Genomic DNA, 57,671 nt, shown 5'->3' with positions numbered 1-57,671 from the left:
GCATCAGGTCCATGTTGAAGTTGTCGAAGCCGGCCGCACGCGCCATGCCGGCAGCACGGACCGCTTCATCGCCATTGTGGATGCGCCCCAGCGCCTCCAGCTTGGCGGGCTGGAAACTTTGCACGCCGATGGACAGGCGGTTGATGCCGGTTTGCCGGTAGGCCTTGAACTTGTCCTGCTCGAAGGTGCCCGGGTTGGCTTCCAGGGTGATTTCGATGTCGGGTGCGAACGGGATGCGTTGTTCCACGCCTCGCAGCAGCCGGCCCAGGGCGTTGGCACTGAACAGGCTGGGCGTACCGCCACCGAAGAAGATCGAACTGATCGGGCGGCCCTGTACGGCAGCCAGCTCCTGATCGAGGTCGTCCAGTAGTGCTGTGACGTAGGCGTCTTCCGGTAGTTCAGGCCCGGCAGCGTGGGAGTTGAAGTCGCAGTAAGGGCACTTGCGTACGCACCACGGAATGTGGATGTACAGCGCCAGCGGCGGCAGGCTGGTGAAACCCGCCGCGCCGGGGGTGGACAGCGTTGCGATCATGCCAGGCCCAGACGTTGGCGCAGCAGGGCCATGGCGCGGGCGCGGTGGCTGAGCTGGTTTTTGTCCACAGGGGCCAGGTCGGCGCTGGAGCAGTTGCGCTCCGGCACCCAGAACAGCGGGTCATAGCCAAAGCCGTGCTCGCCGCTGGCCTCGAACAGGATGCTGCCGTGCCACAGGCCTTCGCACAGGATCGGCAGCGGGTCGTCGGCGTGGCGCACCAGCGCCAGTACGCAGACAAACTGCGCACCGCGCTCGGCTTCGGGCACGTCCTTCAAGGCTTCGAGCAGCTTGGCATTGTTGGCCGCGTCACCCTTGCCGTCGGCGTAGCGCGCCGAGTAGATACCCGGCGCACCACCAAGGAAGTCCACCGCCAGGCCGGAATCGTCAGCCAAGGCCGGCAGGCCGGAGATACGTGCGGCGTTACGCGCCTTGAGAATGGCATTTTCAACGAACGACAGGCCGGTTTCTTCTGGCTCTACCTGGCTGAATTCGCCAATCGAGCGCAGTTGCACGGACTGGCCGAGCATGGCCTGCAGTTCCTTGAGTTTGCCGGCGTTGTGGCTGGCCAATACGAGTTGCTGGAAATTCATCATTCGCCTGGGAACACTTCCTGGTTGAAGCTAAGGGAATTGCTGATACCGCCGGTTTCGATATTCAGGTCGAAGGTAACGGTTTCTGGCTGTTCGATCTTGAACTGGGCGATGTAGTACACCGCGCCCTGTTCGGTAATCTGTTTGAACGACAGTGGGCTGCTACGCCCGGTCAGGTCCTTGACCGTGCCGCTGACCACCGCTGTGGCAGGTTTGTTGGCCTTGAGTACGGCAATGTTGAGCACGCCCTGGTTCTTGCTGCGCACCAGGCCGGTGGCTGCGGCCACCTCGGGCGTGAGCATGCTCGACGTGAACGCGCTGTAGTGCACCGTCACGTCGCCAAACACTTCCTTGCGCTCGGGCCGGGCGGCATCGGCAGCCAGTACCGGCAAGGCCAGGCACAGGCTGATCAGGAACAGGGCTAGGCGACGCATGGGGCGATTCCTCCGGTGGGCGTCAGACCGCGAGCTGGTGCTCTTGCAGGCCCGGGCTGCTGACGCGATAGATGCCGATCTCACCTAGAAGATTAGGCCAAAGCCGGCCACCCCACCCGTTGCGGTGCAAGTGATCGACGGCCAGGCGGTCGAGCACCTTGGCCCTGCGCTCGTGCACCAGCTCTTCGAAGTCGGCGAAGGTGCAGAAGTGGATGTTCGGCGTGTTGTACCAGGTATACGGCATGAAGTCCGATACCGGCATGCGTCCCTTGGTGGCCAGGTACCAGCGGCAGCGCCAATGGCCGAAGTTCGGGAAGGTGATGATGCACTGGCGGCCCACGCGCAGCATCTCGTCGAGGATGCGGTCGGGGTACTCCACGGCCTGCAGGGCCTGGGTCATGATCACTACGTCGAAACTGTTGCTGGCGAAGTTGCCCAGGCCTTTGTCCAGGTCCTGCTCGATGACGTTGACGCCCTTGGCCACGCATGCGGCGATGTTGTCGGCGTCGATCTCCAGGCCATAGCCGGTGACCTGCTTGCGGTCACGCAGCGAGGCCAGCAGTTCGCCGCTGCCGCAGCCCAGGTCGAGTACCCGGCTGCCGGCGGGGATCCAGTCGTGGATGATTTCCAGATCGGCTCTCATGCTGTCCTCAGATGGCAATGCGGTTCATGTAGTTCGAGAAACCCTGCATGTAGCGAGGTGTGGGGATCAGGAAGGCATCGTGCCCGTAAGGCGAGTCGATCTCCAGGTAACACACGTTCTTGCGGGCCGCCATCAGGGCGTCGACGATTTCGCGCGAACGGGCCGGCGAGAAGCGCCAGTCGGTCGTGAACGACATGATGCAGTAGTCCGCCTTGACGTTGGCCAGCGTGGCAGCCAGGTCACCGCCCTGGGCGGCGGCCGGGTCGAAATAGTCCAGCGCCTTGGTCATCAGCAGGTAGGTATTGGCGTCGAAACGGCCAGAAAACTCCTCGCCTTGGTAGCGCAGGTAGCTTTCGACCTGGAACTCGACACTGTGGAAGTCGTAGTTGAGCTTGTCGCTCTTGAGCTCACGGCCGAATTTTTCACCCATCGAGTCGTCCGACAGGTAGGTGATGTGGCCGACCATGCGCGCCAGCATCAGGCCGCGCTTGGGGATCACGCCCTGGTCCTGGAACGAACCGCCGTGGAATTCGGGGTCGGTAAGGATGGCCTGGCGTGCCACTTCGTTGAAGGCAATGTTCTGCGCTGACAGCTTGGGCGCCGAGGCGATGTCGACACAATGGCGCACACGCTCGGGGTAGGTCATGGTCCATTGCAGTGCCTGCATGCCACCCAGGCTGCCGCCGACGATGGCCGCCCATTGCGCAATGCCCAGGCGGTCTGCCAGGCGTGCCTGGCTGTGCACCCAGTCTTCGACAGTCAGCACCGGGAAATCGGCGCCATAGGGCTTGCCGGTGGCCGGGTTGATGCTGCTGGGGCCGGTGCTGCCGTTGCAGCCGCCGAGGTTGTTCAGGCTGACCACGAAGAAGCGGTTGGTGTCGATGGGCTTGCCAGGGCCAATGCAGCTGTCCCACCAACCCGGCTTGCGGTCGGTGTCGGCATGGTAGCCAGCGGCATGGTGGTGGCCGGAAAGGGCATGGCAGATCAGCACGGCGTTGCTCGCGCTGGCGTTCAGGGTGCCATAGGTCTCGTAGACCAGCTCGTAACTGGCCAGGGAACGGCCACAGGCCAGGGCCAGCGGTTCATCGAACCGGGCGGTTTGCGGTACTACCAGACCGACGGAATCTTCGGGAAAGACAGTGGACATCGACCCTGCTCACGCTTGACGGAGGCGTAAGTCTAAAGAGCGCTACCCCCAGCGGCAAGCAAAGGCTTGCCGCTGGGGGCAACCAGGGTCAGATCATGCGCCACAGTTCCTGTGGCATGCCGGCGTAGGCGGCCAGCGGGGGCATGACGAACGACTGGATCACCTGGATCGCCAGGAAGGCGAAGATCGGCGAGATATCCATGCCGCCCAGGTTAGGCACGAGGCGGCGGAACGGTGCCAGCACCGGCTCGCTGATCTGGTAGGCCAGCTCGGCCGCCGGGTTATGGCTGTTGGGCGCGACCCACGAAACGATCACCATCACGATCATCGCCACCCAGAAAATCTTCAGGAACAGCGAGGTGATGCCGATGATCGCCCACATCAGCAAGTGCAGGATGTCGCCGAACGTGCCGTAGGTGACCATCAGCACGAAGCCCATCAGCAGGGCCTGGATAACGATTGCCAGCAGCAGCGACGAGGTGTCGAGCCCGCCGACACTGGGGATGACCCGGCGGATCGGCTTGAGCAGCGGCTGGGTGGCGCGCACCGCGAACTGGCAAAGCGGGTTGTAGAAGTTGGCCTTGACCAGCTGCAGCACGAAGCGCAGCAGGACGATCACCAGGTACAGGCTGACCAAGGTTTGCACCACGAAGATCGCGGCACCGGACAGTGCATTCATCTAAGGCTCCTTATTTGCCCAGTTGTTCGGCCAGCTCGGCAGAGCGCGTGGCCGCAGCCTGCAGTGCCTGCTCGACGATGGCTTCGAAGCCGCTGGCCTGGAACGACTTGATCGCCGCTTCCGTGGTGCCGGCGGGCGAGGTGACGCGGCGGCGCAGTTCGGCGGCATCGACATCGCTGGCAACCGCCATACGCGCAGCGCCCAAAGCCGTCTGCAAGGTCAGCTGAGAGGCGGTTTCGCGTGGCAGGCCGAGTTTTTCGCCTGCCGCTGTCATGGCCTCGATCAGCAGGAAGAAGTACGCAGGGCCACTGCCGGACACGGCAGTCACGGCATCCAGTTGCTGTTCCTGCTCCAGCCAAAGGGCAGTGCCCACGGCCGACAGCAGTTGTTCGGCCTGCTGGCGCTGTTCGCCGGACACCTCAGCGGTGGCGTACAGGCCGCTCACGCCCTGACGCAGCAGCGCCGGGGTGTTGGGCATGCAGCGCACAACCGGGCGAGCGCCCACCCAGCTTTGCAGGCTGGCGCAGGTGATGCCGGCGGCGATGGACACGATCAGCTGGCCATCCTGCAGGTTGGGTTGCAGGGCCTGGCACACGGCTTTCATGACCTGCGGCTTGACCGCCAGCACGATGACGTCGGCACCGTCGATGGCCTGGGCGTTGTTCTCGAACGTTTCGATGCCGTGCTCGGCCTGGATGCGGCTGCGGGTCTCGGCGCCCGGGTCGCTGGCGCGGATCTGCGAGGCGTCCAGGCCCTGGGCACGCAGACCACCGATCAGGCTGGCGGCCATGTTGCCGGCGCCGATAAAGGCAATGCGAGTCTTGCTCATGTCAGGTCCTTGTGGAAAAGAGTGAGTGAAGCATGGAATCAGGTGTTGCCGTAGTCGCGTGCACCGAACAGGGCGGTACCGATACGCACCCAGGTCGCACCCTGAGCAATCGCCGCTTCCAGGTCGTGGCTCATGCCCATCGACAAGGTATCCAGGCCAAGGCCCAAGCCTTCTTGCAGCGTGCGCAGGCTGGCGAAGGCGGCCTCCTGGGCGGCGCGATCATCAGTGGGTTCGGGGATTGCCATCAGCCCGCGCAGGCGCAGGTTGGGCAGCGCGGCCACGGCCTTGGCCAGGGCCGGCAGGTCGGCGGGGGCGCAGCCGGACTTGCTGTCTTCGCCGCTGACATTCACCTGCAGGCAGATGTTCAGTGGCGCCAGCCCGGCAGGGCGCTGCTCGGACAGGCGTTGGGCGATTTTCAGGCGGTCCACGGAATGCACCCAGTCGAAATGCTCGGCAATGGCTTTGGTCTTGTTCGACTGAATGGGGCCAATGAAGTGCCAGATCAAGGGCAAGTCGCTGAGCGCCTGCTGCTTTGTCAGCGCTTCCTGTAGGTAATTTTCCCCGAAGTCACGCACGCCGGCAGCATGGACCTCGCGGATGGCGCTGGCGGGCTTGGTCTTGCTCACAGCCAGCAGCTGGACGCTGGCCGGATCACGCCCGGCTGCCTGGGCAGCACTGGCGATACGGGCGGAAATCGCGGAAAGGTTGTCTGCTAGGGTGGACATGGATGGATGCCGGCAGCTGTAGGGTTTGCGGCATTCTACCTACTTGAAGGCCTTTGGGGAGTCTCATGGATGTGACCGACCTGTTGGCCCGGGCCGTGGAGGCGGGGGCTTCGGACCTGCACCTGGCGGCGGGCCAGATACCGATGCTGCGCCTGGACGGTGAATTGCAGCGCATGAACTTGCCGCCGCTGGTGGCAGCAGACCTGGCCGATGGCATGGCGCCCTTGTTGGCAGAGCAGCAAAGGCGGCAATGGGCCGAGGGTGATGAACTGGACCTGGCGCTGGCGTTGCCCGCGCTCGGTCGTTTTCGGCTGAACCTGTTTCGTCAGCTGAATGGCCCCGGGGCAACCTTTCGGCTGATCCCCGGGCGGATTGCCACGCTAGATGAACTGGACCTGGGGGATGTGTATCAAGCTGTTGCGCACTGCCGAGATGGCTTGATCCTGGTGGGTGGGCCAACCGGCAGCGGCAAGTCCAGCACCTTGGCGTCGCTGCTTGACCAGCTGAACCGCGAACGGGCGCTGCACATCATCACCCTCGAAGACCCGGTCGAAGTTATCCACAGCAGCCAACGCAGCCTGGTCAATCAGCGTGAGATTGGCCGCCACAGCGGCGGCTTTGCCCAGGGGCTGCGCAGTGCCCTGCGACAGGACCCGGATGTGATCATGATCGGCGAATTGCGCGACCTGGAGACCGTTCGCCTGGCTTTGCGCGCGGCAGAGACCGGGCACCTGGTGCTGGCGACGGTGCATACGCGTTCGGCAGTCAACAGCGTTGATCGGTTGGTGGAGGTGTTTGCTGCCGAGGAAAAGCCGTTGGTGCGGGCGATGCTGGCCGAGTCGCTGCGCCTGGTGGTGGCGCAGGTGCTGGTCAGGCGCGTAGGTGGCGGGCGGGTGGCGGTGCGGGAAGTGCTGGTGGCGACGACAGCGGTGCGTAACCTGGTGCGTGAGGGGCGGATGGCGCAATTGTGTTCGGTGATGCAGGCGGGTGGTGCAGAAGGGATGCGGACGATGGAGGGGGCAATGCGAGGGCTGAAGCAGAAAGGGTTGATCGAGAATTTATAGTGCTTGCTCTGGCCCTATCGCCGGCAAGCCAGCTCCCACAGGTACAGCACAGCTTTTGAAAACTGTGAAGGAACCTGTGGGAGCTGGCTTGCCGGCGATAGGGCCAGTACAGACAGAGCAAGGGTCAGCGCTTGGCCAGGCTCAGCTGCTGCTGTTCTTTGGGCAGCACCCGCTTGGCCACTACGTAGTGCTTTTGCCAGTAAGGCTTGCTCAGGGTGTCGATGCTCACCCGCTTGCCACGCCGTGGCGCATGGATGAAGCGGTCGTTGCCCAGGTAGATGGCAACATGGTTCACCCGGCGGCTCTTGATGTTGAAGAAGATCAAGTCACCAGGCTTCAGGTCACCCTTGGCCACCTTCACGCCGTGGCCTTGGGCCATGGCATTGGAGGTACGCGGCAGGTCGACGTCGGCAACATCGTTGAAGGCGTATTTGACCAGGCCACTGCAGTCGAAGCCTTTTTTCGGGCTGCTGCCACCCCAAACGTAAGGGGTGCCGAGCACATTCACCGCACGGCTGAGCACATCGCTGCTCTGCTTCGGCGACATGGCAGCAACAGGCGCACCGCGACTGCTGGCAGCGTTGCTCGGGCGCGCGCGCAGGGTGGCCTGCTTGGTTGGCGCATGTCTCACCGAGGCATTGGTGGTGTAGCCGGTGAAACCGTTGGGAAGACGTTGCTCACGATTGGTGGCGTGGGCGGCCAGGGGCAATAATAGACAGAGGGTCAGCCATGTCTTGAATAAAGGCGGCATAGATGAAGCTCTTATGAATAGTTATGTGTTGGGCGCGCAACTTTATAACAGCTTTTTGATCAATCTTTGATCCGTTGGTCGATTGCCCGGCTGCCGTACGTCGGCCTGCGACGAGAAAGTCACATTTTTTTTTAGAAAATTTTCAGATAACCCACGAGGGCTATGAATGAACAGTTATCAACAGGGTGTGCCCTATCACGACACTCACAGCAAGACCATCGGCTACCTGCTGTGGATTTTCGGCTTCACCGGCTCACATCGCTTCTACTACGGCAAGCCGATTACCGGGACGATCTGGTTCTTCACCTTCGGGCTGCTAGGCATTGGCTGGTTGATCGACCTGTTTTTGATCCCGTCCATGGACCGTGAAGCCGATCTGAGGTTCCAGTCCGGGCGTATCGACTACAACATCGCCTGGATCCTGCTGACCTTCCTCGGGGTGTTTGGCCTGCACCGGCTGTATCAGGGCAAGTGGATCACCGCGATCATCTACTTCTTTACCGGCGGGCTGTTCCTGGTGGGGGTGCTGTATGACTTCTGGACGTTGAACAGCCAGGTTTCCGAGAGGAATGCGGGGAGGGGGTAATGCAAAGCCCTTGTGGGAGCGGCCTTGTGTCGAGAAAGGGCCGCAAAGCGGCCCCAGGGTTTCAGCCATTGTGCTGAGGGTGTCGGGGCTGCTTTGCAGCCCTTTCGCGACACAAGGCCGCTCCCACAGGGCCCCTTTTGGGGCTACTGGCGGGTTTGTCGCTGCTGCAGCAACAGGTTGCTGAACCCTGCCCCGGACAATTGCTTTTGCGCTCCGGTCAGCTGCTCGCGGTTGCTGAACGGACCCACCAGCACGCGGTACCAGGTTTCGTCCTTGACCGTACCCGACTCCACCTTCACCGACTGGCCCAGCAGGATGATCTGCGCGCGCACTTTGTCGGCATCGGCCTGCTTGCGGAACGAGCCGGCCTGCAGGAAGTACTGGGTGGTGGCTGCGGGCTTGATCACCGGTGGTGCCGGTGGCGGGGTCTGGCCGAGCAGGGCCGCCTGGGCCCGTGCGGTGTCGATTTTCGCCGCTTCTGCTGGCGTCACCGGGGTGACCGGCTGGGCCGGCACCGGTGGCGTTTTCTCCGGCACGGCCTCTGGCGGCACGATCACCTCGGACTCCGGCAGCAGGGTGTAGAAGTCGTATTTCGGCTTCACCGGCTGCTGCGGGGAGGGCTGCGCTGCCTTGCTCGCTTCGGCCACTTTCTCAGGCTTTTGCTGCTCGGGCTTGGCGCGCTTGATGTCTTCGCTACCAGGTTCGAGCTTCATCAGGAACACGATGAATGCGCCTACGGTCAGGCCGACGGCCAGCCATACCCAGCCGGGGATCGGCTGTTTGGCCGGCGCCGTCTGGCGGCTGGCGCCGCGCTTGGGTGCGGGTTTTTTCTTGGCAGCCAACTTACATGCGCTCCAGGGTTTCCAGGCCGAGCAGTTCCAGACCTTGTTTGAGGGTGCGGCCGGTCAGGGCAGCCAGGCGCAGGCGGCATTGCTGCTGCTCTGGGGTGTCCGCAGCGAGGATCGGGCAGTTCTCGTAGAAGCTGGAGAACAGGCCGGCCAGGTCGTACAGGTAGCTGCACAGTACGTGCGGCGTGCCCTTGTCAGCGACGTTGTTGAGGATTTCGCCAAACTGCGCCAGGCGTGCGGCCAGGTCCTGCTCGTGGGCAGCCTGGAGCACGATGTTGCCGTCGACTTCGTCAAAGCCCTTGCCCAGCTTGCGGAACACGCCAGCCACGCGGGTGTAGGCGTACAGCAGGTAAGGGGCGGTGTTGCCTTCGAAGTTGAGCATCAGCTCGAAGTTGAAGCTGTAGTCGCTGGTGCGGTGCTTGGACAGGTCGGCGTATTTCACCGCGCCGATACCTACCACTTCACCGATGTGGCGCAGGTCTTCGTCGGCCAGGCTCGGGTTCTTTTCCTTGACCAGCGCATAGGCGCGTTCCTTGGCCTCGGTAAGCAGGTCGATCAGCTTCACGGTGCCGCCGTCACGGGTCTTGAACGGGCGGCCGTCGGCGCCGTTCATGGTGCCGAAGCCCATGTGTTCCATCTGCATCGGGTGGCCGACAAAGCCTGCACGGCGTGCCACTTCGAACACCTGGTTGAAGTGCAGGGCCTGGCGCTGGTCGACGAAGTACAGGGCGCGGTCGGCCTTGAGCACGTTGCTGCGGTAGCGCACGGCGGCCAGGTCGGTGGTGGCGTACAGGTAGCCGCCGTCGGCCTTCTGCACGATGACCGGCAGTGGCTCGCCTTCGCTGTTCTTGAACTCTTCGAGGAACACGCACTGGGCGCCCTGGTCTTCGACCAGCAGGCCTTTGGCCTTGAGGTCGGCCACCACGTTGGCCAGGTCGTCGTTGTAGGCGCTTTCGCCCATCACGTCGGCCATGGTCAATTTGACGTTGAGCAGCTCGTAGGTCTTCTGGCAGTGCGACAGCGAGATGTCCTTGAAGCGCGTCCACAGGGCCAGGCAGTCCGGGTCGCCGGCCTGCAGCTTGACCACCAGGCCGCGGGCGCGGGTGGCGAACTCTTCCGACTCGTCAAAGCGCTTCTTGGCGGCGCGGTAGAAGTTTTCCAGGTCCGACAGCTCGTCGCTGGTGATCGGATTTTCCTGCAGGTAGGCCATCAGCATGCCGAACTGGGTACCCCAGTCGCCCACGTGGTTCTGGCGAATGACGTTGTCACCCAGGAATTCCAGTACGCGAGCCACGCTGTCACCGATGATGGTCGAACGCAGGTGGCCGACGTGCATCTCTTTGGCCAGGTTCGGCGCCGACATGTCGATGACGACTTTCTCGCTCGGGCCGGCCTTGCGCACGCCCAGGTGGGCATCGGCCAGGGCAGCGTCCAGGCGGTTGGCCAGGGCGTCGGTGTTCTGGAAGAAGTTGAGGAAGCCAGGGCCGGCAATCTCGACCTTGCTGATGTCGGCGCTGGCCGGCAGGGCATTGATCAGCTTTTCGGCCAGGTCACGCGGCTTCATGCCCGCCTGCTTGGCCAGCATCATGGCGATGTTGCTGGCGAAATCGCCGTGGGTCTTGTCCCGGGCGTTTTCCACCTGGATCGCCGGCGACAGCCCTTCAGGCAGCACACCGTCGGTGACGAGTTGGGTGAGGGCTTGCTGGATCAGCTGGCGAATGGTGTCTTTCATGGGGATCTCTTTTCGACCGCAAGCGCGGTGAGCGCCTGGATGCGCAGGTGGAAAAACTGGGCATTATCCGTGGCTGGGAGCGGGTTGCCAACCTTTGGGGCTGCAAAGCAGCCCGGACGTCAGTACAGGTCGACCGGGTCGACATCCAGTGACCAGCGCACCTGGCGCCCGCTCGGCATCTGCTCCAACACTAGCAACCAGGCGCTGATCAGTCGATGCAAAGGCGCCCGGGTATTGGCCTGTATCAACAGTTGCGCACGGAAGCGCCCGGCGCGGCGCTCCATGGGGGCCGGTACTGGGCCTAGCAGTTCGATACCTGGCAGGCATTGTTCGGCCACCAGGCGTTCGGCCGCGGCGCAGGCTTCGTCGAGGAAGCCTTCGGCCTGCCCCGGCTTGTGGGCTTCGGCGCGCAACAGCGCCAAATGAGAATAAGGTGGCAAACCGGCGGCGCGGCGTTCGTCCAGGGCCTGTTCGGCAAAGGCGAAGTAGCCCTGTTCGGTAAGCTGCACCAGCAGCGGGTGGTCGGCCAGGTGGGTCTGGATGATGACCTTGCCGGGCTCTTCGGCACGCCCGGCACGCCCGGCCACCTGCACGATCAACTGCGCCATGCGTTCGCTGGCGCGGAAATCACCCGAGAACAGCCCGCCATCGGCGTCGAGGATGGCCACCAGGGTAACCCGTGGGAAGTGGTGACCCTTGGCAAGCATCTGCGTGCCGACAAGGATGCTCGGCTGGCCACGCTGGATGGTGCTGAACAGGTTGTGCATGGCGTCCTTGCGCGCCGTGCTGTCGCGGTCCACCCGCAGGATCGGGTAGTCCGGGAACAGCACCTTCAGGCGTTCTTCGGCGCGCTCGGTGCCGGCACCGACCGGGCGCAGGTCCACGTGGTTGCATTGCGGGCACTGGTGCGGCAGGCGCTCGTCATAACCGCAGTGGTGGCAGCGCAGCACGCCGGAGCGCTGATGCACGGTCATGCGTGCGTCGCAACGCGGGCATTCGGACAGCCAGCCGCAATCGTGGCACAGCAGGGTCGGGGCGAAGCCGCGGCGGTTGAGGAACACCAGCACTTGCTGACCGGCTTCCAGGGTCTGGCGGATGGCCTGCTGCAGCGGGCCGCTGATACCGCTGTCCAGCGGCAGGCTTTTCACGTCCAGGCGCAGCATGCGTGGCGGGCGGGCACCACCGGCACGCTGGTTCATGCGCAGCAGGCGGTAGCGGCCGGTCAGGGCGTTGTGCAGGGTTTCCAGCGACGGCGTGGCAGAGCCGAGCAGGATCGGGATGTTTTCCTGGTGGGCGCGCACCAGTGCCAGGTCGCGGGCGTGGTAGCGCAGGCCCTCCTGCTGTTTATAGGAGCCGTCGTGCTCTTCGTCGATGATGATCAGGCCGGGGTTTTTCATCGGCGTGAACAGTGCCGAGCGGGTGCCGATGATGATGTCGGCCTCGCCGTCGCGCGCTGCCAGCCAGGCGTCCAGGCGTTCGCGGTCGTTCACCGCCGAATGCAGCAGGGCAATACGGGCGTTGAAGCGTTGCTCGAAGCGCGCCAGGGTTTGCGGGCCGAGGTTGATTTCGGGGATCAGCACCAGCGCCTGCTTGCCGGCTTCCAGGGTTTCGCGGATCAGTTGCAGGTAGACCTCGGTCTTGCCGCTGCCGGTGACGCCGGCCAGCAGGAACGCGCCGAAGCCGCCAAAGCCCTCGCGTACGGCCTCGAAGGCATCGCGTTGTTCTTCGTTGAGCGGCAGTTCCGGTTGTGCCAGCCAGTGTTCGTGGCGCAGTGCCGGCAAGTGGCGACGGACCTCGACCTGTACCAGTTCCTTGGCCAGTAGCAGGTCGAGGCTGTCCTTGTTCAGGTTGAGCTTGGCCAGCAGGGTGTGGGCCACGCCATGCGGGTGCTGGGCCAGGGTCTTGAGGGCGTCGCGCTGGCGCGGCGCGCGGGCAATGCGAGGGTCTTCCAGGCGCGCGCCGGGGGCAATGTGCCAGAAGCGCTCCTGGCGCATTTCGGCGGGTTCGCCCTGGCGCAACAGCGTGGGCAAGGCCCAGCTCAGGGTGTCGCCCAGGCTGTGCTGGTAGTACTGGGCGGTCCACAGGCACAGCTTGAACAGCGACGCCGGGATGGGGGACACCGGGTCGAGCAGGGTGCTGGCCGGTTTCAGCTTGTCGGCAGGCACTTCGCTCTGTGCGCATACCTCCACCAGCACACCGATCATTTCGCGGCGGCCAAAGGGCACGCGGATGCGCATGCCCGGGGTCAAGGCCTGGCGCGCCATGCTCGCCGGCGCCTTGTAGTCGAACAGGCGGCGCAGCGGGGAGGGCAGGGCAAGGCGCAGGATGACGTCGGACACGCAAAAAGTCTCGGAGGGCGTTACAAGAACTGGCGAGCCTAGCAGACGACGGTCGGTGCAAGCGACATCTTGCACTGACGCTGTGCTCTGGTATTATTCGCCGCCTAATTACGTGCGGTATTCAACAATTGGTGTTGGGTGGCGGCACGCAGCTCGAGGAAGTGACCATGAAAGAAGGTATCCACCCGAACTACGAAGTAGTTGCAGTCACCTGCAGCTGCGGCAACAAGTTCGAAACCCGTTCGACCCTGGGCAATGTCCTGTCGATCGACGTTTGCAACCTGTGCCACCCGTTCTACACCGGTAAGCAGAAAGTCCTGGACACCGGCGGCCGCGTACAGAAGTTCGCCGATCGCTTCGGTATGTTCGGTACCAAGAAGTAATCATGCGCATGGCGAACCCCTCGGGTTTCGCAGTGCTGCAAAAAAAGGCGCCCTTTGTGGGCGCTTTTTTTATGGGCGTCATCTGGGCTTTTCCCGCCATGGCATTCTGCCCGCTGCCGCAGCAGCCACAGCAGGTGCTGGTGCGCCAGGTGGTGGATGGCGATACCGTGCGCCTGGCCGATGGCCGCAGTGTACGCCTGATTGGCATCAATGCCCCGGAAATTGGCCGCAACGGGCGCACCAGCGAGCCTTATGCCGAGGCTGCGAAGCGGCGCTTGCAGGCGCTGGTCAAGGCCAGTGACGGGCGTGTCGGGCTGGTGCCAGGCGTTGAGGCCAAAGACAAATATGGCCGCACACTGGCGCATATCTACGGTCGCAATGGCGACAATCTGGAAGCGCAGTTGCTGAGTGAGGGTTTGGGCTACCGCGTGGCAGTTGCCCCGAATGTACGTCTCAGCGGTTGCCAGCAACTTGCCGAGCAAGCGGCGCGCAAGGCAGGCAGCGGCTTGTGGCGCCGTTCGCCCGTGGTGCCGGCAGGGGAGGTCAGGCAGCCGGGTTTTGCTGTGGTTGGTGGCCGCATCAAGGGTATCGAACGCAACCGTGGCGGTGTCTGGCTGACCCTGGACGACGCCGTGGTGCTGCAGGTTCCCGCTCGTCTGCAACGCAACTTCCCCGCCAGCTTCTTCGATAACCTCAAGGGACGCCAGGTCGAGGCGCGTGGCTGGGTGCTGGATCGTTCCCGCAAGGGCGGCCTGAAGCCCGGGCAGCGACGCTGGGTGTTGTCATTGACCGATCCGAGCATGTTGGAGCGTATTTCAGGCTAAAAGATGTAGACATTTCGCTATTGGATTGTACACACTGTGAGCCGTATGCCCCCGTGGGTTATAGCGTAAAGTCGTAGGCTAAAGGCCTTGACACAAGTGACCGACCAGTCTTGTGACTCCCCGGCTCTTTGCGTATCCTCGGCGGTCCGTCAGAACAGTAAATAGCGGAATGCCCACCATGTCAGACCTGAAAACCGCCGCTCTCGAATACCACGCTCAACCTCGTCCGGGGAAACTGAGCGTCGAGCTCTCCAAGCCCACTGCCACCGCCCGTGACCTCGCCCTGGCCTACAGCCCAGGTGTTGCAGAACCCGTGCGTGAAATCGGCCGTGATCCAGAGCTGGCTTACAAGTACACCGGCAAAGGCAACCTGGTTGCGGTGATTTCCGATGGCACCGCCATCCTCGGTCTGGGCGACCTCGGCCCACTGGCTTCCAAGCCGGTCATGGAAGGCAAGGGTGTTCTGTTCAAACGTTTCGCCGGTATCGACGTATTCGACATCGAAGTCGAATCGGAAAGCCCGCAAGCGTTCATCGACACCGTTCGCCGTATTTCGATCACCTTCGGTGGCATCAACCTCGAAGACATCAAGGCGCCTGAGTGCTTCGAGATCGAGCGCACCCTGATCGAACAGTGCGACATTCCGGTGTTCCACGATGACCAGCACGGTACCGCCATCGTGACCGCTGCCGGCATGATCAACGCCCTGGAAATCGCTGGCAAGAAGCTGGAAGACGCCAAGATCGTCTGCCTGGGTGCTGGTGCAGCCGCCATCTCCTGCATGAAGCTGCTGGTGAGCATGGGTGCCAAGGTCGAGAACATCTACATGATCGACCGCAGCGGCGTGATTCACGCTGGCCGTGACGACCTGAACCAGTACAAGGCTCAGTTCGCCCACGCTACCGACAAGCGCACCCTGGCTGATGCCCTGAACGGTGCTGACGTGTTCGTAGGCCTGTCCGGCCCGAACCTGCTGAGCCCGGAAGGCCTGAAGTCGATGGCGGCCAACCCGATCGTGTTCGCTTGCTCGAACCCGGACCCGGAAATCTCGCCAGAGCTGGCGCACGCCACCCGTAACGACGTGATCATGGCCACCGGTCGTTCCGACTACCCGAACCAGGTCAACAACGTGCTGGGCTTCCCGTTCATCTTCCGTGGTGCTCTGGACGTTCGCGCCAAGCGCATCAACGAAGAAATGAAGATCGCTGCCGCTATCGCCCTGAAAGACCTGGCCAAGCTGCCAGTGCCGAAGGAAGTGTGCGAAGCATACGGCGTCGAAGGCCTGGAGTTCGGCCGTGAGTACATCATTCCGAAGCCGCTGGACGCACGCCTGATCACCGTCGTTTCCGACGCTGTGGCCAAGGCCGCCATCGAATCCGGCGTGGCTACCCTGCCGTATCCGAAGCACTACCCGCTGACCAGCGTGGATGACGTGTTCAACGGCTGATTGCCGCTGTAGCGACATGAAAAAGCCCCGGCTCGTATGAGCCGGGGCTTTTTATTGGCCGAAATATCGGCTTACGCTGTCTGTGTAGGAGCGGCCTTGCGTCGCGAAAGGGGTGCGAAGCACCCCCAGGATTTATGCATCAAGCAGATATTGCTGGGGCCGCGTTGCGGCCCTTTCGCGACGCAAGGCCGCTCCTACACGGACAGTGTTTGCCTGTCGGCCCTTAGAACAGGTCCATCGGCGCCGCTTCATCCGCTGGCAGTGGGCTGCCCGGTGCTGCGCCATTGCCCAGCTCATCCACCGACGGCGGCGAGTCTTCGGCCTTGAACAGCTCGAAGTACGCATTCGGCGTGCTCGGCGAGGCAGCGCGGCCACTGACCGGGTCCACACGCAGGCTGAGGATGCCTTCCGGCTCTGCTGGCGCATGCGCCGGCTTGTCCTTGAGCGCCGCGCCCATGAAGCTCATCCAGATCGGCAAGGCCGCCGTACCGCCGTATTCGCGACGGCCGAGGGTTTCTGGCTGGTCGAAACCGACCCACACGGTGGTCACGTAATCGGCGTTGTAGCCGGAGAACCAGGCGTCCTTGGATTCGTTGGTGGTACCTGTCTTGCCCGCCAGGTCGGTGCGGCCCAGTGCCAGCGCCCGGCGGCCGGTGCCGCGCTTGATCACGTCCTGCAGCATGCTGGTGAGGATGTAGGTGGTGCGCCCGTCGATGATCTGCTCGGCCACCGCAGGTGCTTGAGGTGCATTCGCAACCTGGCTGAAGGCCGGTGGCGCCTCACCTGGCATGGCGGCGGTGCTGATGGGTTGTTCGGGTGCGGCCAGGCCCGCCTGGTCTTCAGCACCCTGCGGTACGCGGGCCGGGTTGGCGGTGAACAGCGTTTCGCCGCTGCGGCTTTCGATGCGGTCGATCAGGTACGGGGTGATCTTGTAGCCGCCGTTGGCGAATGTGCTCCAGCCGGTGGCGATTTCCATCGGGGTCAGGGTGGCGGTGCCCAGGGCCAGCGACAGGTTGCGTGGCAGGTCCTGCTTGTTGAAACCGAACTTGGCAATGTAGTCGATGGTGCGGTCTACACCCATGGCCTGCAGCAAGCGGATCGACACCAGGTTACGCGACTTGTACAGCGCTTCGCGCATGCGGATCGGGCCAAGGAAGGTGTTGGTATCGTTCTTCGGCCGCCACACTTTGTCCACCGACTCGTCGACGAACACGATCGGCGCATCGTTGACCAGGGTGGCGGCCGTGTAGCCGCTGTCCAGTGCGGCACTGTAGATGAACGGCTTGAAGCTCGAACCCGGTTGGCGCTTGGCCTGCATGGCGCGGTTGTAGTTGCTCTGCTCGAACGAGAAGCCGCCAACCAGCGCACGAATGGCGCCGTTGTAAGGGTCGAGGGTGACCAGGGCGCTTTGTGCGCCAGGCACCTGGCTGAACTTGAGCTTGCCATCGTCCAGACGCTGCAGGCGCACCAGGTCGCCGACCTGGGCCACGTCGGCCGGCGACTGCGGTGTACGGCCCTGGGCGTTGCTGTTGATGAACGGGCGCGCCCACTTCATGGTGTCCCAGGCAACCTCGGCTTGCTGGCCGTCGCGGGTCAGCACCTTGAGGCCGGTTTTTTCGACATGGGTGACGATGGCCGGCTCCAGGCCCCCAAGGATGCGCTGCTTGCCCAGTTCCTGCAGCCAGGCTGCCTGGGTGCGGCCCGGGAAGCGGGCTTCGGGGCCGCGGTAACCGTGGCGCTCGTCGTAGTCGGAGAGGCCGTTGAGGATGGCCTTGTTGGCCATTTCCTGCATGTCGCTGGGCACTGTGGTGGTGACGCGGAAGCCTTCGGTGTAGGCGTCGCTGCCATAACGGCCGACCATTTCCGCGCGGGCCATTTCAGCGATGTAGGGGGCATTCACCTCAGGCGTCGGCACGTGATAGCTGGCATTGAGCGGCTCGGCCAGGGCAGCCTGGTAGCTGGCTTCGTCGATCTTGCCCAGCTTGTACATGCGGCCAAGGATCCAGTCGCGGCGCTCCTTGGCGCGCACCGGGTTGGCCAGTGGGTTGAAGCGTGACGGTGCTTTGGGCAGGCCGGCGATCATGGCCATCTGCGCCAGGCTCACGTCGCGGATCGACTTGCCGTAATACACCTGCGCGGCAGCGTCGATGCCGTAGGCGCGGTTGCCCAGGTAGATCTTGTTCACGTACAGCTCAAGGATCTCGTCCTTGGTCAGCTCGCGCTCGATCTGCAGGGCCAGCAGGATCTCGTTGGTCTTGCGCGAGAAGCTGCGTTCGCTGGTGAGGAAGAAGTTTTTCGCCACCTGCATGGTGATGGTGCTGCCGCCGGTCTGGATATGCCCGGTTTTTACCAGCTGGGTCGCCGCGCGCATCAGGCTGCTGGGGTCGACACCGTAGTGGTTGAGGAAATTGTCATCCTCGGCTGACAGAAGTGCCTGAATGAACTGTGGCGGAATTTCCGCGAAGCGGATCGGCGAGCGGCGCATTTCGCCAAACTCGGCAATCAGCTTGCCATCGCTGCTGTACACCCTGAGGGGGATCTGCAACTGGATGCTTCTGAGCGACTCGACCGAGGGCAGGCTGGGGCTAAGATACAGAAACGCACCGCTCACACCGAGTACGAGCGCGCAGATGACTGCGACGGAAGACCACCAGAAGAACTTCAGCAGACGTATCAAGGCTTTTCGGTGTCCAGGTTGAGAGTGGATTGCACGCAGGTCCGGCGGACCAGAAAACGCTGGGCATTATAAGCATTTTTTCGCCTCTCCGGGTTACCGGCCAGGCTGCCCGTCGCCCCGATGAGCAGCCCTGGCCCAGTGTTACCGCGGGGTTGCGACAGACCGCTGCGACACGCAGCAAGGAAGCCGCGATGTTAGGACGCTTCGGCAAGGATGCCGGTTCACTGGTGGGGGTAGAAATTGCACCGGACGCTGTTCGGGTTGTACAGCTTCAGCGGCGCAGCCGGCGTTGTCGGGTGCTTGCCTCGGCGCAGGAACCGTTCGAGTCAGCGGCGGGCAAGGATTGGACAGCGGAGCCTGCTGCGGTGGTGGCAGCCTTGCGTCGTGCCTACCGGCGCAGTGGTCTCAGGCAGCGACGGGTAGCGTTGGCGTTACCCGCCAACCAGGTGATCTGCAAGCTGTGTCATCTGCCGATGGAGCAGGCTGGTGTGGGGCTGGAGGCGCAGTTGCTGGCCGATGCCGAGCGGCTGTTTCCGTTTCCGTTGGAGGACCTGGCCCTGGATTTTCAGGTGTTGAGGGCGTCTCGCGTGCAGCCGGGATGCGCCGAGGTGATGGTGGCCGCATGCCGGCAAAGTGCGTTGGCGTCACTGGAGGCCATCGTCGACGAGACAGGGTTGCAGCTGGAAGCCGTCGAGGTCGATAACATCGCCCTGTGCCGCATGTTGCCTCAGGGGTGCTTCGAAGGCTCGGCATTACTGCGTGTAGAGGCACATGGTGCAGTTCTGTATGACTGGCATCCCGGTCGGCCCAGCCAGCGTCGTGAATTGCAAACGCAGGGGCAGAAGGGGATGGGGCCGCTGTCGGAGGCGCTGCATGCGCTGCTTGCCGATGAGCATTTGCCTGCGGGCCTGTGGATAACCAGCAGTTGTTCGCTGGATCCTGACTGGCTGCAAAGCCTGGGCCGTCAACTGAAAACGACGTGCCGGCATTTGCCTGGCCAGGCCGGGCTTGAGCATGTCGACGGGTCGATGCTGCTGGCTTGCGCCCTCGCTTATGGAGGATTGCGGCCATGATGCGACTGAACCTGCTGCCTTGGCGTGAGCGGCAGCGCCAGGCCACGCTTCGGCGTTTTCGCTCCCGCTTGGTCGCTGGCGCCATTCTGGCGCTGTGCGCGGTGATGCTGGTCGACCAGTTGGCCCGTCAGCGCGGGCAGCAGCAGGCGCTGTCCAACACCCGGCAACAGGCCGCGCTTGAACGCCTGGCCGAGCAATTGCGGCCGTTGGATGATGTGCGTGCACAGCATCAGGCGCTACTTGAGCGTTTGGCTGCGCTTGAGCGTTTGCGCACTCAGCAGGGCATTCTGGGTGATGTGTTCACTGAGCTCGAAGGGGCGCTGCCGATGGGCGTGCAGCTTCTTGACCTCAGCCTGGAAAACGGCCACTTGCAGCTGGCCGGGCTGGCTACCTCCGGCGCCGTGGTTGCGCAGTTCATGCGCGACCTGGAACATTCGCGTGTTCTGCTCGACCTGGAACTCAAGCGCATCAGGAGCGTGCCGGGTGGCGATGAGTTTCTGTTGGCCGCGCGCGTTTCGGCGTTCTGGTCGTGAATGTGGCGCCGATCTTTGCCTGGCTGGCGGTCGCCGAGCACTCCAGGCGTATCAGGTGCCTGGCGCCAGCCATGGTCGCTGTGCTGGTGTTCGGTCTGGGTTGCGCGTTGCGCCTGCCAGCAGCGCTCCAGCAACAGGCACAAGAGGCGTCCAGGCAAGCCTCATTAGATGAACAGCAGTCAGCCAGCACGGCGAAGCTGGTCGAGCTGGAGCAACTGCGGGCAGCGCTGATTGTTTCCGAGCAGGCGTTGCTGGAGGCTCACTGGCACCTGGCCAGCGGGGAGGACATGAGCGACTTGCTCGGCAGCCTGGCTTCGTCGGGGCATGCGCACGGCCTACTGGTCGAGCGGTTCGATGTGCATGAAAGCGAGCAGCAGGCAGGCTACCGCAAAACACCCCTGCAGGTGCAGGTGATGGGGCCTTACACGGCTTTGCGTCAATGGCTGCACGACTGGCTGGGCCAGGCGCGCCTGCTGCGCAGTGGCGACATCAACCTTTCTATTGTCGAGGGGCAGCCAAGGCTTTTGCGCCTGCAACTGGGTGTAGAGGCCTTCGAGGCAGCCGCACCGGTGCCGGCACCCGAGGCGTTTGCACGCACCTCGGCCAGGGCCGCCACACCAGAACCTGTGGTTGACCCCTTCACGCCAGCAGCGAGACGAATGGCCGGCTTTGGGCTGGGCAGTGTGCCGTTGGCGCAATTGGAAATGGTCGGCAGCCTGTCGCGCGGGATGTCGCACGAGGCGCTGCTGATGGCGGCTGGCAGGCTCTATAGGGTTCGGGCAGGCGAGCGTTTAGGGCGTAACCACGGTGTGGTGGAGCGGGTCGACCAAGGCCAGGTCGAGGTACGCGAACGGCTGTTCATGGCGGGGGTGTGGCATGAGCGCACAGCGTTTATCACCCTTGCAAAGCGCCTGGGCAAGGAGGCCCCGGACCGGAATGAAAATGTTGATGAAATGGGTGTTGGCAGCCCTGCTGCCGATCCCGCTGGCGTCGGCGATGCCTTACCAGGGTGAGCCCCTGTCTTTGAACTTCCAGGATGTGGAAGTGCGCTCGGTGCTGCAGGTGCTGGCTGATTATGCGGGCGTCAACCTGGTTGCGGGTGACGATGTACAAGGTAACGTCACCTTGCGTTTACAGGATGTACCTTGGGATCAGGCACTCGACCTGGTGTTGCGAAGCAAGGGCCTGGCCCGGCGGCAGGAGGGTAATGTACTGCTGGTGGCGCCTGCGGCAGCGTTTGCCGCGCAGCCGTTCGATGCCCCCGTGGGGCTGGAGCCGGATGCGCAGGTGCAGCCGCTACGCCGTGAGCTGATACCGATCCATCATGCCAAGGCCGCCGAGCTGGTTGAGCTATTGCTGACCAGCCTGGCGGATGACGGCACCCTCACTGTCAGAGGCAGCCTGGCTGTCGACGAGCGCACCAACACACTGGTGGCGTACCAGCCCGCCGACCGCCTGGCGGAACTGCGGCAGCTGGTTGCGCAACTGGACGTGCCGGTGCGCCAGGTGGCGATCGAGGCGCGTATCGTCGAAGCCAACGTCGATTACGAGAAAAGCCTCGGGGTGCGCTGGGGCGGGCCGCTGTATAGCGAAAACCTGCGGCCGGGCCAGGAGCTGTTTGTCGATCTTGGTGTGGAGCGTGCGGGCAGTAGTCTCGGTCTGGGCCTGCTGCGTGGCGACGTGTTGCTCGACCTGGAGCTCAGCGCCATGGAAAAAAGCGGCAACGGCGAGATCATTTCGCAGCCCAAAGTGGTAACGGCCGACAAGGAAACGGCCAGGATCCTCAAAGGCACCGAGGTGCCTTACCAGGAGACCAGTCAGAGTGGCGCCACCTCGGTGTCGTTTCGTGAAGCCTCGCTGTCGCTGGAGGTGACACCGCAAATCACCCCGGACAACAAGGTGATCATGACCGTCAGGGTGACCAAGGACGAGCCGGATTACGTCAATGCCTTGAACAGCGTGCCGCCGATTCGCAAGAACGAGGTCAATGCCAAGGTTCGCGTGGCGGACGGTGAAACGATCGTGATTGGTGGCGTGTACTCGACTTCGCAAAACAATGTGGTCGACAAGGTGCCATTTTTTGGCGATCTGCCGTATGTTGGGCGGCTGTTTCGACGCGATGCATTACAAGAGAAAAAATCCGAGCTGCTGGTCTTCCTGACTCCGCGTATCATGAGTGACCAGGCGATTGCTGTGAGTCGTTGATTCTGTGCGAAATTTGATACTTGTGGGGCCCATGGGCGCTGGTAAAAGCACCATTGGACGCCTTTTGGCCAAAGAGCTGCGCCTGCTGTTCAAGGATTCCGACAAGGAAATCGAACTGCGATGCGGCGCCAATATCCCGTGGATTTTCGACAAGGAAGGCGAGCCGGGTTTTCGTGATCGCGAGCAATCGATGATCGCCGAACTGTGCGCGCTTGACGGCGTGGTCCTGGCCACCGGCGGCGGCGCGGTGATGCGCGAAGCCAACCGCCAGGCATTGCACCAGGGTGGCCGGGTGATCTACCTGCACGCCTCGGTGGAGCAGCAGGTTGGCCGCACCGCGCGCGACCGCAATCGCCCGCTGCTGCGCACCGCCAACCCCGAGGCGACCTTGCGTGCACTGCTGGAAGCGCGCGACCCGCTCTACCGCGAGATCGCCGACCTGGTGGTGGAAACCGACGAGCGGCCGCCACGCATGGTGGTGATCGACATTCTCGAGCGCTTGCAGCAGTTGCCGCCCCGTTAACCCGGGACTATTCTCGGCCACCAGCGCCGAGGCGAGGTTCAACGTTACCGCGCAGGTTGCCCATACGGCGCCGCGCCCAAGTACATTGTGGGGATACATGCAGACACTTAAGGTCGACCTGGGCGAGCGTAGCTACCCGATCTACATTGGCGAAGGCTTGCTGGACCAGCCCGAGTTGCTGGCGCCGCACATTGCCGGCCGGCAAGTTGCCATCGTTTCCAACGAGACCGTCGCGCCCCTGTATCTCGAACGCCTGACCAAGACCCTGGGCGCCTATTCGGTGCTGCCAGTGGTGTTGCCTGATGGTGAAGCCTACAAGAACTGGGAAACCTTGCAGCTGATCTTCGATGGCCTGCTCACCGCGCGCCATGATCGCCGCACTACCGTGGTTGCCTTGGGCGGCGGCGTGATCGGTGACATGGCAGGCTTCGCGGCCGCCTGCTACCAGCGTGGTGTCGATTTCATCCAGGTGCCGACCACCCTGCTGTCCCAGGTCGACTCCTCGGTGGGCGGCAAGACTGGTATCAACCACCCGCTGGGCAAGAACATGGTCGGTGCCTTCTATCAGCCCAACGCAGTGCTGATCGACACCACCAGCCTGAAGACGCTGCCAGCACGCGAGCTGTCGGCTGGTCTGGCCGAAGTGATCAAGTACGGCCTGATCTGCGACAAGCCGTTCCTCACCTGGCTCGAAGACAATATGCAGGCCCTGCGCGGCCTGGACCCTGTGGCCCTGACCGAAGCCATTCGTCGTTCCTGCGCGGCAAAGGCTGCGGTGGTCGGGGCGGATGAGCGTGAGTCCGGCGTACGGGCCACGCTGAACCTGGGGCATACCTTCGGGCATGCCATCGAGACCCACATGGGCTACGGCGTGTGGCTGCACGGCGAAGCCGTGGCAGCGGGCACGGTGATGGCCCTGGAAATGTCCATGCGCCTTGGCTGGATCGACCAGGCCGAGCGCGATCGCGGAATCCGCCTGTTGCAGGACGCAGGTTTGCCGGTGGTGCCACCACAGGAAATGACCCCGGCGCATTTCATGGAGCACATGGCGGTCGACAAGAAGGTGCTCGACGGTCGTCTGCGTCTGGTGCTGCTGCGCCAGATGGGCGAGGCCGTGGTGACCGACGACTATCCGAAAGAGATTCTACAGGCCACGCTGTCGGCGGATTACCGCGCGATCGTGGCCCAGCTTTGAGGTTGTGACAGCGCAATGACCAGTTTGCATGCCGATGAGGCCTTTCTCGACCATTACCAGTTGAGCCACGATCCGTTCGCACCCCGCGTGCCCGGCTTCAAGTTTTTCCCGGCCCAGCGCAAGCCCGTGCTTGGCCAGTTGCACCACCTGGCACGCTACAGCCAGTTGATGCTGGTAGTCAGCGGCCCGCTGGGCAGCGGCAAGTCGCTGCTGCGCCAGGCCCTGGTGGCCAGTACCAACAAACAGGCGGTGCAGAGCGTGGTGGTGTCTGCCCGCAGTGCCAGCGATGCTTCCGGCATGCTGGCCCAGGTCGCCCAGGATCTGGGGGTGGACCAGGCTGAAGTGCAGGCGATTCTGTCCAAGGTGGTGCAACTGGCACTCACCGGGCAGGAAGTGTATTTGCTGGTGGACGATGCGGAACAACTCGACGAGTCGGCACTCCAAGCGTTGCTGGAATTGGCGGCTGGTGTACCGGAAGGGCGCCCGCATGTGTTCCTGTTCGGTGAACCGTCACTGATTGCCGGGCTGGATGAGCTCAATATCGAGGAAGAACGCTTCCACATCATCGAGCTCGCCCCCTACAGTGAAGAGGAAACCCGCGAGTACCTGGAGCAGCGTCTGGAAGGCGCTGGCCGGGGCATCGAGGTGTTCAGCCGTGAACAGATCGTCGATATCCATGAAAACTCCGACGGTTGGCCTGGCAACATCAACCAGGTCGCCCGTGACACTTTGATCGAAGCCATGATCGCCAGCCGCTCGACGGCCAAGCGACCATCCATGGGGTTCAAGATGCCTAAAAAACATGTGCTCGCGCTGTCCGCTGTGGTCGTGGTCGCCGTTGGCGCCGCGGTGTTGATGCCCAAGAAAGGCGACAAGGCGCCGGCCGATGCGCCAGCCGCCCAAGCCCAGTTGCCGCTTGGCGAAGGCAAGCAAGGTGCTGCCATCGAGTTCTCTGGCTCGTCCCAGCCGATGCCACTGCCTTTGGTTGGCCAGTCCCAGCCGGTGATGCGCGAACCGCTGGCCCAGGCCGCAGGCATGGGTGAAGGTGAAGAAGGCAGCCCGGCAGGCGATACTGCACTGCAGCCTGGCAACCCACCGCCCACCGTGACCACCATTGCCCCGCCGCAAGGCGTGCCGGCCGGCCCGGCACCTGCGCCTGCCCAGCCCGTTGCCAGTGTGCCTGCCCAGCCAGTGCAGCCGGTGGCGCCTGCGCCGAAACCCGTCGCAACCCAGCCGGCCAAACCGGTTGCACCTGCCAAGCCTGCGCCAGCACCGACCCAGGTTGCCGTGGCCAAGCCAGCCGCAAAACCGGCTGAAAAACCAGCGGCATCCGGTGGTGGCAGCGGTGGCTGGTACGCCGGGCAAAAGCCGGGTAACTATGTGGTGCAGATCCTCGGCACCAGCTCCGAGGCTTCGGCCCAGGCGTACGTCAAGGCCCAGGGTGGCGACTATCGCTACTTCAAGAAAAACCTGCAGGGCAAGCCGTTGTACGTCGTGACTTATGGCAGCTTCGCCAACCGCGATGCAGCGGTTGCGGCAATCAAGAACTTGCCAGCGAAGGTCCAGGCTGGTAAACCTTGGCCACGTACCGTCGCCAGCGTCCAACAAGAGCTGGCCTCGGCCCGCTGATACCTTCCGGGCGGCATCACCCCGCCGCCCAGTAGCTAAGCGAATTCTAGCTTTCGACTAGCCTGCTGCGTTTTAACGCGGCAGGCTTTTCTGTCCCAGACTGCCGGCCACAAGCCTTACTTGCAGTCATGGCTGAAACGCTTCAGACTCGAGCCAAGCCGCTATCACGGCGCATGGCGCAAAAACATTCAAAATTGCGACATAAATTTTCAATGGTGAGACATGAAAATTTGTGGGCATCGCTGTCGCTGTGCAACAATGGTTTTCCATGGCCACCGCAAAAAAGCTGGCGTTTGATCGGCGTGGATGGTAAGTGGTTGTTAAAAAAGAGATTTGCCTCCGTTGAGAGGTGAACCTGGTGAGAATGTGTCTATGAAAACAGGTCTGTACCATCCCGAAGAATTCAAGGACAACTGTGGTTTTGGCCTGATCGCCCATATGACGGGCGAACCGAGCCACCACCTTCTGCAAACCGCCATGCAGGCGCTGACCTGCATGACCCACCGCGGCGGCATCAACGCCGACGGCAAGACCGGTGACGGTTGCGGTCTGCTCATGCAGAAGCCCGATCAATTCCTGCGTGCCGTGGCCCAGGAGCACTTCGCCGTCGAGCTGCCCAAGCAGTATGCCGTCGGCATGGTGTTCTTCAACCAGGACCCGGTCAAAGCTGAAGCCGCCCGCGCCAACATGGACCGCGAAATCCTCGCAGCCGGCCTGAAGCTGGTCGGCTGGCGCAAGGTGCCGATCGACACCAGCGTGCTCGGCCGCCTGGCCCTGGAGCGCCTGCCGCAGATCGAGCAGGTGTTCATCGGCGGTGAAGGCCTGAGCGATCAGGAGTTCGCGATTAAGCTGTTCAGTGCCCGTCGCCGTTCGTCGGTGGCCAACGCCCACGACGCCGACCACTACATCTGCAGCTTCTCGCACAAGACCATCATCTACAAAGGCCTGATGATGCCGCGCGATCTCGCGGCGTTTTACCCAGACCTGGGTGACGAGCGCCTGCAAACCGCGATCTGCGTGTTCCACCAGCGCTTCTCCACCAACACCCTGCCGAAATGGCCGCTGGCGCAGCCGTTCCGCTTCCTCGCCCACAACGGCGAGATCAACACCATCACCGGCAACCGCAACTGGGCCATGGCCCGTCGCACCAAGTTCGCCAACGACCTGATCCCCGACCTCGAAGAGCTCGGCCCGCTGGTCAACCGCGTGGGTTCCGACTCGTCGAGCATGGACAACATGCTGGAACTGATGGTGACCGGTGGCATCGACCTGTTCCGTGGTGTGCGCATGCTGGTACCGCCAGCCTGGCAGAACGTCGAGACCATGGACGCCGACCTGCGCGCCTTCTACGAATACAACTCCATGCACATGGAGCCGTGGGACGGCCCGGCCGGTATCGTCATGACCGAAGGCCGCCACGCGGTGTGCCTGTTGGACCGTAACGGCCTGCGCCCGGCGCGCTGGGTGACCACCACCAACGGCTACATCACCATCGCCTCCGAAATCGGCGTATGGGGCTACCAGCCTGAGGAAGTACTGGCCAAGGGCCGTGTCGGCCCGGGGCAGATCCTCGCCGTGGACACCGAAACCGGCCAGATCCTCGACACCGACGCCATCGACAACCGCCTGAAGTCGCGTCACCCGTACAAGCGCTGGCTGCGTCAGCACGCCACCCGTATCCAGGCGACGCTGACCGACGACCAGGGCGTGGCCAGCTATGACGCTGACCAGCTCAAGCAATACATGAAGATGTTCCAGGTCACCTTCGAAGAGCGTGATCAGGTGCTGCGCCCGCTGGGTGAGCAGGGCCAGGAAGCCGTCGGCTCGATGGGTGACGACACGCCGATGGCCGTGCTGTCGCAGCGCGTGCGTTCGCCGTACGACTTCTTCCGCCAGCAGTTCGCCCAGGTGACCAACCCGCCGATCGACCCGCTGCGCGAAGCGATCGTGATGTCGCTGGAAATCTGCCTGGGCGCCGAGCGCAACATTTTCCAGGAGTCCCCGGAGCACGCTTCGCGGGTGATCCTCAGCTCGCCGGTCATTTCGCCCGCCAAATGGCGTTCGCTGATGAGCCTGGAGCGCGAAGGTTTCGACCGCCAGCTGATCGACCTCAACTATGAAGAGGGCGTCGGCCTGGAAGCGGCCATCCGCAATATCGCTGACCAGGCTGAAGAAGCCGTGCGCGCTGGCAAGACCCAGCTGGTGCTGAGCGACCGTTACATCGCCCCGGGCAAACTGCCGGTGCACGCTTCGCTGGCCGTGGGTGCAGTGCACCACCGCTTGACCGAACAGGGCCTGCGTTGCGACAGCAACATCCTGGTGGAAACCGCTACCGCCCGCGACCCGCACCACTTTGCAGTGCTGCTGGGCTTCGGTGCCTCGGCCGTTTACCCGTACCTGGCTTATGAAGTGCTGGCCGACCTGATCCGCACCGGCGAAGTGCTGGGTGACCTGGACGAAGTCTTCAAGTACTACCGCAAGGGCATCTCCAAGGGCCTGCTGAAGATCCTGTCGAAGATGGGCATCTCCACCATCGCCTCGTACCGTGGTGCGCAGCTGTTCGAAGCCATCGGCCTGGCCGAGGAAGTGGTCGGCCTGAGCTTCAAGGGCGTGTCCAGTCGTATCAAGGGCGCGCGCTTCGAAGACCTGGAAAGCGACCAGAAGCTGCTGGCGGCCGAGGCCTGGAGCGCGCGCAAGCCGATCCAGCAAGGCGGCCTGCTGAAGTTCGTTCACGGTGGCGAGTACCACGCCTACAACCCGGACGTGGTCAATACCCTGCAAGCCGCCGTGCAGCAGGGCGATTACGCCAAGTTCAAGGAATACACCACGCTGGTCGACACCCGTCCGGTGTCGATGATCCGCGACCTGCTGAAAGTGAAAGTGGCCGACCAGCCGCTGCCGCTGGAGCAGATCGAACCGCTGGAGGCCATCCTCAAGCGTTTCGACTCCGCCGGTATCTCGCTGGGTGCCCTGTCGCCGGAAGCCCACGAGGCGCTGGCCGAGGCCATGAACCGCCTGGGCGCGCGTTCCAACTCCGGTGAGGGCGGTGAAGACCCGTCGCGCTACGGCACCATCCGCAGCTCCAAGATCAAGCAGGTGGCCACCGGCCGCTTTGGCGTGACCCCGGAATACCTGGTAAACGCCGAAGTGCTGCAGATCAAGGTCGCCCAGGGCGCCAAGCCCGGTGAGGGCGGCCAGTTGCCGGGCGGCAAGGTCAACGGCCTGATCGCCAAGCTGCGCTATGCGGTACCGGGCGTGACCCTGATTTCGCCACCGCCGCACCACGACATCTACTCGATCGAAGACCTGGCCCAGCTGATCTACGACCTCAAGCAGGTCAACCCGCAGGCGCTGGTGTCGGTCAAGCTGGTGGCGGAAGCCGGCGTGGGCACCATCGCCGCTGGTGTGGCCAAGGCCTATGCCGACCTGATCACCATCTCGGGTTACGACGGTGGTACCGGTGCTTCGCCGCTGACCTCGATCAAGTACGCCGGCGCCCCGTGGGAACTGGGCCTGGCTGAAACCCACCAGACCCTGCGTGGTAACGACCTGCGCGGCAAGGTGCGGGTACAGACCGACGGCGGCCTGAAAACCGGCCTGGATGTGATCAAGGCGGCCATCCTCGGCGCCGAAAGCTTCGGCTTCGGTACCGCGCCAATGATCGCCCTGGGCTGCAAGTACCTGCGCATCTGCCACCTGAACAACTGCGCCACCGGCGTAGCCACCCAGAACGACAAGCTGCGCAAGGACCACTACATCGGCACCGTCGACATGGTGATCAACTTCTTCACCTTCGTCGCCGAAGAAACCCGTGAGTGGCTGGCCAAGCTGGGCGTGCGCAGCCTGGGCGAACTGATCGGCCGTACCGACCTGCTCGACGTATTGCCAGGCGACACCGAGCGCCAGCAGTACCTGGACCTGTCGCCGCTGCTGGGCAGCTCGCACATCCCGGCTGACAAGCCGCAGTTCTGCGAAGTGGACAAGAACCCGCCGTTCGATCAGGGCGAGCTGGCCGAGAAAATGGTGGAAATGGCCATGCCGGCCATCCGTGACCAGGCCGGTGGCGAGTTCAACCTCGACATCTGCAACTGCGACCGTTCCATCGGTGCGCGTGTGTCGGGCGAAATCGCCCGCCTGCACGGCAACCAGGGCATGGCTGCGGCGCCGATTACCTTCCGCTTCAAGGGGACTGCGGGCCAGAGCTTCGGTGTGTGGAACGCCGGTGGCCTGAACCTGCACCTGGAAGGCGACGCCAACGACTACGTCGGCAAGGGCATGACCGGTGGCAAGCTCACCATCGTGCCGCCAGCCGGCAGCCCGTTCGAAACCCAGCACAGCGCCATCGTCGGCAACACCTGCCTGTACGGTGCCACTGGCGGCAAGCTGTTTGCTGCGGGTACTGCGGGCGAGCGCTTCGCTGTGCGTAACTCCGGCGCCCACGCTGTTGTCGAGGGCACTGGCGATCACTGCTGTGAATACATGACCGGCGGCTTTGTCTGCGTGTTGGGCAAGACCGGTTACAACTTCGGTTCTGGCATGACTGGCGGCTTCGCCTACGTGCTCGACATGGACAATAGCTTCGTCGACAAGCTCAACCACGAACTGGTGGAAATCCAGCGCATCAGTGGTGAAGCGATGGAGGCGTACCGCAGCCACCTGGCGCGTGTCCTTGCCGAGTATGTGGAAGAAACCGGCAGCGAGTGGGGGCGTGAGCTCTCGGAGAACCTGGACGACTACGTGCGGCGCTTCTGGCTGGTGAAGCCGAAGGCAGCCAACCTGAAGCAACTGCTGTCCAGCACCCGTGCCAACCCGCAGTAACAACAGCTGCAAGTGGCAAGCCTCACGCTGCATGTAAAGGCAGTACGAGGTTTGCCCGGCTTAAGTGATCGTCTTGCGGCTTGCAGCGTGTAGCTTGCAGCTGCTGTAAAGAGGTTTTGAAAAATGGCTGAACGTCTGAACAATGACTTCCAGTTCATCGAAGTGGGCCGCAAGGACCCGAAGAAAAAGCTGCTGCGCCAGCGCAAGAAAGAGTTCGTGGAAATCTACGAACCGTTCAAGCCGCAGCAGTCCGTGGACCAGGCACACCGCTGCCTGGGCTGCGGTAACCCGTATTGCGAATGGAAGTGCCCGGTACACAACTTCATCCCCAACTGGTTGAAGCTGGTTTCCGAAGGCAACATCCTGGCCGCCGCCGAGCTGTCGCACCAGACCAACACCCTGCCGGAAGTGTGCGGCCGCGTGTGCCCGCAAGACCGCCTGTGCGAGGGTGCTTGCACCCTGAACGACGGCTTTGGCGCGGTGACCATCGGTTCGGTGGAGAAGTACATCACCGACACCGCCTTCGCCATGGGCTGGCGCCCGGACATGTCCAAGGTCAAACCAACCGGCAAGCGCGTCGCCATCATCGGCGCCGGCCCGGCCGGCCTGGGCTGCGCCGACGTACTGGTGCGTGCCGGCGTGACCCCGGTGGTGTTCGACAAGAACCCGGAAATCGGTGGCCTGCTGACCTTCGGCATCCCCGAGTTCAAGCTGGAAAAAACCGTGCTCAGCAACCGCCGCGAAGTCTTCACCGGCATGGGCATCGAGTTCCGCCTGAACACCGAGGTGGGCAAGGACGTCACCATGGAACAGTTGCTCGCCGAGTACGACGCCGTGTTCATGGGCATGGGTACGTACACCTACATGAAGGGTGGCTTCCCGGGCGAGGACCTGCCAGGCGTGCACGACGCGCTGGACTTCCTGATCGCCAACGTCAACCGTAACCTGGGCTTCGAGAAGTCGCCGGAAGACTTCGTCGACATGCAAGGCAAGAAGGTGGTGGTGCTGGGCGGTGGTGACACCGCGATGGACTGCAACCGCACGTCGATCCGTCAGGGCGCCAAATCGGTGACCTGCGCCTATCGCCGTGACGAAGCCAACATGCCGGGTTCGCGCAAAGAGGTGAAGAACGCCAAGGAAGAGGGCGTGAAGTTCCTCTACAACCGCCAGCCTATCGCCATCGTTGGCGAGGACAAGGTGGAAGGCGTGAAAGTGGTCGAGACCCGCCTTGGCGAGCCGGATGCCCGTGGCCGCCGCAGCCCCGAGCCGATCCCGGGTTCTGAAGAGATCCTGCCGGCCGATGCCGTGGTGATCGCCTTCGGCTTCCGCCCAAGCCCGGCGCCGTGGTTCGAGCAGCATGGTATCCAGCTGGACAGCCAAGGCCGCGTGGTTGCACCGGAGAAAGGCAAGTTCAAGCACCAGACCAGCAACCCGAAAGTGTTTGCCGGTGGCGACATGGTGCGCGGTTCTGACCTGGTGGTGACGGCGATCTTCGAAGGGCGTACCGCTGCTGAAGGCATCCTGGACTACCTCGAAGTCTGAAATCATTTAGATTTTGTATACAAAATCTATTGATCCAGGACATACCCATAGAGAAAAGGCACGGCAATGAGCCGTGCCTTTTCTTTGTGCGTCTGAGAAAATGCCCGCACTATTTTTCCGGATGCCGACATGACTGCCCTGAAGAACGATCGTTTCCTGCGTGCACTGCTCAAGCAACCCGTAGACGTCACCCCGGTGTGGATGATGCGCCAGGCCGGCCGCTACCTGCCGGAGTACCGCGCCAGCCGCGCCAAGGCCGGTGACTTCATGAGCCTGTGCATGAACCCGCAGTTCGCCTGCGAGGTCACCCTGCAGCCGCTGGACCGCTACCCGCTGGACGCGGCGATCCTGTTCTCGGACATCCTCACCATCCCCGACGCCATGGGCCTGGGCCTGTACTTCGAAACCGGCGAAGGTCCGCGTTTCAAGAAGGTCATCAGCACCCCGGCCGACATCGAAGCGCTGCCAATCCCCGACCCGCAGAAAGACCTGGGCTATGTGATGGACGCGGTCAGCACCATTCGCCGCGAACTCAATGGCCGTGTGCCGCTGATCGGCTTCTCCGGCAGCCCGTGGACCCTGGCCACCTACATGGTTGAAGGCGGCTCGTCGAAAGACTTCCGCAAGACCAAGGCCATGGCCTACGACAACCCGCAAGCCCTGCACCTGCTGTTGGACAAGCTGGCTCAGTCGGTGACCAGCTACCTGAATGGCCAGATTCTGGCCGGTGCCCAGGCCGTACAGATTTTCGACACCTGGGGCGGCAACCTGTCGGCGGCGGCCTACCAGGAATTCTCCCTGGCCTACATGCGCAAGATCGTCAGCGGGCTGATCCGCGAGCACGAAGGGCGCAAGGTGCCGGTGATCCTGTTCACCAAGAACGGTGGCCTGTGGCTGGAAAGCATCGCTGAAGCCGGCGCCGATGCGCTGGGCCTGGACTGGACCTGCGAGATCGGCGACGCCCGCCGCCGCGTGGGTGACAAGGTGGCCCTGCAAGGCAACATGGACCCGACCGTGTTGTACGCCAAACCGGAAGCCATCCGCCAGGAAGTGGCGCGAATCCTGGCCAGTTACGGCCACGGCACGGGCCATGTGTTCAACCTGGGCCACGGCATTACGCCGGAAGTCGACCCGGAGCACGCGGGTGTGTTCATCAACGCCGTGCATGAGTTGTCGGCGCAGTATCATCAGTGATCTGAAGGCTGAAAACCCAAGCCCGGCCGTGTGCCGGGCTTTTTGTTGCATTAAGTTTTAATTCAGCGATCGTCGCTAATCTGGTCCCATCGAAACCCAAACAGGACCCGATCCTCATGAAAGCACGTTACCTTGCCCTGATCCTCGCCCCTCTGTTCAGCTCCGCCGCACTGGCTGCGACCTATACCGGCCCCGGCGCTCAGTCGGTCACTACTGTTGCCGCTGCCAACGACGCTGCCGATGACACTCCGGTTGTGCTGCAAGGGTTTGTGACCAAGAAGATCAACAACGACGACAAGTACGAATTCAAGGACAACACCGGCACCATCACCGTCGAGATCGATGACGAAGACCTGCCGCCCACGCCGTTCAACGACAAGACCAAGGTCAAGTTGACCGGTGAGGTGGAACAGCACCTGATGAGCCGTGAGGTTGACGTGGATATTGTCGAGATCATCAACTGATCCATGAAGATGCCTGCTGATCGGCAGGAATTTTCCTATGTTTTGCAGCCTTTCGCATTTTTAGAATGACGCACTCCTGTCGGGAGCCCCCGACGCAAACTCAGCAGTTTGGAGTGCGTCATGAGTACACGAAAGCATCTACGAAGGGTTGTTGCCAGCAGCGCATGGCTGGCGATTGCCGGGGTGGGCATGCATGCCCAAATGGCCAGCGCACACGGTTACGCCAGTGAACCGCCTTCCAGGGCGTATGCCTGCCGACTTGGGTTGAACACTGAGTGTGGCCAGGCCATGTACGAGCCGCAAGCAGTCGGGGAGGCCGAAAAAGGCTTCCCGGCCCGCGGCCCGGCTGATGGCAAACTCGCCAGTGGTGGCGTGCGGTCCGACTTCGCACCGTTGGATGAGCAGTCTGCCAACCGCTGGTCGCTGACGCCCATCAAGCAGCGCGACGTCGCCTTCGACTGGTATTACACCGAAGGGCACAAGACGACGGGTTGGGAGTACTTCATCACCAAAGCGGGGTGGAACCCGAATGCACCCTTGGGGCGCGATGCGTTCGAGTCGACGCCTTTCTGTACCGTTGATGGGCATGGGAAGCCGGCTCGCGGTGAGGGGCAACCCACACATGGACCAGCCCTTGTAAAGCATCAGTGCACGTTGCCTGCTGACAAGACCGGGCAGCACATCATCCTGGGTGCCTGGACAGTCGATGACACTGCTGCAGCGTTCTACAACGTCATGGACGTGGATATTCAGACTGAAGGTGGCCCCGCCCCTGAGTGGCCGCAAGTGGGCAGCATCAACCCACATCGTGACCTGCAGGTTGGCGACAAGGTCAGGGCTCGCGCGTTCGTGGCCGGCTCGGAAAGCGCTCAATTCAGCGTAGGTATCGTCATTGACAGCGCTGAGGAGGGCCTTGCAGCAAACTGGTCCTACAAGCTTGCAAAGCGCATCAATGAAACCCAGTCCTTGGTACAAGCGGGCCACCTTGATAGCGAGGGCAACATCAAGCCGGTCCAGGGCGCCAACAGCATCTTCGCCAAACCCGAGACGGGCATCAGCAGCTATCAGCTGGATTTCGAAGGCGTACCTGTCGATGACAGCTACCTGCACTTGCATGACCTCAAACCTGAGTACGTGCTGGAAGACGGTAAGGCGAACCTGGACTTCACGGTAATGACCAACCGTAAGCTGCAGGTCAGCGCGCGGCTGTTCGACAGTGCCAACCAGCAAGTCGGCTTCACTCGTCAGGACGTGGACGCCACCACCCGTCCGATGACGCTGCAAGCGAGCAGTGTCGAAGGCGAGCACCTGCTCAAGGTCGTTGGCGTGAACAAGGCCGGGCGCATCCTGCTGCAGGAAGAGCGCAAGGTTCAGCTGAAGGCTGCGGGTGGCGAAGGCCACGACTTTGAATTCCCTCAATCGATTGCAAGCTACAAGGCCGGTACACGTGTACTGCAACCGAAGACGGGTGAAGTGTTCGAGTGCAAGCCGTTCCCGTTCGAGGGCTGGTGCAAGAGCTATTCGGCAAGTGCCACCCAATATGAGCCGGGTGTAGGCAGCCACTGGCAAGACGCCTGGATCAAACGCTGAAGGAATGTGCCCTGGCAGCCGGAGTAGCGGCCAGGGCACAACACGGTATTTTCGATGCAAGTACACAAATATTGCTGGCAGCAGATCCTGTTGCACTGGGTCTCTGCCTTGGTGATCGGCTGGGCGCTGGTCAGTGGCTTTTATGTTTCCGGCTTTGATGTCGAACCCGCCACTGCCCACCTGGTCGGTTTCGTGAATGTCGGGCTGACCACGCTGTTCATCCCGGTTTTCTTGCTGCGCTGGCTGGTGCGATTGGTCAAGGCCAGGCCGGGTGCGCTGAATGAGAACCCTCGGGCGCGCCGGGCTGCCCATGCTGTACACGAGGGTATGTACTGGCTGACCGCGCTGGTGCTGTTATCTGGTGTACTGATGATGGACCGCGCAATCGACGTGTTTGGATGGTTTGCCATCTCGCCGTTGATCAGCGACCCGTCATGGCTCAGTGCCTGGCTGAAGCTGCATGTTGCAGCCAACGTGGTGCTGACCATGGTTGTGGCGCTGCATGTCGGGGCCGTCATTCTGCACGAGTGTTCTGGGCGGCAGGTGCTTCGCCGGATGTTGCCCTGAGCCAATGAAGCCGTTTTCGACTCTGTCCTGGGTGGCAGCTCCCCTGTTGGCGATTGCTTTTCTGGTCGTGCGAGAAACGACCCGGCCCGTGGCAGAGCGCATCGGGCAGGAGCAGGTCGCGCCCGCATCAACTGCCCAGAAGCCATTACCCACAGCAACCCTGGCACTGGCATTTGGGTATAGCGAGCCAGTCGGCCAGGCTGCCAGCCAGGCCGAACTGGTTCTCAAGGCGTGTTTCGTATCAAGCCTGGGCCAGGCCCATGCGCTGGTTGCAAGCCGCGAGGGTGAAAGCCTGTACCGGGTTGGCGACCGTATGCCGGGCGGCAGCGTGTTGCGTCGGATCGATGTGCGTTCCATCACCCTTTGGAACGGTGAGCGCGAGCAAACGCTGGCGTTGTCCGGCAGCCGCGCCAGCGTCTTCGTTCAATCGGGCAGTACCCCTACGCGTGGTCCTGCCTCTGCCGATTTACCCCGCCTGCTGCGGGAGGTGCAATGACATTTCAACGCTTTCTACGGGTGGCCTCGTTCGGGGCCTGTCTGACTTTGACCTGCCCGCTGGCCCTGGCTGATGCGCCGACCTGGCAGCTGGCGATGAGCGATGCCGATGTACGCGATGTGGTGCGCGAAGTCGGGGCCATTCTTGACCAGACAATTGTGCTTGATCCGCGCGTGCAGGGCCGTATTACAGTCTTGTCCAATGAAGCGCACGATCGTGAGGGCGTGCGCCGGCTGTTCTACTCGGTGCTGAATGCACAAGGGTTCGCCGCAGTGAACGATGGTGATCGCTTGCTGGTGCTGCCGGCGAGTGAGGCAAAAGCCTGGGCCAACCAGCAGGTCGATGCCATTCCTGCCGCATTCACCACGCGCGTGTTCAGCTTGTCTGGAAGCACTGCGGCTGACCTGGCGGGCTTGCTGAGGCCGTTGGTGTCCAGCAATGGTTACATTGGCCCGTCCAGTTCGGCCAATGCCTTGGTCGTTACCGATTCGGCTGCAAACCTGGAGCGCCTGCAAAGCCTGGTGGCGCAACTGGACAGCGGTCAACGGCATGACTATGAGCTGGTGACCTTGCGTACCGCACAGGCCGTGGATGTGTTGCCTGTGGTAGAGGCTTCGGCGGGCGGCCCGGACAGTGGCGTGCGGGTGCTGTCCGACTCGCGCAGCAACCGCCTGCTGATACTCGGCCCGGAAAAGTCCCGGCAACGCCTTGCCCGCCTGGCCCGCGAGCTGGATGTGCCCGCGCCTGTCAGTTCGCAGAACTGGCGAGTGGTGCGCCTTCAGCATGGCAATGCCGAGCAACTGGCCGAAGTGCTCAGTGAAGTGGGCAAACGGCTGGATGGCAAGGCAGGTACTGAAACCTTGGGCCAGCCACTTGCGGCAGGGGCCATGGTCAAGGCCGATGTCAGCCAGAATGCGCTGGTGCTTCTGGGTGAGCCCCAGACGTTGGGTAATGTGGTACAGATCATCGAGCAACTCGACCAGCCACGCGCGCAAGTGCTGATACATGCGGCCATCGTCGAGGTCAGCGGGGATATCAATGAAGCCTTGGGGCTGCAGTGGGGGATAGATACAGGCAGCCTCAAGGGCGGTGTGACATTCCCCGACAGCGGTGTGGCGTGGGCTGACCTGCTGGGCGCAGACAAGGCACTGCCGAGCGGTGCGGCACTGGCATTGGGTTCTGACCGTTTTGGCCTGCTGGTTTCCGCGTTGGCCAGCAATACCCGCAGCAATTTGCTGTCCACCCCCAGCCTGCTCACGCTAGACAACCAGGAGGCGCAGATCCTGGTGGGGCAGAACGTGCCCTTCAAGACCGGCTCGTACACCACATCAGGGAGTGGCGCCGACAACCCGTTCACGACCGTGGAACGCAAGGACATCGGTATTAGCCTGAAGGTGCGCCCGCACATCAATGAGGGCAGGAGTTTGCGCCTGGAGGTCGAACAGGAAAGCTCCGAACTGGCACCTGGTACGGTCGAAGGTGACCTGATCACCAGCAAGCGGACGCTCAAGAGCACCATCCTGGCTGCGGACGGCGAGATCATCGTGATCGGCGGCCTGATCAAGGACAGCGTGCGGACAGAACAGCGCGCAGTGCCGCTGCTAAGCCGCATCCCGCTGCTTGGTGGCTTGTTCCGCTGGACCAGGGACACTCAGGAAAAGACCAACCTGATGGTGTTCCTGAGGCCTACCGTCTTGCGTACCCAGGAAGACCTGATCGACTCCGGCCGCCGCGCCTATGGCGACGTACAGGCGTCCGACCCGGCACGAGTACCGAAAGACCCCCGCCAAATGTTCGAGGCGCGCCCTGTACCGATGGGCGAGGAACCTGGCCGGTGAGCGATCTGATTCCATTCGGCTTTGCCCGGCGCTTTGGCATTTTGCTGGACCGCCACACGTTGCTGATGCGCAACGGCGCCTCGCTGGAGTCGCTTTCCGAAGCGTTGCGCGTGGTCGGGCAGCATGTTCCGCTGCGGCTGGTGGACGATGACGCGTTTGCCATCCACCTGGCCGGTTGCTATGGCGGCGCCCAGGATGCGGCACAGTCGGTTATCCAGGAGCTGGATGACCACATCGACCTGTCACGCTTGGCTGAGGGCTTGCCGCAGGCCAGTGACCTGCTCGATCAACAGGACGATGCGCCGATCATCCGGTTGCTCAATGCGTTGCTCAGCGAAGCGGTCAGGTCACGCGCTTCCGATATCCACCTGGAAACCTTCGAGCAGCAGTTGCGTGTTCGCATGCGCATCGATGGTGTCATGCGCGAAGTGCTCACGCCGCCCAGGGCGCTCTCGGCATTGCTGGTATCGCGCATCAAGGTCATGGCGCGCCTTGACATTGCCGAGAAACGTGTGCCACAGGATGGCCGCATCAGCTTGCGGCTGGCAGGCCATGAGGTGGATGTGCGTGTGTCCACCTTGCCTGCAGCCCATGGGGAGCGGGTGGTGATGCGCTTGCTGGATAAGCAGGCGGTACGCCTGGACATACAACACATGCAGATGCAGCCCTCTGTGCAGAAGGCGTTCCTGGCATTGCTGGAAAAACCCCATGGCATTTTCCTGGTGACCGGCCCCACCGGCTCTGGCAAGACCACTACGTTGTATACGGCGTTGTCGGTACTGAACCGTGAGTCGCGCAACATTCTCACCGTCGAGGACCCGGTTGAATATCACTTGCCGGGCATCGGCCAGACGCAGGTCAACAGCAAGGTTGAGATGACCTTTGCACGCGGGCTGCGGGCGATCCTGCGGCAGGACCCGGATGTCGTGATGGTGGGTGAGATCCGTGACAGGGAAACGGCCGAAATTGCCGTGCAGGCATCGCTGACGGGCCATCTGGTGCTGTCGACCCTGCATACCAACAGCGCACTGGGTGCCATCATGCGGTTGGCGGACATGGGGGTGGATACCTGCCTGCTTGCATCATCGCTCGCCGGTGTCATGGCTCAACGCCTGGTGCGCGTGTTGTGCCCGCATTGCAAGGTCGCGTGCGAGGTGGATGACGCCATGGCCGCTGCCCTGGGCAATCCCGATGACTTACCGCGGCAGCTGTACCAGGCTGTTGGTTGTGAGCTGTGCCAGTTGGGCTACAGCGGGCGTGTGGCTTTGCACGAAATGGTCGTGATCACCCCGCAGCTGGCACAGGCTATTCACGGCCGCGCATCCTTGGCACAGATGCGGGCATTGCTGTGCCCGCACTCGACCAGCTTGTTTCAGCACGGTATCGAGCGAGTCTGCCAAGGACAGACCAGTGTCGAGGAACTGCTGCGCGTCACAGGCCAGGACTGAGCATGGCGGTTTTCCGGTATCAGGCTCAGCGCATCGATGGCACGCGTCAGCGCGGCACGCTAGAGGCAGCCAGTGCACGCCAGGCCCGACAGCAGTTGCGCGAGCAGGGCTGGTCGGTATTGGTGATCGAAGAGGTACAGCCGTCGCCCTTTGCCGCGCTGACTGCACGCAACCGCCTCTCGCTCGTGCAGCGTTGCCTGCTGACACGACAGCTGGCAACACTGTTGCAGGCCGGCATCCCGTTGACTGAAGCATTGCAGGCGGTGGCTGCGCAGAGCGGCCAGCGTCTGGTCAGGCAGGTGTTGCTTGGTGTGGCTGAGCGGGTCGCCGAAGGTAATACCTTTGCCGATGCGTTGGCACATTACCCCTCGGCATTCCCGTTGGTCTACCGCGCCACGGTCGAGGCGGCAGAGCGTTCAGGGCACCTGGCCGGCGTACTGGAGCGGCTGGCTGAGCATGGCGAGGATCAGCGGGCACTGCGCCAGAAGGTGCAGTTGGCGATGCTTTACCCCTTGATCCTGACGGTCGTGGCACTGCTGGTGGTGGGGTTTCTGCTTGGCTATGTGGTGCCGGACGTGGTGCAGGCCTTTGCCCGCGACCAGGCGCAGTTGCCACTGGCAACGCAGGTGCTGATCGCACTCAGCGATGCCTTCGGCCGCTTTGGGCTGTTGGCCTTGCTGGTGATGCTGGCAGGCGCTACAGCGGTCGTCTTGCTGTTGCGCAAACCCGCCAGACGAAGGCAATGGCATGCCATGGTCCTGCGCATACCCGGTTACGCCGGTTTTGTGCTGGCCAGTGAAGCCGCGCGTTTCATCAGCACCCTGGCAATTCTGGGGCGCAGCGGCGTCGTGCTGGTCGATGCCATGAACATCGCAGCCGGCGTGGTGGGCAATCTGGTGCTACGCGATCGCTTGCAAGCCGCTGTGCGTGAAGTGGGCGAAGGCGCAACGCTGGCCCATAGCCTGGCACGTAGCCAGACCATGCCTGACCTGATGCTGCACATGATCGCCAGTGGCGAGCGTGCCGGGGAGCTGGACGGCATGCTGGAACGTGCCGCCGATCTTCAGGCCAGGCAACTGGCAGGTCGTATAACCCTTCTGGTGAGCCTGTGTGAACCCCTGATGCTTTTGGTGATGGGCGGCATCGTGCTGTTCATCGTGCTGGCCATCCTGCTGCCCATTCTCAACCTCAACCAACTGGTCAACTGATATGTCCTATGGCTTTGCACGCCGCGCGCAACGCGGTTTCACGCTGATTGAAATCATGGTGGTGGTGATCATCCTGGGGGTACTCGGTGCCTTGGTGTTACCCAATGTGATGAGCCGTCCGGACCATGCCAAGCTCACCGCAGCGCGTACCGATATCCAGTCCATTGCCACAGCGCTGGAAATCTACCGCCTGGACAATGGGCGCTACCCCACCACGGCTCAAGGCCTGGAGGCGCTCGTCCGGCGTCCAACCCTGGCGCCACTGCCCCGGCAGTGGAGCGCCCAGGGTTACCTCAAGCGTCAGGCGATGGACCCGTGGGGGGCACCTTATCAGTACGCCAACCCAGGAACGCGATCAGGCCAGGGGTACGACTTGTTCTCTTTGGGGGCCGACGGCCAGCCCGGTGGTGAAGACGCGGATGCCGATATCGGTAACTGGGCCGAATGAGGCAGAACCGGTCGAGGGGCTTCACCCTGCTTGAAATCATGCTGGTGCTGCTGCTGGTGGGCGTTGTCCTGGCCATGGCCGGGCTACAGGTGGGGCAGGGGCCCCAACGGTTGGCACGGCAGGAAGCCGCCCTGTTTCTGCAACTGGTCCAGTACGCCAGGCAGCAGGCGGTCCTGGAGGGGCGGGATTTGGCTGTGCACGTCGACCCCCGCGGCTATCAGCTAGTGAAGGGTGAAGGGCACAGCGTGGCAGCGCAGGGGCAGCGCCGGGACACCGGGCTGGACCTGCATCTGGAAATCGACGGGCTGGCAGTGATGCCCGGCAAGCCGGAAGGCGCTGCGCAACTGGTGTTTTCCCGTAGCGACGAGCACACCCCGTTTTCGTTGTCATTCCATGAGGCTGGCGTCAGCCTGGCCCAGGTATCAAGCGATGGCCTCAATGACCCCTGGCTCGAACGTTGAACGTGGGTTTACGTTGCTGGAAGTGCTGGTGGCGCTGTCTGTTTTTGCCGTGCTGGCTGCTGCTGTGACCACCGCCAGCCAGCATGTGCTGGAGCAGTCGCAGGGCCTGCGTGACCGGCTGTTCGCCAGCTGGATTGCCGATAACCACCTTGCTGAACTGCGTCTGCACGCGCCTGCGGCTGCACAGCGGCGTACCCTGGAGGTCCGGTTCGATGAGCGGGGCTGGTGGTTGGTCGAGGCGAGGCATCCTCTGGCTGATGCGCCCCTCGTCGAAGTGAACGTGAGTGTCGGTTTGGCGCCGGATCGGCAGCCACTTCATCACACAGTGGGCTGGCTGGAGGTTGTCGATGGTGTGCCGTGAGCCAGCCTGTACCCAACGCGGCTTTACCCTGCTGGAGTTGTTGCTGGCCGTCGCCATCTTCGCCTTGTTGGCGGCAGGCACCAGCCAGTTGCTGGCTGCATTCACCCGGGCCGATGCAGCGCGCCAGGCCCACGCCGACGAACTGCGTGCCTTGGGGCGGGCAATGAGTGTGATGCAGCGGGATGCACTGCAAGGGTACTGGCCCGCGAGCGGCAAGAACGGCACGAGCCACGGCATCCTGTTGACGCCGCATCGGGTGAGCTGGTTGTTGGGTGCCGAGCGTGATCGGCAGCCCTTGCCGCGCAGCGATCTGAGGGTTGTCGAATACTGGCTGGAAGACGGTGTGCTGTGGCGCCAGCGGCGTACTTTGGAGCATGGGCAGGTACGCCCGCAGCGCGTGCTCGACGGTATTGTGGAATTGCGCTGGCGTATGTATGGCGCAGAGGGTGGCTGGGTTTCCAGCTGGACGGCTGCGCAGCCGCCACAGGCGCTCGAAATCACGCTTTCGACCCGGCGTTTCCAAGGCATACGCCGCGTGCTGCCAATGGCGGGGGCAAGCCTGTGAAGAACACTCGGCAGCGTGGTGTGGCGCTAATCACCGTGCTGTTGGTCATGGCGCTGCTGACTGTGCTGGTTGCCAGCATGTTGCGTAGCCATCAAGGCATGCTGGGTAGCGTCAGGCAGCAAATCGATGCCTCGCGCCTGCTGCAGTTGGCGCATGCGGGGGAACGCCAGGCCTTGGTGCAACTGAAACAGCAGGCTGCAACCCTGCTGCAAGTGACCCATGGTGGTCAGCCTTGGGCGAAAGCCCGGTTGTTGGACCTTGAGCAGGGGCAGGTTCGCCTGCGTCTGGAAGACCTTTCCGGGCGCTTCAACATCGCTGCGCTGACCGCACGGAAAAATCTCGACCCTGTGCTGCTAGAGCGTTGGCAGCGGTTATGCCGTGCGCTGCAGATCGAGGCGCCAGTGCTGGATTCACTGGCAGGCCAACGCATGCTCGACCCTAGCCAGTTGCGCACCCTGCCAGGGGTTGATGATGACGTGATGACACGCCTGCGGCCATGGGTCGTGGCGTTGCCTGTGAATGCGGGGCTCAACGTCAATACCGCCCTGGCGCAGGTGCTCGAAGGCCTTGAAGGCGTGGAAGCATCCACGGCCCGGCGTTTGATAGGCGAACGGCCCGAAGAGGGTTTTGCCAGCGTTCAGCAGTTTCTGGCGCAACCGCGTCTGGTCGGTCTTGGTATCGACAGCCATGGACTTTCGGTGACCAGCCGCTGGTACCGCTTGGAGGTGCGCGCAGCGCTGGCAGGCAATGTTGGGTACCTGTACAGCGACCTTGAGATCGACCTGAACACGCATCAGGTGCGTGTGTTGCGTCGTGTTTTTTCTGCACAGCCGGAGCAAATGCCAGATGAGTGATGTTTACCTGTTTCTACTGGCGGAGGGTATGGCCGCAGCCGACGGGACATGGCCGGTGCTTGTGCGCACAGCGCAGGGGCAGCTTGACCGGTCAACGTTGGGCGATCTGCCGCCAACACTGGCCGATGCTGGCGTGGTGCTCGTCCTGCCGATGGAGCTGGCAGGGTACTGCAGGGTTGGGCCAGTGCCGGGCAGGCGCCCCGGCCGGGAGGCGTTGGGCTATGCGGCCGAAGAGCAGTTGGCAGCACCTTTGGAGGCCTCGCACCTGGCGTTCGGGCCAGAGGATGATGAGGGGCGGCGAAAGGTGCTGGTGATAGCGCTGGAGCGCCTGCGCCCGCTGATGTCGCTGCTGCTTGAGCAGGGTATCGACCCGGTCGCGGTGCACGTCGATGCCGACCTGCTGAGTGCCGCACAGGCGTGTGCCCTGTGGTTCGAGGGGCGCTGGTTGCTGGGAGGCACCGAAGGTGCGCGCCTTGCGGTCAGTGCCCAGGCTGCTCAGGTACTGAAGCAGAGCCATGCGTCGATACCTTGGATGGCCGAGGCAGGGGCAATGGGTGCGCACTGCTGCGATCAGGAGGTCGACAGTGCTGTGGAACTGCTGGTGCAGGGTAAAACTGGCGCCGTGGACCTGCGCCAGGGCACCTTGCGCCGACGGCGCAGTGCGCCGGCATGGCAAGCGATGGCAGGTAGTGTGGTGCTGGCATTGCTGATGGTTTGCCTGGCTGAATACTGGCGAACCGAGTGGTTGATGCGTCAGGTATCACTGCAGCACACCGACAATGTTCGGGTGCTGCAACGCTGGGCGCCTGAACCGCTGGCCGGAGGCGATTTGGCCACGCAAATCCGGTTGCTGGAACACATGCCCAGGCAGTCGACTGCTGTGGAGCAGCTTGCCCAGTTCTCCGAGCAGCTGGTCAGCAGCGGTAATCTGGTGATTGAACGAGCGGAAACGACAGCCGGGCAGGGCTGGCGTGTTGATGTCATCGCTCAAGGCTTTGACGATCTCGAACGGTTGGGGGAGCGTGTTGCCGGCATGCGGATGGAACAGGGGCGACAGACTGCCCAGGGCGTGCGGGCAACCCTCGCCTGGCAGGGGGCAGAATGAAAAATCTCAACGAGCATGCATGGGTTCGCCAGTGGAAAGAGATACCAGCAGGCCGGCGTGCGCTGTTGAGTGCAGCGTTGTGGGGCCTGCTGTCGATCGTGATCTGCCAGCTTCTCTGGTTGCCCGGGCAGGCTCGCATGCAGCAAGCGGAACAAGCGCTGGCGCGTGAGCATGAGCTGGCGGCCACATTGCAGCGAATAGTACAGGGGCCGCGCCGGTCGCCAGGCGCCGTCGAGTTGCTGACACCGGCTGGGCTGAATGAGCGTGCCAAGGCGGCAGGGGTCCACATCGTCAGCCTGGAAGCCAAGGCAGGGCAAGTGGATGTCGGCCTGGAGGGGCCCGTCGCCGCAGTGCTGGCCTGGCTGCACGTACTGGAGCATGACGGTGGCGAAGCGCTGAACATCCAGTTGCAAGCCGAAGGCGAGCTGCTTCAGGCGCGCTTGGTGATGGCGCTGCCCGAAGCTTGAGCACGGGCGCCTATCCCTTGGGAGGCAGCTTGCTCAAGTGCAAGGCCACCAGCAACGCCACCGCAAGCAAGCTGCCAATGAACAGCCCGATGCCATTCCAGCCCCACTGGTGCCAGAACACCCCGCCTGCCGTACCCGCCACGCTCGAGCCTGCGTAATAGCTGAAGAGGTACAGCGACGACGCCTGCCCCTTGGCCTTCAGCGCCCGGCGCCCGATCCAGCTGCTGGCCACCGAGTGCGCACCAAAGAAGCCGAAGGTGAACACCAGCATGCCGACGATCACCATCGCCAGCGGGCTGGCCAGGGTCATCAGCAAGCCACCTGCCATCACCACGATACTGGCCCAGAACACCTTGCGCCGGCCCAGCTTGTCCGCCAGTGCGCCGACCTGCGCCGAGCTGTAGATGCCAGACAGGTACACCACCGACAGCAGGCCGACCAGTGCCTGGTTCATGTGGAAGGGCTCAGCCAGCAGGCGGTAGCCGATGTAGTTGAACAGGGTGACGAAGGCCCCCATCAGCAGGAAGGCTTCAAGGAACAACCAAGGCAGGCCGGCATCCTTGAAGTGCATGACAAAGCCGTCCAGCAGGCTGCGCGGGTTCATCGACTGTGGGCGGAAGTTGCGCGATTCGGGCAATACCTTCCAGAACACCAGCGCGGCCACCAGCGCCAGGCCGCCGATGGTCAGCATCGCCGTGTGCCAGCTGACGAAGTCGATCAATACGCCCGTGATGAGCCGCCCACTCATGCCGCCAATCGCGTTGCCCCCGATGTACAGGCCCATGGCCAGGCCGATGTGCTGCGGGTGAATCTCTTCGCTGAGATAAGTCATTGCCACTGCCGCCAGGCCACTCAACGACAGGCCGACCAATGCGCGGGTGGCCAGTACCAGTTCCCAGCTCGGCATCACTGCGCTGGCCAAGGTGGAGAGGGCGGCGCAGACCAATGCAAAGACCATCACCGGCTTGCGCCCGATGCGGTCAGAGATAGGGCCGGTGATCAACAGGCCGAACGCCAGCATGGCGGTGGACACCGACAGCACCAGGCTGCTTTGCGCCGCGTTGATGGCAAATTCCTTCGACAACAGCGGCATCATCGGCTGCACGCAGTACAGCAGGGCGAAGGTGGCGAAGCCGCCGCTGAACAGGGCCAGCACCGTCTTCATGAAGGCGGGGGTGCCTTTCTCGATCCACATTTCGTTCAGGGGGGCAGGTTCTGGCTCGGCGGGAAGGGGGGCTACAGCAGTTTTCACGGGCGGGTACCTCTGGCGCAATGAAAAAAGCATATAGCTGGCTAATGATTAGATCCAATATATTGTTCGACCTATTTAAGATGTTTTGCGACCTGTTTGGAGCCAACTATGGAACTGCGCCATCTGCGTTACTTCATCGCCGTGGCCGAAGAGCTGCACTTTGGCCGTGCCGCGCAGCAGCTGGGCATTTCGCAGCCGCCGCTGAGCCAACAGATCCAGGCCCTGGAGCAGGAACTGGGGGCTCGCCTGTTCGAGCGTACCAACCGTCGGGTGGAACTGAGCGAGGCAGGGCGGTTATTCCTTGAGGAAGCGCGTCAGGTGCTGGCGCAGGTGGAGAAGGCGGCCGATGTGGCCCGGCGTGCTCAGCTGGGAGAACTGGGCGAGATGAAGATCGGCTTTACCTCGTCGGCACCTTTCACCTCGAAGATCCCCAAGGCCATCCATGCCTTTCGCCAGCGCTTCCCGGCGGTGCACCTGAACCTCAAGGAAATGAGCAGCCGTGATGTCGCCGAAGGGGTGTTCGATGAATCCATCGAAGTCGGGTTGATGCGGCCGATGCCGTTGCCGGAAGGTTTGGTGGCCACGGAGTTGTTCCGCGAGCCCCTGGTGGCGGTTATCAACGCTTCGCATCCGCTGGCGGAGGGCTCTGAGCAGGGTGTGTACATGGCGGCATTGACCCATGAGCCGTTCGTGTTCTTCCCGCGCAGTTACGGCAGCGGCCTGCATGCGCAGTTGCTGAGCCTGGCACGACAGGCGGGTTTCAGCCCGCACTTTGCCCAGGAGGCGGGGGAGGCGATGACCATCATCGGCCTGGTGTCGGCAGGGCTCGGGGTGTCGGTGTTGCCGGCGTCGTTCCAGCGCATGCGCATCGAAGGGGTGGTGTATCGCACGCTGCTGGATGAGGGGGCGATGTCGGCGGTGTGGTTGGTGCAGCGCGAGCGCGGTCATTCGGTGATGGCCAAGGCATTTGCCGAGCTGTTGACCGGGCAGGTGGTCGGCCAGGGCTGATGCCGGTCAAATGGCACTGGCCATTGCCGCAGTGCCGCCACATACTCGGGCATTCGTTGAAACACGGAGGTCAATCATGCGGCGCGTGGTGTTCAATCAGAAAGGTGGCGTGGGCAAGTCGAGCATTGCCTGCAACCTGGCGGCGGTCAGTGCCAATGAAGGCTATCGGACCCTGTTGATCGACCTGGATGCCCAGGCCAACTCGACCCAGTACCTCACCGGCCTCACCGGCGAGGACATCCCCATGGGGATTGCCGACTTCTTCAAACAAAGCCTGTCCAGCGGGCCGTTCAGCAAGAAGAACAAGGTCGATATCTACGAAACCCCGTTCGATAACCTGCATGTGGTTACCGCCACGGCAGAACTGGCTGACTTGCAGCCCAAGCTTGAGGCCAAGCACAAGATCAACAAGCTGCGAAAGCTGCTGGACGAGCTGGATGAGGATTACGACCGGATCTACATCGACACCCCACCAGCGCTGAATTTTTACGCGGTTTCTGCACTGATCGCCGCCGATCGCGTCTTGATTCCCTTCGACTGCGACAGTTTCTCACGCCAGGCGCTGTACGGCCTGTTGGCCGAGATCGAAGACCTCAAGGATGACCACAACGAAGACCTGCTGGTCGAAGGCATCGTGGTCAACCAGTTCCAGTCCCGCGCCAGCCTGCCGCAGCAGATGCTCGACGAACTGCTGGCCGAGGGCCTGCCGGTGCTACCGGTGTACCTGGGTAGCTCGGTGAAGATGCGTGAATCGCACCACGCCAGCCTGCCGCTGATTCACCTGGAGCCAAAGCACAAGCTGACGCAGCAGTTTGTCGAGTTGCATTCGTTGCTTGAGGAGAATGCTTAAACCCCCTGGCTGCGCACCCACTCCAGCAACGACTGAAGTGGGAATGCCCCGGCCTGGCGGCTGATTTCGCGGCCGTTCTTGAACAGCAGCAAGCTGGGGATCGAGCGGATGCCCAGTTGCCCGGCGAGGTTGCGGTTGGCTTCGCTGTCGAGTTTGGCCAGGCGGCAGCGACCGGCCAGTTGGCGGGCGGCTTGTTCGAAGGTGGGGGCGAAGGACTTGCATGGGCCGCACCAGTCGGCCCAGATGTCGACCAGCAGCGGCAGGTCGCCTTTGATCTGGCTCGCGTAGCTGGCTTCGGTGAGCTCGAAAGGGGTGCTCAGCAGCACATCCTGTTTGCAGCGGCCGCATTTCGGGGTGTCACCCAAGCGCTCGGCCGGCAGGCGGTTGAGGCCGTTGCAGTGGGGGCAGGGGATTACCAGTGGGTCAGACATGACAACTCCAATATGGCTATCACAATTTCCTGTGGGAGCGGGTTTACCCGCGAAGAATTCGACGCGGTGAATGGCACCGGCTGCGCCGGTGTTCGCGGGTGAACCCGCTCCCACAGGGTTAGGCGTTATTCAGGAAGAGCAGCTGATTTCCAGGTGCTTGCCCCACTCAGGCGGGCGTTCGGCGTAGGCCTGCATTCCAGACTGTTCCTCGAACGGTCTGCTCAGCACCTGATGCAACCGCCGCACTTCACTGTAATCCCCCGCTTCAGCCTCTTCGATGGCTTTCTGCGCCAGGTAATTGCGTAGCACATACAGCGGGTTCACCGCATGCATCCGCTCACGGCGGCCTTGGGCATTAACCGGCTCGCGCTTACAGCGGGCCAGGTAATCTGCGCCCCATGCGTCGAAAGCGGCCAGGTCGATGAAATCATCACGCACTACGTTCAGCGCCTCGGCAACCGGCTGTTCGCCCAGTTTGCGGAAGAACAGGCTGTAGTCCACGCCACCCCGCTGCATGCATTGCAGCAGGCGCTCGACCAGCGCAATGTCGTCATCCTCGGCAGTGGTCAGGCCCAGGCGGCGACGCATGAGGTCCAGGTAATGGGCCTGGTACAGCGGCAGGAACAGGCCCAGCGTTTCTTTCAGGGGCTCCACCTCGATCACCGTGGTCAGGGCCTGGGCCAGCGCGCTGAGGTTCCAGTGGGCGATGGGCACCTGATTGGCGTAGCTGTAGCGGCCGCGGTCGTCAGAGTGGTTGCAGATGAAGTTGGCGTCGAAGTCGTCGAGGAAGGCGTAGGGGCCGAAGTCGAAGGTGATGCCCAGGATCGACATGTTGTCGGTGTTCATCACCCCGTGGCAGAAACCATAGGCCTGCCAGCGGGCGATCAGTTCGGCATTGCGCTCGACGATGGTGCGAAACATGGCCAGGTACGGTTGCTCGGCATCCTGGCATTCAGGGTAATGCTGCTGCAGTACATGGTCGATCAGCACGCGCTGCTGCTCGGGCTGTTTGGTGTAGTAGAAGTATTCGAAATGGCCGAAGCGCACATGGCTCTGCGCCAGGCGGGTAAGCATGGCAGCGCTTTCGCGGGTTTCGCGCCATACCGGGGTGCTGGAGCCGACTACGCACAGCGCACGGCTGGTGGCGATGCCGAGGGCGTGCAGGGCTTCGGAGGCGAGGAACTCGCGGATCGACGAGCGCAGCACAGCACGGCCGTCGCCCATGCGCGAATACGGGGTCTGGCCGGCCCCCTTCAGGTGCAGGTCCCAGTGTTCGCCTTTGTCGTTGAGCACTTCGGCCAGCAGCAGGCCACGGCCATCGCCCAGGCGTGGGTTGTAGGAGCCGAACTGGTGGCCGGAGTACACCATCGCCCGTGGGTCGGCTTCTTCCCACAGTTTGTGGCCGCTGAACAGCTCGGCGAACACCGGCAGGTCGGCCTGGGCGGGGTCGAGGTCGAGCAGGGCCATGGCCGACTCGCTCGCGACGACCAGGCGCGGGTCTGCGATGGGTTCGGGCAGGACCTGGGTGGAGAACGCATCGCCCAGGCGGGCGAAGCGGTTGTCGAAAGTGAGTTGGTCGAGGGCTTTCACGGGCTGCTCCTGAGATTCAGCACAGAATAAAGCATTCGAGCCCACTCAGGCCGGTGCAGTGCCATCCGGTTTGGGCTGCTCCATCGGAATCAACTGCTGTTTGCCGCCGTTGGGGTCCATCAGGAACACCTCGACTTGGCGTACCGAGATCTTGATGTTGTGCGCCTTGAACTCCCGGCTGATGTAGCGGTTGATCTCGTCCAGCGTCGGGTTGCGGTCGCCCAGGTCGCGTACGTGCATGCGCAGCTCGTGGTCCAGCGAGCTTTCGCCGAAGTTGAGGAAGTACACGATCGGTTCCGGGTCCTTCAGCACCCGTGGGTTCTCATGCGCGCCCTTGAGCAGCAGGTCGCGTACCAGGTCCAGGTCGGAGCCGTAGTCAATGCCCAGTTTCAGCGTCACCCGGGTGACCGTGTCGGTCAGCGACCAGTTGATCAGCTGGCCGGTGATGAAGGTCTTGTTGGGGACGATGATGTCCTTGCGGTCGAAGTCGGTGATGGTGGTGGCGCGGATGCGGATCTTGCTGACCGTGCCGGACAGGTTGCCGATGGTGATGGTGTCGCCAATGCGCACCGGGCGCTCGAACAGGATCATGATGCCGGAGATGAAGTTGGCGAAGATTTCCTGCATGCCGAAGCCCAGGCCCACCGACAGTGCAGCCACCAGCCATTGCAGCTTGTCCCAGCTCACCCCCAGGGTGGACAGGGTGCTGACGATACCGACGCCGACGATGGTATAGGACAACAGCGTGGTGGTGGCGTAAGCGCTGCCCTGGGCCAGGTTCAGGCGTGACAGCACCAGAACCTCCAGCAGGCCTGGCAAGTTGCCGGCCAGGGCGAACGTGATGCCGACGATCACCAGCGCACCCAGCAGGTCGCCGAGGCTGATCGGTACCATGCTGGCGGCGGCGCCGGTGCCGCTGGTGTATTCGTAGAGGACGAAGTTGTTGAGGTAGGCGAACACCGAGATCAGGTCTGCCCACACCCAGTACAGGCCGGCGATGAAGCCGCCGAGCAGGGCCAGGCGGATCAGGCGCAGCGACTGCTGGTTGACCTGCTCGATGTCCAGCGTCGGCTCTTCGGTGATGACTTCGCCATCCAGCCCTTCCTTGGCTGCAGCCCGCTTGCTCAGCGCCCGCTGGTAGGCCAGGCGCCGTGCCGCGACCGACAGGCCACGCACGAATGCAGCCTCGATCACCAGCCAGAACAGCAGCAGGTACAGGGTGTAGATCAGCCGGTCGGTGAGTTTCAGCGCGGTGTAGTAGTAGCCGAAGCACACGGCGACGAACAGGGCGATGGGCAGGGCGGTAAAGGCCACGCCCACTGCCTTACGGAACAGTGATGTGTCGCGGTGTGCCGGGCTGCTGAGCAGCAGGCGGCTGAGCAGCCAGGCCATCAGTGCGTAGCACGTCAGCACCACGCCGATCCCCAGCACGTCGTCGGCCAGCGCCGATGGCTGGTGCTCGGCCACCGCCACCACCCCGACCAGCGCCAGTACCACGGTGCCCAGGCGGCGCACCCAGCCGCGCAGGAACTCGACCTGAGGCTTGTGCCAGCGAAAGTGGATTTCGGCCACGCCACCCGGGGCGAGGATGCGGTAGGCGGTGTAGAACACCAGCCAGGCCTGGGCCAGTTGCCAGAGGGCGGCGCCCAGGTTGGCGTTTTGCCCGCGGGCGTCGATCTGCAGGGCGTAGCTGCACAGCGCCAGGCCAAGGCTGACCGGCATCGCCAGCAGGATATTGATGAGGATTGCCTGGGGCGTGTGCCATTGGCTGTCACGGCGGAAATGGCCGATGTCCTGGTGCACCTTGCCCAGCCGTTGGTACAGGTACTTGCGCCGCCACAACAGGGCGCCAATCACCAGCAGCAATGGCAGGAACAGCAGCGGGCGCTGGCTGAGGCCGTCGGCCAGCTCCTTCAGGCCCGAACCCCACGGCAGGTTGGCGACCTGGTCAGCCAGGCGCTCTGGCACATAGCTCAGCCAGTCCCAGTCCAGCGGCTTGTTGCTGGGGATCCAGAACATCTGCTCGTCGAGGGTAGTGCGCAGGCTCTGCGCGGTGCCCAGCAACTGCTTCTGATTGAGCTGCAGGGTGATCGATTCGTTCAGCAGCGCCGACAGCTCGCGGTTCAACCGCTCCAGCAGGTCGCTACGGTTGATGGCCACTTCCAGCAGGGCCTTGCGCAGCTGAGGCGTCACCTCTTCCTGCGGTTGGGCGGCCAGCAGCTTGTCGACATAGGTGACCGGGCTGCTCATTTGCTCGCGCTGCTGGTTGACCTCGAACTGGTACAGGCGGGTGTCGGCGATCTGGTCGGCCAGGTCGCGGTCGACCTTCAGGTGCGGCAGGGTCTGCTTCTGCTTGTAGAGGATCTTGGACAGCAGCAGGCTGCCCTTGAGCACGTTGATCTGCTCGTCCAGCGCCTGGTCGGCCTGGGTCAGGCTGTCCAGTTGCTGCTTGGTGCGCAGGTTCTGCTGGGTCAGTTCGTTCAGGCGGTCGGTGCTTTTCAGCAGGTAGTCGGAAAGCTTGAGGTTAAGCGCGCTTTCGGTGGCCAGCAGGCTGCTGCCGCCGGCCTTCTGGGCTTCGATGGACTGCTGGGTTACCGCCTCCTGGGACTGGGCCAGGCGCTTGTCGTTGATCAGGGTCTGCAGGTCCTGGATTTCCTGCTCCAGGCGTGTGGCGCGTTCGATCAGCAGGTCGTGGCGGGCGTTGCCCAGGTCTTGCAGCAGGCTGTTGCCGGCCAGTTCCTGACGGCGCAGCAGGGTCAGCGCATTGAGCGAGGCCAGCTCGGCATTGAGCTGGTTGCGCTGGTCGGCGTTGATGGATTTGCCGCCGTCCTTGCCGGTTTTGAGGATGTTGTTGATCTGCTGGGTACGGGCCTGGCTGTTGCTGATTTCGGCCTGGGCGCGTTCCGGGCGGGTTTGCGAATTGATGATCAGGCTGTTGGCTTCGGACAGCGCCTTTTGCAGCTCGCCCTGTTGGGTGTTGCGCTCGCTGAGCATCTGCTCAAGCTGCGGCACGCTCAGCGTGGCATAACGCTGGGCGACGGGCTGGGGCTTGCTTTCCTTGAGCCTGGCGAGCTCTTTCTGGCTGTCGCTGGTTTCTTTCGGGGCCCCGGCCAGCTGCTGCTTCAGCGCGGCAAGCTTCTTCTCGCTGTCTTCCTTGCTGGCGAGCTGGCTCAAGGTCTGTTCGAGCACCTGCTGCAGGGCCTTCTGGTCGGCCTCGGGCAGCTTGCGCTCAGCGATCTTGTCGAGGCTGTTCTGGATGCTGGCGGTGGTCGGGGCCTCTGCGGCAGTGGCCGCAAAGGAAAGGGACAGGCACAGCCCGAGCAGGGCTGTGCGAAGGTACACGCGCAGGGACATAGGCAGACTACTTGTGGATCCGGCAGAAACGAAGTTTAGAGGAACAATCCTGGTCCGGGTCGCGTTCCTTCGGGGAATCTGACGCCCACTTTCTGGATCTTGTTCCCGTCCATGGTCGCCACGGTCCAGATCGTGCCATGCCATTCGACCTGGTCACCTACTACTGGAGCGCCTCCGACCTTCTGTCGGATGAACTGCGCCAACGGCATTTTCGCGTCCAGGCCATCGAGTTTCAGGCCGTACAACGCTGCCACCGCGCCCAGTTCGGCATCGCCTTCGAGTACGAAGTCGCCGAAGAAGCGCAGGTCCAGGCCACGCTGTGGCGCCTGGCTGAACAGTTTGCCCAGGGCCGGCAGGTTGTGCTCGTGGCCGATCACGCAGAGCATGTCGCCTACTTCCAGGACGGTACTGCCCGACGGGTGCAGCAGTTGCTCGTTACGGAACAGGGCGGCAATCCGCGTGCCTTCGGGCATTTTCAGCTCGCGCAGGGCGGCGCCGATGCACCATTTTTCGGCACCCAGGCGGTACACGAACAGCTCCCACTCGCTGGTGATGTGCACTTCCAGGGCAGAGCGGGAGATCGGTGCCGGGTCTGGCGGTACGGTCACTTTTAGCAGCTTGGCCATCCACGGCAGGCTGGTGCCTTGCACCAGCAGCGACACCAGCACGATGAAGAACGCCAGGTTGAAGAACAGCTGGGCGTCCGGCAGGCCGGCCATCAGCGGGAACACCGCCAGAATGATCGGTACCGCGCCGCGCAGGCCGACCCAGGAAATGAAGCCTTTCTCGCGGCCATGGAAGGCCTTGAAGGGCAGCAAGGCTGCGACCACCGACAGCGGCCGCGCCACCAGGATCATCCACAGCGCCAGGCCCAGTGCCGGCAGGGCGATGGGCAGCAGGTCGTGCGGGGTGACCAGCAGCCCCAGCACCAGGAACATGCCGATCTGGGCCAGCCAGGCCATGCCGTCGAGCATGTGCAGGATGCCGTGGCGGCTGCGGATCGGCTTGTTGCCCAGCACCAGGCCGCACAGGTACACGGCGAGGAAACCGCTGCCGTGCAGGGCGTTGGTCAGCGAGAACACCACCAGGCCACCAGCCACCACCAGGATGGGGTACAGGCCGCCAGCCAGGTTGATGCGGTTGACCAGTTGCAGCATCAGCCAGCCGCCACCCAGGCCCAGCAGGCCGCCGATGCCGAACTCGCGCAGCAGGTGGGTGAGCAGGCTCCAGTGCAGGCCAGTCTGGCCGCTGGCGATCATGTCGATTAGGGTGACAGTGAGGAACACCGCCATCGGGTCGTTGCTGCCCGACTCGATTTCCAGCGTGGCGGTAACCCGCTCGTTCAGGCCTTTGCCGCCCAGCAGCGAGAACACCGCCGCAGCGTCGGTAGAGCCGACGATGGCGCCGATCAGCAGGCCCTGGATCAGGCTGAGGTTGAACAGCCAGGCGGCGACCAGGCCGGTGAGGGCGGTGGTGATCATTACCCCGACCGTGGCCAGCGACAGCGCCGGCCACAGTGCCACGCGAAAGCTTGCCACCCGTGTGCGCAGGCCACCGTCGAGCAGGATCACGGCCAGTGCCAGGTTGCCCACCAGATAGGCGGTGGGGTAGTTGTTGAAGATGATGCCGCCACCATCCACACCGGCGACCATGCCGACGGCGAGGATGATGACCAGGATAGGGATGCCCAGGCGCGACGACAGCGAGCTGACCAGGATACTTGCACCCACCAGCAATGCGCCGATCAGGAACAGGCTATTGATGGTGCTTGCATCCAAAGGCAGGTACTCCGAAACAGCGGGGGAAGGGACTTGGTAGCGGATTTTTCAGCAAAAGCTAGCAGGTCGCGTGCCAATCGATTCTAACCTGAGGCTGATGCGGGCTGTAAAGCGATACCGCATCGTTGCTGTGGCTTGCGGATGTAGTGGTGCCCCCCACAGTCAGGCAGCCGAGTAGCATGAACGATAAACAACTCCTCCCTCTTGCCCAGGTGGCCCAGCGCCTGCTCGGGCAATTTCCGGATTTGCACGGCCTGGCGCGCCAGGCGGCGGGCCATGTGCTGCGCCAGCAGCTGGGATACTGGCTGGACCCGGACACGCTCTACTGGCATGAATTCCAGTCGGCGGCCAGCAGCTCGCGCAGCTACACCGGCTGGCGCCACCGTGGGCCGCCACGGCGGTCGCTGAGCCTGACCGAGCTGGTGATCCAGCGTTTCAGCCCTCAGCAGCAGACTGCTGCAGATGCGTTGAGTGTTTACGGTGGTTTCTACCGGGTAGATGCCAGCCACGCGCACTATGACGAGCGCAACGAAGTGCGGCTTGACCCGCAGCGGGTGCTGAAGGCGTTCTGGCAAATGGATTTTGCGGGGCGCTACAGCGAGGCACTGAGCCGTTTTCGTGAGCAGCGTGGCGAAGATTACTGCGTACTGGCCCGCGCCCGCTTTCTTGCCGCTGTCGGCCAGTCCGTGCTGAGCGAACTTGAGCGGCGTGAACTGCTTGCGGCAACGCTGCGTGTGACGCTGCTGCCGAGTAGCCTGAAAGCGCTGCGCGAGGATTATCCTGCAAATGCCCGGGGTGGCTGGCGTTCGCTTTCCAGCAGCGACCCCGGTGTCAGGCCGCTGTTCCTGTACTCACTCAAGACCGGCAGGCAGTGCGTCTATCTACCCGATGCGCAGAATGTGCTGGTGGTCTTGGACGATCGCGCAACGCTCCAGGCCTGGATAGAAGCACATGTGGCCTCGAATGACACGCAGCGGCAAGCTGTTGTGGGTGACCTGTTTATTCATGTTCGTGAGATGTTCATGGATCAGCTGACCCATGAGGCCCACGAACGGCTGACCACCAATGCACAGTTGCGCAAGGCTGAATGGCTGGCTGGGTTGCAGGCTGCAAGCATGTTGATTGCGCCTATGGCGCCACTTGGTTGGCCAGTGATCCTGACGTCGCTTGGCCTTGGCACGGCAAGCCTGGTACTGCACCTGGACAGAGCAATCAATGGCAAGGTTGCCTGGCGCACGGCAGCCTGGTGGGCAGTGCTTGTGGATGTGCTGTTCATCCTGCTCGATGGGGCAATGCTGCGGGCCAGTGAGTTGTTCGCCGATGCCCGGCTACCGCCACGTGTGGCTGGACTAGCGCAAACCCCCGCTGCTGCAGTGGACTGGGAGCGTTACATGGCACCGGCTGCAGATGAGTTACTGGCCATGTCGGACCAGGCGTTGGCACGGCAGGAAGCCCTGCTGGGGACGGTGCCTTGGGCCGATCTCGATAGCGTGAGTGCGAGCGGCACTTATCTCGATGCTTTTGGTGAGCCCTACCCGGTTTACCGCGATGAGCACGGTTTTGGCTCGGCCGCCATTGCCGAATACACCAGCTCGCCGGAGCGCTACAACAACTTGTGGCAAGGTTTGCCTTTGGAAGGCTCGCGTGCCGAGAGCATCCGGCGCAGCCACGACCTTGCACATGCGCTTGGGCAATTAGGCGTGAACAATCAAGTGCGGCTGTACCGTGCGGCGTCCGGCCTGCGTGGTTCTGGCATACCGACGACAGGCGAGGGTGCCCTTGCAGTGGGCGACGTGTTGGTGACCAGCGATTTCACGTCGTTCACAGAAAACCCTTATGCCCTGTGGGAGGTGTTCAACGACCCGCAGACCCAGGCGAGCGGCAAGGGGGCTTTTGGCGACAATGCGTTGGTGTATGTGCTGGAGCCGGGTGAGGACGTGCAGGCAACGCCGATCGGGCCGTTCTCAAGGCGTCCGGACGAGGCGGAGTCGCTGATGATGCCGGGGCGTTATTTGCAGGTTGAAAAGCTGACGCCGGTGAAGGGAGACAATCATCGTTTCATGGAAGTGTGCCTGAAGGCACTGGCGCGGGCGCCGGAGGGGGCGAGGGTGCGTGAGATGCGCACGGGGGCGTTGTTTGATCGCCAGGTGATGGCTGAGCGGTTGGGTGTGGAGGATGACGGGTTGATGCGTACGTTCTTTGCGCTACCGACCTGAAGCAAAGCGGGGCTGCTGCGCAGCCCATCGCCGGCAAGCCGGGCTCCCACAGTGATCGCGCAATGCTGAAGACCTGCGCAGTATCTGGACTGCCCCCAAGAAGTTGGACACCAATCCAACCCTTGGGGGATTTATGGGCAAATACTCAGAGCAGTTCAAGCTCACGGCGATCACGGCCTATCTGGAAGGCAGCAACGGCTTTCGCAAAGTGGCCCGACACTTGGGCATCGATTTCAGTTTGCTTCGGCGCTGGGTTGCCAGTTACCGATCCACCGCCAGCCTCAGTCCCCGCCCACATGGCCAGCGCTACACTGAGGACTTCAAACGGCAGGTACTCAAGCACATGCTTGAGCATCGACTCTCGCTGCGCCAAACAGC

General features: G+C 62.9%; 51 protein-coding genes (1 of these 51 running past the window's edge). 33 read left to right on the top strand and 18 right to left on the bottom strand.

Features of this window, described 5'->3' with window-relative positions:
* The 8 genes from hemW to N436_RS24375 all read right to left on the bottom strand — a co-directional run.
* Positions 1 to 532 carry the beginning of a radical SAM family heme chaperone HemW gene (gene hemW / locus N436_RS24410; RefSeq protein ID WP_110742160.1) on the bottom strand. It extends 644 nt beyond the left edge of the window, so the window shows 532 of its 1,176 coding nt (coding positions 1-532); it begins with the start codon at positions 530 to 532; its stop codon lies beyond the left edge, outside the window.
* Positions 529 to 1,125, bottom strand: a complete 597-nt coding sequence (gene rdgB, locus N436_RS24405; RefSeq protein ID WP_019097207.1) for an RdgB/HAM1 family non-canonical purine NTP pyrophosphatase — start codon at positions 1,123 to 1,125, stop codon at positions 529 to 531. The genes hemW and rdgB overlap by 4 nt, the downstream gene beginning before the upstream one ends.
* Complete coding sequence (locus N436_RS24400) at positions 1,122 to 1,556, bottom strand: DUF4426 domain-containing protein (protein ID WP_028698439.1); 435 nt, start codon at positions 1,554 to 1,556, stop codon at positions 1,122 to 1,124. Before N436_RS24400 ends, rdgB begins: the two co-directional genes overlap by 4 nt.
* 22 nt (positions 1,557 to 1,578) lie before the next feature.
* Positions 1,579 to 2,199 (bottom strand): methionine biosynthesis protein MetW, encoded by a 621-nt coding sequence (gene metW, locus N436_RS24395; protein WP_003249106.1) that lies wholly within the window; start codon positions 2,197 to 2,199, stop codon positions 1,579 to 1,581.
* Positions 2,200 to 2,206: 7 nt separating this feature from the next.
* Complete coding sequence (locus N436_RS24390) at positions 2,207 to 3,346, bottom strand: homoserine O-acetyltransferase (protein WP_110742159.1); 1,140 nt, start codon at positions 3,344 to 3,346, stop codon at positions 2,207 to 2,209.
* Positions 3,347 to 3,434: 88 nt separating this feature from the next.
* Positions 3,435 to 4,025, bottom strand: a complete 591-nt coding sequence (locus N436_RS24385) for a YggT family protein (RefSeq protein WP_012274648.1) — start codon at positions 4,023 to 4,025, stop codon at positions 3,435 to 3,437.
* 10 nt (positions 4,026 to 4,035) lie between these two features.
* A complete protein-coding gene (gene proC, locus N436_RS24380) occupies positions 4,036 to 4,854 on the bottom strand; it encodes a pyrroline-5-carboxylate reductase (protein ID WP_105946452.1) in 819 nt (272 codons plus the stop codon).
* Between the two features lie 38 nt (positions 4,855 to 4,892).
* Positions 4,893 to 5,579, bottom strand: coding sequence for a YggS family pyridoxal phosphate-dependent enzyme (locus tag N436_RS24375; protein ID WP_110742158.1), 687 nt, complete (start codon positions 5,577 to 5,579; stop codon positions 4,893 to 4,895).
* Positions 5,580 to 5,644: 65 nt separating this feature from the next.
* Between N436_RS24375 and N436_RS24370 the strand changes: the two genes are divergently transcribed.
* Positions 5,645 to 6,643: a type IV pilus twitching motility protein PilT gene (locus N436_RS24370; RefSeq protein WP_110742157.1), complete on the top strand. Its 999-nt coding sequence runs from the start codon at positions 5,645 to 5,647 to the stop codon at positions 6,641 to 6,643.
* Between the two features lie 124 nt (positions 6,644 to 6,767).
* Here the strand turns inward: N436_RS24370 and N436_RS24365 are convergent, their stop codons facing one another.
* Positions 6,768 to 7,394 carry a C40 family peptidase gene (locus tag N436_RS24365; protein WP_105946449.1) on the bottom strand — a complete coding sequence of 209 codons (627 nt, stop codon included), beginning with the start codon at positions 7,392 to 7,394 and terminating at the stop codon, positions 6,768 to 6,770.
* Between the two features lie 166 nt (positions 7,395 to 7,560).
* On the opposite strand from N436_RS24365, the gene N436_RS24360 reads away from it, so the two are divergent.
* Entirely contained in the window at positions 7,561 to 7,980 is a 420-nt protein-coding gene (locus N436_RS24360; RefSeq protein ID WP_110742156.1) for a TM2 domain-containing protein, read from the top strand.
* Positions 7,981 to 8,123: 143 nt separating this feature from the next.
* Here the strand turns inward: N436_RS24360 and N436_RS24350 are convergent, their stop codons facing one another.
* From N436_RS24350 to N436_RS24340, 3 genes are all read right to left on the bottom strand, one after another.
* A complete protein-coding gene (locus tag N436_RS24350; RefSeq protein WP_016712504.1) occupies positions 8,124 to 8,822 on the bottom strand; it encodes an SPOR domain-containing protein in 699 nt (232 codons plus the stop codon).
* Between the two features lies 1 nt (position 8,823).
* Complete coding sequence (argS, locus tag N436_RS24345; protein WP_110742154.1) at positions 8,824 to 10,560, bottom strand: arginine--tRNA ligase; 1,737 nt, start codon at positions 10,558 to 10,560, stop codon at positions 8,824 to 8,826.
* A gap of 119 nt (positions 10,561 to 10,679) precedes the next feature.
* On the bottom strand, positions 10,680 to 12,899 hold the full coding sequence (locus tag N436_RS24340; protein WP_110742153.1) for a primosomal protein N': 2,220 nt from the start codon (positions 12,897 to 12,899) through the stop codon (positions 10,680 to 10,682).
* Positions 12,900 to 13,066: 167 nt separating this feature from the next.
* Here N436_RS24340 and rpmE point away from each other — a divergent pair, with 167 nt between their 5' ends.
* The 3 genes from rpmE (at position 13,067) to N436_RS24325 (ending at position 15,553) form a co-directional block, all read left to right on the top strand.
* Complete coding sequence (gene rpmE / locus N436_RS24335) at positions 13,067 to 13,282, top strand: 50S ribosomal protein L31 (RefSeq protein ID WP_012274639.1); 216 nt, start codon at positions 13,067 to 13,069, stop codon at positions 13,280 to 13,282.
* A 2-nt stretch (positions 13,283 to 13,284) separates the two neighbouring features.
* Entirely contained in the window at positions 13,285 to 14,106 is an 822-nt protein-coding gene (locus tag N436_RS24330) for a thermonuclease family protein (RefSeq protein WP_110742152.1), read from the top strand.
* 178 nt (positions 14,107 to 14,284) lie between these two features.
* Entirely contained in the window at positions 14,285 to 15,553 is a 1,269-nt protein-coding gene (locus N436_RS24325; protein WP_060498054.1) for a malic enzyme-like NAD(P)-binding protein, read from the top strand.
* 223 nt (positions 15,554 to 15,776) lie between these two features.
* Here N436_RS24325 and N436_RS24320 read toward each other — a convergent pair whose 3' ends face one another.
* Complete coding sequence (locus N436_RS24320; protein WP_110742151.1) at positions 15,777 to 18,230, bottom strand: penicillin-binding protein 1A; 2,454 nt, start codon at positions 18,228 to 18,230, stop codon at positions 15,777 to 15,779.
* Positions 18,231 to 18,421: 191 nt separating this feature from the next.
* Between N436_RS24320 and pilM the strand changes: the two genes are divergently transcribed.
* The 24 genes from pilM to N436_RS24200 all read left to right on the top strand — a co-directional run bounded on the left by pilM (position 18,422) and on the right by N436_RS24200 (position 44,814).
* Positions 18,422 to 19,303, top strand: a complete 882-nt coding sequence (gene pilM / locus N436_RS24315; protein WP_110742150.1) for a type IV pilus biogenesis protein PilM — start codon at positions 18,422 to 18,424, stop codon at positions 19,301 to 19,303.
* Positions 19,300 to 19,836, top strand: a complete 537-nt coding sequence (locus tag N436_RS24310; RefSeq protein WP_110742149.1) for a PilN domain-containing protein — start codon at positions 19,300 to 19,302, stop codon at positions 19,834 to 19,836. Before pilM ends, N436_RS24310 begins: the two co-directional genes overlap by 4 nt.
* Before the next feature lie 11 nt (positions 19,837 to 19,847).
* Entirely contained in the window at positions 19,848 to 20,849 is a 1,002-nt protein-coding gene (locus N436_RS24305; RefSeq protein ID WP_105946477.1) for a pilus assembly protein PilP, read from the top strand.
* A complete protein-coding gene (locus tag N436_RS24300; RefSeq protein WP_110742148.1) occupies positions 20,773 to 22,041 on the top strand; it encodes a type IV pilus secretin PilQ in 1,269 nt (422 codons plus the stop codon). Before N436_RS24305 ends, N436_RS24300 begins: the two co-directional genes overlap by 77 nt.
* Before the next feature lie 4 nt (positions 22,042 to 22,045).
* Positions 22,046 to 22,564, top strand: a complete 519-nt coding sequence (aroK, locus tag N436_RS24295; RefSeq protein WP_110742147.1) for a shikimate kinase AroK — start codon at positions 22,046 to 22,048, stop codon at positions 22,562 to 22,564.
* Between the two features lie 97 nt (positions 22,565 to 22,661).
* Complete coding sequence (gene aroB / locus N436_RS24290; RefSeq protein ID WP_105946442.1) at positions 22,662 to 23,759, top strand: 3-dehydroquinate synthase; 1,098 nt, start codon at positions 22,662 to 22,664, stop codon at positions 23,757 to 23,759.
* 15 nt (positions 23,760 to 23,774) lie between these two features.
* A complete protein-coding gene (locus N436_RS24285; protein WP_105946441.1) occupies positions 23,775 to 25,388 on the top strand; it encodes an SPOR domain-containing protein in 1,614 nt (537 codons plus the stop codon).
* 372 nt (positions 25,389 to 25,760) lie between these two features.
* Complete coding sequence (gltB, locus tag N436_RS24280) at positions 25,761 to 30,206, top strand: glutamate synthase large subunit (RefSeq protein ID WP_110742146.1); 4,446 nt, start codon at positions 25,761 to 25,763, stop codon at positions 30,204 to 30,206.
* Positions 30,207 to 30,329: 123 nt separating this feature from the next.
* The gene (locus N436_RS24275) at positions 30,330 to 31,748 is read left to right on the top strand and encodes an FAD-dependent oxidoreductase (protein ID WP_016712489.1); all 1,419 of its coding nucleotides are present in this window, start codon (positions 30,330 to 30,332) and stop codon (positions 31,746 to 31,748) included.
* Positions 31,749 to 31,877: 129 nt separating this feature from the next.
* Positions 31,878 to 32,942, top strand: a complete 1,065-nt coding sequence (gene hemE, locus N436_RS24270; protein ID WP_051099567.1) for a uroporphyrinogen decarboxylase — start codon at positions 31,878 to 31,880, stop codon at positions 32,940 to 32,942.
* Between the two features lie 116 nt (positions 32,943 to 33,058).
* Positions 33,059 to 33,406 carry a YgiW/YdeI family stress tolerance OB fold protein gene (locus N436_RS24265; RefSeq protein WP_110742145.1) on the top strand — a complete coding sequence of 116 codons (348 nt, stop codon included), beginning with the start codon at positions 33,059 to 33,061 and terminating at the stop codon, positions 33,404 to 33,406.
* 120 nt (positions 33,407 to 33,526) lie between these two features.
* Complete coding sequence (gbpA, locus tag N436_RS24260) at positions 33,527 to 34,996, top strand: N-acetylglucosamine-binding protein GbpA (RefSeq protein ID WP_256590026.1); 1,470 nt, start codon at positions 33,527 to 33,529, stop codon at positions 34,994 to 34,996.
* Between the two features lie 54 nt (positions 34,997 to 35,050).
* Complete coding sequence (locus tag N436_RS24255) at positions 35,051 to 35,563, top strand: cytochrome b (protein WP_060498042.1); 513 nt, start codon at positions 35,051 to 35,053, stop codon at positions 35,561 to 35,563.
* Positions 35,564 to 35,651: 88 nt separating this feature from the next.
* Positions 35,652 to 36,059: a type II secretion system protein N gene (locus tag N436_RS24250; protein ID WP_177410269.1), complete on the top strand. Its 408-nt coding sequence runs from the start codon at positions 35,652 to 35,654 to the stop codon at positions 36,057 to 36,059.
* On the top strand, positions 36,056 to 37,897 hold the full coding sequence (gene gspD, locus N436_RS24245; protein ID WP_110742144.1) for a type II secretion system secretin GspD: 1,842 nt from the start codon (positions 36,056 to 36,058) through the stop codon (positions 37,895 to 37,897). Before N436_RS24250 ends, gspD begins: the two co-directional genes overlap by 4 nt.
* Complete coding sequence (gspE, locus tag N436_RS24240) at positions 37,894 to 39,345, top strand: type II secretion system ATPase GspE (RefSeq protein WP_110742143.1); 1,452 nt, start codon at positions 37,894 to 37,896, stop codon at positions 39,343 to 39,345. Before gspD ends, gspE begins: the two co-directional genes overlap by 4 nt.
* Before the next feature lie 2 nt (positions 39,346 to 39,347).
* Positions 39,348 to 40,553: a type II secretion system inner membrane protein GspF gene (gene gspF / locus N436_RS24235; protein ID WP_110742142.1), complete on the top strand. Its 1,206-nt coding sequence runs from the start codon at positions 39,348 to 39,350 to the stop codon at positions 40,551 to 40,553.
* A 1-nt stretch (position 40,554) separates the two neighbouring features.
* Positions 40,555 to 41,001, top strand: coding sequence for a type II secretion system major pseudopilin GspG (gene gspG, locus N436_RS24230; protein WP_060498038.1), 447 nt, complete (start codon positions 40,555 to 40,557; stop codon positions 40,999 to 41,001).
* On the top strand, positions 40,998 to 41,462 hold the full coding sequence (gspH, locus tag N436_RS24225) for a type II secretion system minor pseudopilin GspH (RefSeq protein WP_110742141.1): 465 nt from the start codon (positions 40,998 to 41,000) through the stop codon (positions 41,460 to 41,462). The genes gspG and gspH overlap by 4 nt, the downstream gene beginning before the upstream one ends.
* Entirely contained in the window at positions 41,440 to 41,823 is a 384-nt protein-coding gene (gene gspI / locus N436_RS24220; RefSeq protein WP_256590024.1) for a type II secretion system minor pseudopilin GspI, read from the top strand. Before gspH ends, gspI begins: the two co-directional genes overlap by 23 nt.
* Positions 41,810 to 42,388 (top strand): type II secretion system minor pseudopilin GspJ, encoded by a 579-nt coding sequence (gspJ, locus tag N436_RS24215; RefSeq protein ID WP_110742139.1) that lies wholly within the window; start codon positions 41,810 to 41,812, stop codon positions 42,386 to 42,388. The genes gspI and gspJ overlap by 14 nt, the downstream gene beginning before the upstream one ends.
* On the top strand, positions 42,385 to 43,242 hold the full coding sequence (locus N436_RS24210) for a general secretion pathway protein GspK (protein WP_110742138.1): 858 nt from the start codon (positions 42,385 to 42,387) through the stop codon (positions 43,240 to 43,242). Before gspJ ends, N436_RS24210 begins: the two co-directional genes overlap by 4 nt.
* On the top strand, positions 43,235 to 44,347 hold the full coding sequence (gene gspL / locus N436_RS24205; RefSeq protein WP_105946428.1) for a type II secretion system protein GspL: 1,113 nt from the start codon (positions 43,235 to 43,237) through the stop codon (positions 44,345 to 44,347). The genes N436_RS24210 and gspL overlap by 8 nt, the downstream gene beginning before the upstream one ends.
* A complete protein-coding gene (locus tag N436_RS24200) occupies positions 44,344 to 44,814 on the top strand; it encodes a hypothetical protein (RefSeq protein ID WP_110742137.1) in 471 nt (156 codons plus the stop codon). Before gspL ends, N436_RS24200 begins: the two co-directional genes overlap by 4 nt.
* 10 nt (positions 44,815 to 44,824) lie before the next feature.
* Here N436_RS24200 and N436_RS24195 read toward each other — a convergent pair whose 3' ends face one another.
* Complete coding sequence (locus tag N436_RS24195; protein ID WP_256590028.1) at positions 44,825 to 46,009, bottom strand: MFS transporter; 1,185 nt, start codon at positions 46,007 to 46,009, stop codon at positions 44,825 to 44,827.
* Between the two features lie 165 nt (positions 46,010 to 46,174).
* Between N436_RS24195 and N436_RS24190 the strand changes: the two genes are divergently transcribed.
* Both N436_RS24190 and N436_RS24185 read left to right on the top strand, forming a co-directional pair.
* Positions 46,175 to 47,074 carry a LysR family transcriptional regulator gene (locus N436_RS24190; protein WP_110742135.1) on the top strand — a complete coding sequence of 300 codons (900 nt, stop codon included), beginning with the start codon at positions 46,175 to 46,177 and terminating at the stop codon, positions 47,072 to 47,074.
* 76 nt (positions 47,075 to 47,150) lie between these two features.
* A complete protein-coding gene (locus tag N436_RS24185; RefSeq protein ID WP_105946424.1) occupies positions 47,151 to 47,924 on the top strand; it encodes a ParA family protein in 774 nt (257 codons plus the stop codon).
* Here N436_RS24185 and trxC read toward each other — a convergent pair.
* The 4 genes from trxC to N436_RS24165 all read right to left on the bottom strand — a co-directional run bounded on the left by trxC (position 47,921) and on the right by N436_RS24165 (position 55,077).
* On the bottom strand, positions 47,921 to 48,355 hold the full coding sequence (gene trxC / locus N436_RS24180; protein WP_110742134.1) for a thioredoxin TrxC: 435 nt from the start codon (positions 48,353 to 48,355) through the stop codon (positions 47,921 to 47,923). The genes N436_RS24185 and trxC overlap by 4 nt on opposite strands.
* Before the next feature lie 129 nt (positions 48,356 to 48,484).
* Positions 48,485 to 49,945: a protein adenylyltransferase SelO gene (gene selO, locus N436_RS24175; protein WP_110742133.1), complete on the bottom strand. Its 1,461-nt coding sequence runs from the start codon at positions 49,943 to 49,945 to the stop codon at positions 48,485 to 48,487.
* Positions 49,946 to 49,990: 45 nt separating this feature from the next.
* A complete protein-coding gene (gene mscK / locus N436_RS24170; RefSeq protein ID WP_025752287.1) occupies positions 49,991 to 53,299 on the bottom strand; it encodes a mechanosensitive channel MscK in 3,309 nt (1,102 codons plus the stop codon).
* A 35-nt stretch (positions 53,300 to 53,334) separates the two neighbouring features.
* Positions 53,335 to 55,077, bottom strand: coding sequence for a potassium/proton antiporter (locus tag N436_RS24165; RefSeq protein ID WP_105946421.1), 1,743 nt, complete (start codon positions 55,075 to 55,077; stop codon positions 53,335 to 53,337).
* A 179-nt stretch (positions 55,078 to 55,256) separates the two neighbouring features.
* On the opposite strand from N436_RS24165, the gene N436_RS24160 reads away from it, so the two are divergent.
* Entirely contained in the window at positions 55,257 to 57,293 is a 2,037-nt protein-coding gene (locus N436_RS24160; protein ID WP_110742132.1) for a dermonecrotic toxin domain-containing protein, read from the top strand.
* Positions 57,294 to 57,426: 133 nt separating this feature from the next.
* The coding region (locus N436_RS24155) for a transposase (protein WP_256589893.1) at positions 57,427 to 57,671 on the top strand (245 nt) is incomplete at its 3' end.

This window comes from Pseudomonas sp. RV120224-01b (genome assembly GCF_003208145.1).
Taxonomy (GTDB): Bacteria; Pseudomonadota; Gammaproteobacteria; order Pseudomonadales; family Pseudomonadaceae; genus Aquipseudomonas; species Aquipseudomonas monteilii.
The sequence above is the reverse complement of the archived record's forward strand: the minus strand, read 5'-3'. Positions and strand labels throughout refer to the sequence as shown.

Coding starts and splice junctions, on each gene's coding strand:
- N436_RS24400 (WP_028698439.1), bottom strand. CDS start 1,556: ATGCGTCGCCTAGCCCTGTTCCTGATCAGCCTGTGCCTGGCCTTGCCG.
- N436_RS24365 (WP_105946449.1), bottom strand. CDS start 7,394: ATGCCGCCTTTATTCAAGACATGGCTGACCCTCTGTCTATTATTGCCC.
- gspF (WP_110742142.1), top strand. CDS start 39,348: ATGGCGGTTTTCCGGTATCAGGCTCAGCGCATCGATGGCACGCGTCAG.
- N436_RS24200 (WP_110742137.1), top strand. CDS start 44,344: ATGAAAAATCTCAACGAGCATGCATGGGTTCGCCAGTGGAAAGAGATA.
- rpmE (WP_012274639.1), top strand. CDS start 13,067: ATGAAAGAAGGTATCCACCCGAACTACGAAGTAGTTGCAGTCACCTGC.
- pilM (WP_110742150.1), top strand. CDS start 18,422: ATGTTAGGACGCTTCGGCAAGGATGCCGGTTCACTGGTGGGGGTAGAA.
- N436_RS24255 (WP_060498042.1), top strand. CDS start 35,051: ATGCAAGTACACAAATATTGCTGGCAGCAGATCCTGTTGCACTGGGTC.
- gspL (WP_105946428.1), top strand. CDS start 43,235: ATGAGTGATGTTTACCTGTTTCTACTGGCGGAGGGTATGGCCGCAGCC.
- mscK (WP_025752287.1), bottom strand. CDS start 53,299: ATGTCCCTGCGCGTGTACCTTCGCACAGCCCTGCTCGGGCTGTGCCTG.
- N436_RS24285 (WP_105946441.1), top strand. CDS start 23,775: ATGACCAGTTTGCATGCCGATGAGGCCTTTCTCGACCATTACCAGTTG.
- N436_RS24325 (WP_060498054.1), top strand. CDS start 14,285: ATGTCAGACCTGAAAACCGCCGCTCTCGAATACCACGCTCAACCTCGT.
- gspH (WP_110742141.1), top strand. CDS start 40,998: ATGAGGCAGAACCGGTCGAGGGGCTTCACCCTGCTTGAAATCATGCTG.
- N436_RS24385 (WP_012274648.1), bottom strand. CDS start 4,025: ATGAATGCACTGTCCGGTGCCGCGATCTTCGTGGTGCAAACCTTGGTC.
- N436_RS24310 (WP_110742149.1), top strand. CDS start 19,300: ATGATGCGACTGAACCTGCTGCCTTGGCGTGAGCGGCAGCGCCAGGCC.
- N436_RS24195 (WP_256590028.1), bottom strand. CDS start 46,009: ATGTGGATCGAGAAAGGCACCCCCGCCTTCATGAAGACGGTGCTGGCC.
- N436_RS24190 (WP_110742135.1), top strand. CDS start 46,175: ATGGAACTGCGCCATCTGCGTTACTTCATCGCCGTGGCCGAAGAGCTG.
- rdgB (WP_019097207.1), bottom strand. CDS start 1,125: ATGATGAATTTCCAGCAACTCGTATTGGCCAGCCACAACGCCGGCAAA.
- gspD (WP_110742144.1), top strand. CDS start 36,056: ATGACATTTCAACGCTTTCTACGGGTGGCCTCGTTCGGGGCCTGTCTG.
- N436_RS24300 (WP_110742148.1), top strand. CDS start 20,773: ATGAAAATGTTGATGAAATGGGTGTTGGCAGCCCTGCTGCCGATCCCG.
- N436_RS24370 (WP_110742157.1), top strand. CDS start 5,645: ATGGATGTGACCGACCTGTTGGCCCGGGCCGTGGAGGCGGGGGCTTCG.
- N436_RS24265 (WP_110742145.1), top strand. CDS start 33,059: ATGAAAGCACGTTACCTTGCCCTGATCCTCGCCCCTCTGTTCAGCTCC.
- argS (WP_110742154.1), bottom strand. CDS start 10,560: ATGAAAGACACCATTCGCCAGCTGATCCAGCAAGCCCTCACCCAACTC.
- gbpA (WP_256590026.1), top strand. CDS start 33,527: ATGAGTACACGAAAGCATCTACGAAGGGTTGTTGCCAGCAGCGCATGG.
- N436_RS24185 (WP_105946424.1), top strand. CDS start 47,151: ATGCGGCGCGTGGTGTTCAATCAGAAAGGTGGCGTGGGCAAGTCGAGC.
- trxC (WP_110742134.1), bottom strand. CDS start 48,355: ATGTCTGACCCACTGGTAATCCCCTGCCCCCACTGCAACGGCCTCAAC.
- gspJ (WP_110742139.1), top strand. CDS start 41,810: ATGGTGTGCCGTGAGCCAGCCTGTACCCAACGCGGCTTTACCCTGCTG.
- hemE (WP_051099567.1), top strand. CDS start 31,878: ATGACTGCCCTGAAGAACGATCGTTTCCTGCGTGCACTGCTCAAGCAA.
- N436_RS24390 (WP_110742159.1), bottom strand. CDS start 3,346: ATGTCCACTGTCTTTCCCGAAGATTCCGTCGGTCTGGTAGTACCGCAA.
- metW (WP_003249106.1), bottom strand. CDS start 2,199: ATGAGAGCCGATCTGGAAATCATCCACGACTGGATCCCCGCCGGCAGC.
- N436_RS24375 (WP_110742158.1), bottom strand. CDS start 5,579: ATGTCCACCCTAGCAGACAACCTTTCCGCGATTTCCGCCCGTATCGCC.
- N436_RS24160 (WP_110742132.1), top strand. CDS start 55,257: ATGAACGATAAACAACTCCTCCCTCTTGCCCAGGTGGCCCAGCGCCTG.
- N436_RS24330 (WP_110742152.1), top strand. CDS start 13,285: ATGCGCATGGCGAACCCCTCGGGTTTCGCAGTGCTGCAAAAAAAGGCG.
- gspI (WP_256590024.1), top strand. CDS start 41,440: ATGACCCCTGGCTCGAACGTTGAACGTGGGTTTACGTTGCTGGAAGTG.
- N436_RS24275 (WP_016712489.1), top strand. CDS start 30,330: ATGGCTGAACGTCTGAACAATGACTTCCAGTTCATCGAAGTGGGCCGC.
- aroB (WP_105946442.1), top strand. CDS start 22,662: ATGCAGACACTTAAGGTCGACCTGGGCGAGCGTAGCTACCCGATCTAC.
- gltB (WP_110742146.1), top strand. CDS start 25,761: ATGAAAACAGGTCTGTACCATCCCGAAGAATTCAAGGACAACTGTGGT.
- gspG (WP_060498038.1), top strand. CDS start 40,555: ATGTCCTATGGCTTTGCACGCCGCGCGCAACGCGGTTTCACGCTGATT.
- proC (WP_105946452.1), bottom strand. CDS start 4,854: ATGAGCAAGACTCGCATTGCCTTTATCGGCGCCGGCAACATGGCCGCC.
- N436_RS24360 (WP_110742156.1), top strand. CDS start 7,561: ATGAACAGTTATCAACAGGGTGTGCCCTATCACGACACTCACAGCAAG.